The sequence below is a fragment of the Roseinatronobacter alkalisoli genome, from assembly GCF_028745735.1.
Taxonomy (GTDB): domain Bacteria; phylum Pseudomonadota; class Alphaproteobacteria; order Rhodobacterales; family Rhodobacteraceae; genus Roseinatronobacter; species Roseinatronobacter alkalisoli.
The window spans coordinates 115,343-171,996 of the sequence record NZ_JAQZSM010000008.1 but is presented as its reverse complement, the minus strand read 5'-3'; the positions used below and the strand labels follow the sequence as shown (position 1 = coordinate 171,996).

The 56,654-nt window shown below is 59.6% G+C and carries 56 protein-coding genes and 2 tRNA genes (1 of these 58 cut by a window edge); 27 read left to right on the top strand and 31 right to left on the bottom strand.

Translation table 11 applies throughout. The annotated features are described in order from the left end of the window. The first annotated feature begins 263 nt into the window (after positions 1 to 263). A complete protein-coding gene (locus PUT78_RS11060; RefSeq protein ID WP_274352322.1) occupies positions 264 to 1,226 on the top strand; it encodes a sugar phosphate isomerase/epimerase family protein in 963 nt (320 codons plus the stop codon). A gap of 125 nt (positions 1,227 to 1,351) precedes the next feature. On the opposite strand, the gene metH is transcribed toward PUT78_RS11060, so the two are convergent. The 4 genes from metH to PUT78_RS11040 form a co-directional block, all read right to left on the bottom strand. Beyond that, positions 1,352 to 4,078, bottom strand: a complete 2,727-nt coding sequence (metH, locus tag PUT78_RS11055) for a methionine synthase (RefSeq protein ID WP_274352321.1) — start codon at positions 4,076 to 4,078, stop codon at positions 1,352 to 1,354. Further along, positions 4,075 to 5,115, bottom strand: coding sequence for a homocysteine S-methyltransferase family protein (locus tag PUT78_RS11050; RefSeq protein ID WP_274352320.1), 1,041 nt, complete (start codon positions 5,113 to 5,115; stop codon positions 4,075 to 4,077). Before PUT78_RS11050 ends, metH begins: the two co-directional genes overlap by 4 nt. A gap of 227 nt (positions 5,116 to 5,342) precedes the next feature. Beyond that, the gene (locus PUT78_RS11045) at positions 5,343 to 7,091 is read right to left on the bottom strand and encodes a phosphoenolpyruvate hydrolase family protein (protein ID WP_274352319.1); all 1,749 of its coding nucleotides are present in this window, start codon (positions 7,089 to 7,091) and stop codon (positions 5,343 to 5,345) included. A 121-nt stretch (positions 7,092 to 7,212) separates the two neighbouring features. Then, on the bottom strand, positions 7,213 to 7,905 hold the full coding sequence (locus PUT78_RS11040) for a phosphoenolpyruvate hydrolase family protein (RefSeq protein ID WP_274352318.1): 693 nt from the start codon (positions 7,903 to 7,905) through the stop codon (positions 7,213 to 7,215). Between the two features lie 140 nt (positions 7,906 to 8,045). On the opposite strand from PUT78_RS11040, the gene PUT78_RS11035 reads away from it, so the two are divergent. The 9 genes from PUT78_RS11035 (at position 8,046) to PUT78_RS10995 (ending at position 16,854) form a co-directional block, all read left to right on the top strand. Then, the gene (locus PUT78_RS11035; protein WP_274352317.1) at positions 8,046 to 8,939 is read left to right on the top strand and encodes a branched-chain amino acid ABC transporter permease; all 894 of its coding nucleotides are present in this window, start codon (positions 8,046 to 8,048) and stop codon (positions 8,937 to 8,939) included. Further along, positions 8,936 to 9,946 carry a branched-chain amino acid ABC transporter permease gene (locus PUT78_RS11030; RefSeq protein ID WP_274352316.1) on the top strand — a complete coding sequence of 337 codons (1,011 nt, stop codon included), beginning with the start codon at positions 8,936 to 8,938 and terminating at the stop codon, positions 9,944 to 9,946. The genes PUT78_RS11035 and PUT78_RS11030 overlap by 4 nt, the downstream gene beginning before the upstream one ends. A gap of 111 nt (positions 9,947 to 10,057) precedes the next feature. After that, positions 10,058 to 11,320, top strand: coding sequence for an ABC transporter substrate-binding protein (locus tag PUT78_RS11025; protein ID WP_274352315.1), 1,263 nt, complete (start codon positions 10,058 to 10,060; stop codon positions 11,318 to 11,320). Positions 11,321 to 11,381: 61 nt separating this feature from the next. Then, positions 11,382 to 12,155 (top strand): ABC transporter ATP-binding protein, encoded by a 774-nt coding sequence (locus PUT78_RS11020; RefSeq protein ID WP_274352314.1) that lies wholly within the window; start codon positions 11,382 to 11,384, stop codon positions 12,153 to 12,155. Then, positions 12,155 to 12,862: an ABC transporter ATP-binding protein gene (locus tag PUT78_RS11015; protein WP_274352313.1), complete on the top strand. Its 708-nt coding sequence runs from the start codon at positions 12,155 to 12,157 to the stop codon at positions 12,860 to 12,862. The genes PUT78_RS11020 and PUT78_RS11015 overlap by 1 nt, the downstream gene beginning before the upstream one ends. After that, complete coding sequence (locus PUT78_RS11010; RefSeq protein ID WP_274352312.1) at positions 12,852 to 14,054, top strand: Tm-1-like ATP-binding domain-containing protein; 1,203 nt, start codon at positions 12,852 to 12,854, stop codon at positions 14,052 to 14,054. The genes PUT78_RS11015 and PUT78_RS11010 overlap by 11 nt, the downstream gene beginning before the upstream one ends. Next, positions 14,051 to 14,890 (top strand): phosphoenolpyruvate hydrolase family protein, encoded by an 840-nt coding sequence (locus PUT78_RS11005; protein WP_274352311.1) that lies wholly within the window; start codon positions 14,051 to 14,053, stop codon positions 14,888 to 14,890. The genes PUT78_RS11010 and PUT78_RS11005 overlap by 4 nt, the downstream gene beginning before the upstream one ends. A gap of 10 nt (positions 14,891 to 14,900) precedes the next feature. After that, complete coding sequence (locus PUT78_RS11000; RefSeq protein WP_274352310.1) at positions 14,901 to 15,845, top strand: SRPBCC family protein; 945 nt, start codon at positions 14,901 to 14,903, stop codon at positions 15,843 to 15,845. 328 nt (positions 15,846 to 16,173) lie between these two features. Then, positions 16,174 to 16,854, top strand: coding sequence for an MIP family channel protein (locus PUT78_RS10995; protein WP_274352309.1), 681 nt, complete (start codon positions 16,174 to 16,176; stop codon positions 16,852 to 16,854). 181 nt (positions 16,855 to 17,035) lie between these two features. Here the strand turns inward: PUT78_RS10995 and PUT78_RS10990 are convergent. From PUT78_RS10990 to PUT78_RS10975, 4 genes are all read right to left on the bottom strand, one after another. Next, a tRNA-Arg gene (locus PUT78_RS10990) sits at positions 17,036 to 17,112 on the bottom strand. A gap of 73 nt (positions 17,113 to 17,185) precedes the next feature. Next, positions 17,186 to 18,583, bottom strand: a complete 1,398-nt coding sequence (locus tag PUT78_RS10985; RefSeq protein WP_274352308.1) for a sensor histidine kinase — start codon at positions 18,581 to 18,583, stop codon at positions 17,186 to 17,188. 24 nt (positions 18,584 to 18,607) lie between these two features. Further along, the gene (locus PUT78_RS10980; RefSeq protein WP_274352307.1) at positions 18,608 to 19,999 is read right to left on the bottom strand and encodes a dihydrolipoyl dehydrogenase family protein; all 1,392 of its coding nucleotides are present in this window, start codon (positions 19,997 to 19,999) and stop codon (positions 18,608 to 18,610) included. Beyond that, positions 19,996 to 20,748, bottom strand: a complete 753-nt coding sequence (locus tag PUT78_RS10975) for a TVP38/TMEM64 family protein (RefSeq protein ID WP_274352306.1) — start codon at positions 20,746 to 20,748, stop codon at positions 19,996 to 19,998. Before PUT78_RS10975 ends, PUT78_RS10980 begins: the two co-directional genes overlap by 4 nt. A 249-nt stretch (positions 20,749 to 20,997) precedes the next feature. On the opposite strand from PUT78_RS10975, the gene rpmH reads away from it, so the two are divergent. The 10 genes from rpmH (at position 20,998) to PUT78_RS10925 (ending at position 28,099) form a co-directional block, all read left to right on the top strand. Then, positions 20,998 to 21,132, top strand: coding sequence for a 50S ribosomal protein L34 (gene rpmH, locus PUT78_RS10970; protein WP_071797364.1), 135 nt, complete (start codon positions 20,998 to 21,000; stop codon positions 21,130 to 21,132). A gap of 38 nt (positions 21,133 to 21,170) precedes the next feature. Continuing rightward, positions 21,171 to 21,584, top strand: coding sequence for a ribonuclease P protein component (rnpA, locus tag PUT78_RS10965; protein ID WP_274352305.1), 414 nt, complete (start codon positions 21,171 to 21,173; stop codon positions 21,582 to 21,584). After that, entirely contained in the window at positions 21,581 to 21,853 is a 273-nt protein-coding gene (gene yidD, locus PUT78_RS10960) for a membrane protein insertion efficiency factor YidD (protein WP_274352304.1), read from the top strand. Before rnpA ends, yidD begins: the two co-directional genes overlap by 4 nt. 56 nt (positions 21,854 to 21,909) lie before the next feature. Then, positions 21,910 to 22,779, top strand: a complete 870-nt coding sequence (gene ttcA / locus PUT78_RS10955) for a tRNA 2-thiocytidine(32) synthetase TtcA (RefSeq protein WP_274352303.1) — start codon at positions 21,910 to 21,912, stop codon at positions 22,777 to 22,779. Positions 22,780 to 22,869: 90 nt separating this feature from the next. Next, a complete protein-coding gene (gene yidC, locus PUT78_RS10950; protein ID WP_274352302.1) occupies positions 22,870 to 24,639 on the top strand; it encodes a membrane protein insertase YidC in 1,770 nt (589 codons plus the stop codon). 4 nt (positions 24,640 to 24,643) lie between these two features. Then, positions 24,644 to 25,393, top strand: coding sequence for an MOSC domain-containing protein (locus PUT78_RS10945; RefSeq protein WP_274352301.1), 750 nt, complete (start codon positions 24,644 to 24,646; stop codon positions 25,391 to 25,393). Beyond that, positions 25,390 to 26,043: a ribosome biogenesis GTP-binding protein YihA/YsxC gene (gene yihA, locus PUT78_RS10940; RefSeq protein ID WP_274352300.1), complete on the top strand. Its 654-nt coding sequence runs from the start codon at positions 25,390 to 25,392 to the stop codon at positions 26,041 to 26,043. Before PUT78_RS10945 ends, yihA begins: the two co-directional genes overlap by 4 nt. Positions 26,044 to 26,045: 2 nt before the next feature. Then, on the top strand, positions 26,046 to 26,936 hold the full coding sequence (gene argB, locus PUT78_RS10935) for an acetylglutamate kinase (RefSeq protein WP_274352327.1): 891 nt from the start codon (positions 26,046 to 26,048) through the stop codon (positions 26,934 to 26,936). Between the two features lie 3 nt (positions 26,937 to 26,939). Continuing rightward, the gene (locus PUT78_RS10930) at positions 26,940 to 27,590 is read left to right on the top strand and encodes a ferredoxin (RefSeq protein WP_420793493.1); all 651 of its coding nucleotides are present in this window, start codon (positions 26,940 to 26,942) and stop codon (positions 27,588 to 27,590) included. Next, complete coding sequence (locus tag PUT78_RS10925) at positions 27,587 to 28,099, top strand: SixA phosphatase family protein (RefSeq protein WP_274352299.1); 513 nt, start codon at positions 27,587 to 27,589, stop codon at positions 28,097 to 28,099. Before PUT78_RS10930 ends, PUT78_RS10925 begins: the two co-directional genes overlap by 4 nt. Here the strand turns inward: PUT78_RS10925 and PUT78_RS10920 are convergent. The 13 genes from PUT78_RS10920 to rplO all read right to left on the bottom strand — a co-directional run bounded on the left by PUT78_RS10920 (position 28,087) and on the right by rplO (position 39,170). Next, positions 28,087 to 28,800: an ATP12 family chaperone protein gene (locus tag PUT78_RS10920; RefSeq protein ID WP_274352298.1), complete on the bottom strand. Its 714-nt coding sequence runs from the start codon at positions 28,798 to 28,800 to the stop codon at positions 28,087 to 28,089. The genes PUT78_RS10925 and PUT78_RS10920 overlap by 13 nt on opposite strands. After that, positions 28,797 to 29,459 (bottom strand): HAD-IA family hydrolase, encoded by a 663-nt coding sequence (locus PUT78_RS10915; RefSeq protein WP_274352297.1) that lies wholly within the window; start codon positions 29,457 to 29,459, stop codon positions 28,797 to 28,799. The genes PUT78_RS10920 and PUT78_RS10915 overlap by 4 nt, the downstream gene beginning before the upstream one ends. Next, positions 29,456 to 30,493, bottom strand: coding sequence for an RluA family pseudouridine synthase (locus PUT78_RS10910; protein ID WP_274352296.1), 1,038 nt, complete (start codon positions 30,491 to 30,493; stop codon positions 29,456 to 29,458). The genes PUT78_RS10915 and PUT78_RS10910 overlap by 4 nt, the downstream gene beginning before the upstream one ends. Before the next feature lie 141 nt (positions 30,494 to 30,634). Then, complete coding sequence (locus PUT78_RS10905) at positions 30,635 to 31,945, bottom strand: replication-associated recombination protein A (RefSeq protein WP_274352295.1); 1,311 nt, start codon at positions 31,943 to 31,945, stop codon at positions 30,635 to 30,637. A 61-nt stretch (positions 31,946 to 32,006) separates the two neighbouring features. Continuing rightward, entirely contained in the window at positions 32,007 to 33,392 is a 1,386-nt protein-coding gene (locus tag PUT78_RS10900; protein WP_274352294.1) for a trypsin-like peptidase domain-containing protein, read from the bottom strand. Positions 33,393 to 33,515: 123 nt separating this feature from the next. Beyond that, on the bottom strand, positions 33,516 to 33,935 hold the full coding sequence (gene rplQ, locus PUT78_RS10895; protein WP_274352293.1) for a 50S ribosomal protein L17: 420 nt from the start codon (positions 33,933 to 33,935) through the stop codon (positions 33,516 to 33,518). A gap of 156 nt (positions 33,936 to 34,091) precedes the next feature. Then, positions 34,092 to 35,108 (bottom strand): DNA-directed RNA polymerase subunit alpha, encoded by a 1,017-nt coding sequence (locus PUT78_RS10890; RefSeq protein ID WP_274352292.1) that lies wholly within the window; start codon positions 35,106 to 35,108, stop codon positions 34,092 to 34,094. Positions 35,109 to 35,222: 114 nt separating this feature from the next. Further along, positions 35,223 to 35,612 carry a 30S ribosomal protein S11 gene (gene rpsK / locus PUT78_RS10885; RefSeq protein WP_274352291.1) on the bottom strand — a complete coding sequence of 130 codons (390 nt, stop codon included), beginning with the start codon at positions 35,610 to 35,612 and terminating at the stop codon, positions 35,223 to 35,225. A 15-nt stretch (positions 35,613 to 35,627) separates the two neighbouring features. After that, positions 35,628 to 35,996 carry a 30S ribosomal protein S13 gene (rpsM, locus tag PUT78_RS10880; protein ID WP_274352290.1) on the bottom strand — a complete coding sequence of 123 codons (369 nt, stop codon included), beginning with the start codon at positions 35,994 to 35,996 and terminating at the stop codon, positions 35,628 to 35,630. A gap of 187 nt (positions 35,997 to 36,183) precedes the next feature. Further along, positions 36,184 to 36,516, bottom strand: coding sequence for a DUF6693 family protein (locus tag PUT78_RS10875; protein ID WP_274352289.1), 333 nt, complete (start codon positions 36,514 to 36,516; stop codon positions 36,184 to 36,186). Between the two features lie 43 nt (positions 36,517 to 36,559). Beyond that, on the bottom strand, positions 36,560 to 37,204 hold the full coding sequence (locus tag PUT78_RS10870) for an adenylate kinase (RefSeq protein WP_274352288.1): 645 nt from the start codon (positions 37,202 to 37,204) through the stop codon (positions 36,560 to 36,562). After that, positions 37,201 to 38,574: a preprotein translocase subunit SecY gene (gene secY / locus PUT78_RS10865; RefSeq protein ID WP_274352287.1), complete on the bottom strand. Its 1,374-nt coding sequence runs from the start codon at positions 38,572 to 38,574 to the stop codon at positions 37,201 to 37,203. Before secY ends, PUT78_RS10870 begins: the two co-directional genes overlap by 4 nt. A gap of 104 nt (positions 38,575 to 38,678) precedes the next feature. Beyond that, entirely contained in the window at positions 38,679 to 39,170 is a 492-nt protein-coding gene (gene rplO, locus PUT78_RS10860; RefSeq protein ID WP_274352286.1) for a 50S ribosomal protein L15, read from the bottom strand. 285 nt (positions 39,171 to 39,455) lie between these two features. On the opposite strand from rplO, the gene PUT78_RS10855 reads away from it, so the two are divergent. Beyond that, positions 39,456 to 39,767: an ETC complex I subunit gene (locus tag PUT78_RS10855; RefSeq protein ID WP_274352285.1), complete on the top strand. Its 312-nt coding sequence runs from the start codon at positions 39,456 to 39,458 to the stop codon at positions 39,765 to 39,767. A 26-nt stretch (positions 39,768 to 39,793) separates the two neighbouring features. Next, a complete protein-coding gene (locus tag PUT78_RS10850) occupies positions 39,794 to 40,987 on the top strand; it encodes a glycosyltransferase family 4 protein (protein WP_274352284.1) in 1,194 nt (397 codons plus the stop codon). Positions 40,988 to 40,993: 6 nt separating this feature from the next. Here the strand turns inward: PUT78_RS10850 and PUT78_RS10845 are convergent, their stop codons facing one another. Further along, on the bottom strand, positions 40,994 to 41,269 hold the full coding sequence (locus PUT78_RS10845) for a hypothetical protein (protein ID WP_274352283.1): 276 nt from the start codon (positions 41,267 to 41,269) through the stop codon (positions 40,994 to 40,996). A 104-nt stretch (positions 41,270 to 41,373) separates the two neighbouring features. Further along, positions 41,374 to 42,249: a 3-hydroxybutyryl-CoA dehydrogenase gene (locus PUT78_RS10840; RefSeq protein WP_274352282.1), complete on the bottom strand. Its 876-nt coding sequence runs from the start codon at positions 42,247 to 42,249 to the stop codon at positions 41,374 to 41,376. A gap of 245 nt (positions 42,250 to 42,494) precedes the next feature. Here PUT78_RS10840 and PUT78_RS10835 point away from each other — a divergent pair, with 245 nt between their 5' ends. Next, a complete protein-coding gene (locus PUT78_RS10835; protein ID WP_274352281.1) occupies positions 42,495 to 45,020 on the top strand; it encodes a cation:proton antiporter in 2,526 nt (841 codons plus the stop codon). 9 nt (positions 45,021 to 45,029) lie between these two features. Here the strand turns inward: PUT78_RS10835 and PUT78_RS10830 are convergent, their stop codons facing one another. Continuing rightward, positions 45,030 to 45,893, bottom strand: a complete 864-nt coding sequence (locus PUT78_RS10830) for an N-formylglutamate amidohydrolase (RefSeq protein ID WP_274352280.1) — start codon at positions 45,891 to 45,893, stop codon at positions 45,030 to 45,032. Positions 45,894 to 46,047: 154 nt separating this feature from the next. Between PUT78_RS10830 and PUT78_RS10825 the strand changes: the two genes are divergently transcribed. After that, positions 46,048 to 46,122, top strand: a tRNA-Val gene (locus PUT78_RS10825). Between the two features lie 64 nt (positions 46,123 to 46,186). After that, complete coding sequence (gene ykgO, locus PUT78_RS10820) at positions 46,187 to 46,312, top strand: type B 50S ribosomal protein L36 (RefSeq protein WP_071479794.1); 126 nt, start codon at positions 46,187 to 46,189, stop codon at positions 46,310 to 46,312. A 122-nt stretch (positions 46,313 to 46,434) separates the two neighbouring features. On the opposite strand, the gene PUT78_RS10815 is transcribed toward ykgO, so the two are convergent. The 6 genes from PUT78_RS10815 to pip form a co-directional block, all read right to left on the bottom strand. Next, positions 46,435 to 46,935, bottom strand: coding sequence for a flavin reductase family protein (locus tag PUT78_RS10815; protein WP_274352325.1), 501 nt, complete (start codon positions 46,933 to 46,935; stop codon positions 46,435 to 46,437). Positions 46,936 to 47,222: 287 nt separating this feature from the next. Beyond that, on the bottom strand, positions 47,223 to 49,739 hold the full coding sequence (infB, locus tag PUT78_RS10810) for a translation initiation factor IF-2 (protein ID WP_274352279.1): 2,517 nt from the start codon (positions 49,737 to 49,739) through the stop codon (positions 47,223 to 47,225). Continuing rightward, positions 49,736 to 50,368 (bottom strand): RNA-binding protein, encoded by a 633-nt coding sequence (locus tag PUT78_RS10805; RefSeq protein WP_274352278.1) that lies wholly within the window; start codon positions 50,366 to 50,368, stop codon positions 49,736 to 49,738. The genes infB and PUT78_RS10805 overlap by 4 nt, the downstream gene beginning before the upstream one ends. A gap of 17 nt (positions 50,369 to 50,385) precedes the next feature. Then, positions 50,386 to 52,011: a transcription termination factor NusA gene (nusA, locus tag PUT78_RS10800; RefSeq protein ID WP_274352277.1), complete on the bottom strand. Its 1,626-nt coding sequence runs from the start codon at positions 52,009 to 52,011 to the stop codon at positions 50,386 to 50,388. A 3-nt stretch (positions 52,012 to 52,014) separates the two neighbouring features. Continuing rightward, the gene (gene rimP, locus PUT78_RS10795; protein ID WP_274352276.1) at positions 52,015 to 52,614 is read right to left on the bottom strand and encodes a ribosome maturation factor RimP; all 600 of its coding nucleotides are present in this window, start codon (positions 52,612 to 52,614) and stop codon (positions 52,015 to 52,017) included. A gap of 124 nt (positions 52,615 to 52,738) precedes the next feature. Then, entirely contained in the window at positions 52,739 to 53,731 is a 993-nt protein-coding gene (pip, locus tag PUT78_RS10790) for a prolyl aminopeptidase (protein ID WP_274352275.1), read from the bottom strand. Positions 53,732 to 53,797: 66 nt separating this feature from the next. Between pip and ubiG the strand changes: the two genes are divergently transcribed. Further along, positions 53,798 to 54,559, top strand: coding sequence for a bifunctional 2-polyprenyl-6-hydroxyphenol methylase/3-demethylubiquinol 3-O-methyltransferase UbiG (gene ubiG, locus PUT78_RS10785; protein WP_274352274.1), 762 nt, complete (start codon positions 53,798 to 53,800; stop codon positions 54,557 to 54,559). Here ubiG and PUT78_RS10780 read toward each other — a convergent pair. After that, entirely contained in the window at positions 54,550 to 55,353 is an 804-nt protein-coding gene (locus PUT78_RS10780) for an undecaprenyl-diphosphate phosphatase (RefSeq protein ID WP_274352273.1), read from the bottom strand. The two genes, ubiG and PUT78_RS10780, sit on opposite strands and share 10 nt — an antisense overlap. Before the next feature lie 208 nt (positions 55,354 to 55,561). Between PUT78_RS10780 and PUT78_RS10775 the strand changes: the two genes are divergently transcribed. Then, on the top strand, positions 55,562 to 56,654 hold the 5' portion of the coding sequence (locus tag PUT78_RS10775; protein WP_274352272.1) for an NAD(P)-dependent oxidoreductase. The gene runs 350 nt beyond the window's last position; the window shows 1,093 of its 1,443 coding nt (coding positions 1–1,093); the start codon lies at positions 55,562 to 55,564; its stop codon lies off the right edge, out of view.

Here is a 56,654-nt window from a genome sequence, read left to right as displayed (position 1 = left end):
GCAAAAACCGCAAAAATCAAGCCAAGCACCTGTTCATAAAGGAAAAATAAAAATCAAACCCTGCCAGCCCCCCCGCAGCGCACAGCACGCCACCCCCATGCGCCCCCATCCCGCACGCCCTCCCGCACGCCCTCCCGGCAGCCCGCCCCGGAACAGGTTCCCTTCCCGCCAGTTATGCGACAGAACATGTCACACAACAGCGCCGGTTCCGGTTTCCCGCGCCCCGGATATGCGTTATCAAACAGCCAGAGCAGAATGCGTGAATGCACCAGACCAAGCCCGCCGCGCCCGCCGCGCGCGCGCAACGAAGCAACCCGGCCTTGCGCCCGGCCACAGACAGCCCCGCTGTCACCACAGCCGGGACATGCGCAACATTCCGGCCAATACCCCGGAAGAAAGGACATGGCGTGACAGTTCCGCTAATCGGCGCAGCAATGCTGCTGCACAACATGGATATCCTGCGCGACTGGCTTTTCGACAAGGACCGCCCCCTCGAGATACAGGATTTCATCCCCCCCGGCATAATCGCAGGCGATACCAGCGCGCTGCTCCGGCAATGGCAGGTGGCACTTCAGGGCCATCACGGACCCCGCGGCATTCACGGGCCGTTCTTCGGGCTTGATATCACCAATCCCGACACCGAAATCCGCACCATCATACAGGCCCGCATGTACAAGGCCCTCGATATCGCCAGTGCCCTGCACGCAGAATGGATGGTCCTGCATTCCCCCTTCACCTTCTGGCACAGCCTGAATTACACCAATTACCCCTTGCTGCGCAAAACCCTGTTCCAGGCCGCAGCAGACTGCCTCGGACCCGTGCTGGAACGCGCCGCAGATGCAGGCGTGACACTCGTGCTGGAAAATATCGACGATACAAGCCCCGCAGACCGCAGCGATCTGATCGCGAAGATCAACCACCCCAATCTGAAACTCTCCGTCGATACAGGCCACGCCGATCTTGCCCATGCCAAATATGGCGCACCTCCCGTCATCGATTTCCTGCAACACGCCGGCACAAATCTGGCACATGTCCACCTCCAGGATATCGATGGACATGCCGACAGACACTGGCACCCAGGCCACGGGCGCATCAACTGGAAACCACTGATGACCGCACTCGCAAAACACCCCGCGCAACCGCCACTCCTCCTGGAAGTGCGCAACAACCACAACCGCATCCCCAAAACCGCCGCTATCCTCGAAAATCTCCTCACCGGAAACTGAACGCGGGGGGGACACTGTGTGGCGTTTTCAGATCAGGTGGAACCGCAAGGTGGCAAGCATCATACACGATGCAGCCATCAGAAGATGACTGGACGCAGAGCAAAGCACACGCTACCGACAGGCCGTCAGGCGACCTCACGCGATGATGTCTTGCCCGGAACGTAATTCAGCACCGGGGCCAGCCAGCGTTCGGCTTCGGCCAAGGTCATGCCTTTGCGCGCTGCGTAACTTTCGATCTGGTCGCGCTCTACCTTGGCGACCCCGAAATAATAGGCGTCCGGGTGCCCGATATAGAAGCCCGACACCGACGATCCCGGCCACATTGCCATCGATTCTGTCAGGGTGACCCCAGTGGCGGCTTCGGCATCAAGCAGGCGGAACAGGGTCAGCTTTTCGGTATGGTCCGGCTGTGCCGGATAGCCGGGTGCCGGGCGGATGCCGCAATAGGGTTCGCTGACAAGTTCATCGGGTGCAAAGTTTTCATCGGGCGCATAGCCCCAAAGCGTGCGCCGCACACGCTGATGCAGAAGTTCGGCCATGGCCTCGGCGGTTCGGTCGGCAAGCGCCTTGACCAGAATCGCCGCGTAATTGTCGTTTGAACGGTCGAATTTCTCGGCGATTTCGGCCTCTTCCGGCCCTGCCGTCACAACAAAGCCGCCGACATAATCGGGAACGCTGCCTTCGGGTGCCACAAAATCCGCCAGCGCGACATTCGGACGCCCTGCGCGCTTGGTGTGCTGCTGGCGCAGGGTGTGCAGCGTGGCAAGTTCCGTGCCCCGGCTGTCATCGGTGAAAAGGCGGATATCCTCGCCCACTGCATTCGCGGGCCAGAAACCGACCACGGCGCGGGGGGTAAACCAACCCTCGTTGATGATCCGTTCCAGCATCGCCTGTGCATCGGCAAACAGCGCGCGGGCGGCTTCGCCTTGCTTTTCATCCTGCAAGATTTTCGGATAATTGCCCTTCAACTCCCATGTCCGGAAAAACGGCGTCCAGTCAATATAACGGGCGATTTCGGCCATGTCCCAGTCATCGATCACGCGACTCCCCAGGAACTGTGGCGCGGGAACCGTGTAGTCCCGCCAGTCCAGCCGCAGCGCATTGGCCCGCGCCTGTGCCAGCGGCAGGCGCTGTTTCGCACGCTCATTGCGGGCGTGGCGGTCGGATACTTCGGCGTACTCGGTCCTGATCGCGTCAACGTAAGCGGTCTTTTGCACGGGGTTGAGCAACTGGCTGACAACCCCCACGGCGCGGCTGGCATCCAGCACATAGACCGCCGGACCGCTATAACCGGGCGCGATTTTCACCGCCGTATGCACCTTGGACGTGGTGGCCCCACCGATCAGCAGGGGAATGGTGAACCCTTCGCGTTCCATTTCAGCGGCCAGATGCACCATCTCGTCCAGACTGGGGGTAATCAGGCCCGACAGCCCGATGATATCCACCTTCTCCTCGCGGGCGACTTGCAGGATTTTCTGTGGGGGCACCATCACGCCCAGATCGATGATTTCATAATTGTTGCAGGCCAGCACGACACCAACGATGTTTTTGCCGATATCATGCACATCGCCCTTCACCGTGGCCATCAGCACCTTGCCTGCTGTTTCGCGGCCTTCACCGCCACCCGCCAGCTTTTCGGCATCCATATAGGGCAGCAGCACCGCCACCGCCTGTTTCATCACCCGCGCCGATTTCACCACCTGCGGCAGGAACATCTTGCCCGCCCCGAACAGGTCGCCAACCACATTCATGCCAGCCATCAGCGGGCCTTCGATGACATGCAGCGGGCGTTCTGCCGTCAGGCGGGCGGCTTCTGTGTCTTCCTCGATGAATTCGGTGATGCCGTTGACCAGCGCATGTTCCAGCCGTTTGTCCACCGGCCAGTCACGCCAAGCAAGATCACGGACCTTTTCTTCACGCGCGCCGCCCTGAAAGCGCCCCGCAATTTCCAGCATCCGTTCAGTTGCGGTGCCGCCCCCTTTCGGGCGGCGGTTCAGGACCACATCTTCGCAGGCTTCGCGCAGGTCCGGGTCGATCTGGTCATAGACCGCAAGCTGGCCTGCATTGACAATCCCCATATCCATGCCCGCCTGAATGGCATGATACAGGAATACCGCATGCATCGCCTCGCGCACCGGGTCATTCCCGCGAAAGCTGAACGACAGGTTCGAAACCCCGCCCGACACATGGGCATGGGGCAGGTTCTGTCTGATCCAGCGCGTTGCCTCTATGAAATCAACGCCGTAATTATCATGTTCTTCAATCCCGGTGGCGACAGCAAAGATATTCGGGTCAAAGATGATGTCTTCGGGCGGGAAGCCTACGTCTTCGGTCAGAATGCGATAGGCGCGGGCGCATATTTCGGTTTTCCGTGTAAAACTGTCTGCCTGGCCCGACTCGTCAAAGGCCATGACGACCACCGCCGCCCCATAGGCAAGACACAGCCGCGCGTGGTGGCGGAACGCATCCTCGCCTTCTTTCAGGCTGATGGAATTGACGACGGATTTGCCCTGAACGCATTGCAGGCCTGCCTCGATCACTTCCCATTTGGAACTGTCAATCATCACCGGCACGCGCGCAATGTCGGGTTCGGATGCCACAAGGTTCAGAAACTCGACCATCGCGGCCTTTGAATCGATCAACCCTTCATCCATGTTGATATCGATGATCTGCGCGCCGTTCTCGACCTGATCGCGCGCGACGTCCAGCGCAGCAGCATAGTCACGGTTCACGATCAGTTTGCGGAATTTCGCACTGCCGGTCACATTCGTCCGTTCGCCGACATTCACAAAAGGAATATCCGGGGTCAGGACAAAAGGTTCCAGCCCGGACAGGCGCAGATAGCGGGTCATGGTGTTGCCCTCGGGGTAAAACCGGCCACAGCTTCTGCAATGGCGCGGATATGGTCTGGTGTGGTGCCGCAGCAGCCACCAACGATGTTCACAAGCCCGTCGCGCGCAAAACCTTCGATCTGGGCTGCGGTTTCATCCGGTCCTTCGTCATATTGGCCGAAGGCATTGGGCAGGCCCGCATTCGGATAGGCGCAGGTAAGCGTTGTCGCCACGCCTGCCAGTTCGGCAAGATGCGGACGCATGGCCGCCGCACCCAGCGCGCAGTTCAGCCCCACAGTGAACGGGCGGGCATGCATGACCGAATGCCAGAAGGCCGTCGGCGTCTGGCCCGACAGGGTTCGGCCCGACGCATCGGTGATGGTGCCCGAAATCATCAGCGGCAGGTGCTGGCCTGTTTCGCTGAAAACTTCCATGCAGGCAAAAATCGCGGCCTTGGCGTTCAGCGTGTCAAAGATTGTCTCTATCAGTATCAGATCCGCCTTGCCCGCGATCAACCCGCGCACCTGCTCGCCATAGGCTACGCGCAGATCGTCGAAGGTGACCGCGCGGTAGCCGGGGTCGTTCACATCGGGGCTGAGGCTGGCCGTCCGGTTGGTCGGGCCGAGTGCGCCTGCCACGAAACGGGGTCGCCCGTCGATGGCGGTCGCCCGGTCCATCGCGCGACGGGCAAGGCAGGCCCCTGTCGCATTCAGGTCATGGACCGCATGTTCCATCCCGTAATCTGCCTGCGCGATCGAGGTAGAGGAAAAGGTATTTGTTTCCACAATATCCGCCCCCGCCATCGCGAAGCTGAAATGAATTTCTTCAATCGCGTCGGGCTGAGTCAGGATCAGCAGGTCATTATTCCCCTTCTGGGGATGGTCGGAATGATGGGCGCAGGCACAACCGGAACCCTGGCCGGTGAAATCCTCTTCCGACAGGCCAAGCGTCTGAATCTGCGTGCCCATGGCTCCGTCGAGAACAAGAACGCGTTCGTGCGCCAGTTTGCGAAGCTGGGCTTCCGCCGGTGTGCTTGGAAAAGTGAAGGTCTTTGTCATTGCGATCCCATCTGGCCTGAACCGTCTGTCTAGGCCACAGGGAAGCACAACAAAACCTCATTATCCTGAACACTAACATGAAAACTGTTCATGTTAACCTGCCTTCGGAATGCACCGCTGTGGCGTTCTGAAAGTTGATACTGACGATCATCAGTGACTTGCAGGGCTTTCGGCACCAAGCTTGAATCCTTTGGGGCCTGCCGGACCGCCCACCACGCCGACGCGCGCTATTCCAGCAACCCCATGCGGCGCATCTTGTTGTATAGCGTCTTGCGCGAAACACCCAGATAGGCGGCTGTGTCCCCACGCCGGAAACGGTTGCGGCGCAGCGCTTCCAGCAGCCAGTCACGTTCCGTTCGCGGGTGCTGGGCGTGGTCGTCATTTGCGGGGTCGCCAGACGGGCCGGTGCCGATTGCCGCCGACAGCGCAATCGATTCTATGATCTCGCTTTCACTGTGCAGGGCGGCCCGGTCGATGACTGCGCGCAGTTCGGGAATATTGCCGGGCCATGCATGTGCCAGCAACAGCCGATAGCCATCCGCCGAAATCTGCTGCCCGCCGCCCAGCATTGCCAGCCGGTGCCGTGCAAGGGCGGGCACGTCTTCGGGGCGTTCGCGCAGGGGCGGAATCTCAATCCGGCCCGCCCGAAGGCATTGCATCAGCGCCGGAATAAGCGCCGTATCGCGGCCGGGTTCAGTCTGGCAGACAAGAACCAGCCGCGCGCCATGTGCCGCCCCGGCGGTGTCGCGCGCAAGGCCGTCAACGCCCAGCATGCCCTGTTCCAGCCAGTCAGCAAGGCGGCGCTGCACGCTGATCGGCAGGGCCTCGGCATTTTCGATCACCACTGTTGCATCGGGCTTTGCCAGCACGCCCTGACGACGCGGCGCTTCGCCGAACAAGAACGCTTCCGGCGCTGCCTGCGGGTTTATGGCGCGCAATGTCACCAAAGGGCCGCTACGTTCGGAAAGTGGGTGCAACGCACGCGCCAGCGCCCCCCGGCCAAGGCCCGGTTCGCCACATATCAGCGCAGGAATTCGGGTGCCCGCCAGCCGCGTAACCTGTTCCAACACCGCCAGCACGAATTCCGACTGTCCCACGATGCCTGCAATCCGCGCGGCGCGGTTCAGTTCACGCGATTGCGCAGTATTCGCTTGTTTCAGCAGCCCGAACGCCTTGAAGGCGGATGTTCGTTCCGTGACAGAAATTTCCAGCGGCACGCGGTCCAGTGTGGAACCGCCGACATAGCCGTCGGCGCTGGCCTCGTTGCAGACGCGGAACATGTCATCGGGGTTGATAATCGGCCCCCCTTCGACAAAACAAAGCGTGTCGGGCGCACGGCTGCGGATTGATGCAAAAATGCGCCGCGCCCGGTCGGCAGCTTCCGCAATGGTGAAGCTTTGCGCCACCGCTTGAACACCGCCCGCATTCCAGCCGAAATTCAGACAGATCATGGCGACGCCCGCGTCCAGCAGCAATGCAATCTCGGTGCGGGTCTTGGCATAGCCGAAAGTCAGCAACCCTGCCTGACGTGCCAGTGCCAGCATCCGCGCTTCGCGGGCAAAACCAAGATCGGCTTCTTCCAGCAATCGGCGGAAACGCCCATCGAAATGAATGGATGACGGGAAATTCGCGATGCCCTGATACCCGACATCGCATGTCTGCTGAACCAGCATTTCGGGACTTGTCGACGGATCGAAACAGGACGCCCCGAACAGCACCGGCACCGCAACCCGGTCCAGTATTTCGCGGCGCGCGAACTGATCTGTGAACTGGTTGGCATTGCTCAGCGGCAGAAGCGCGGCAAGCGACGCGGCACCCATGACCCGATAACGCCCCGCATTCAGCGCCAGCAGGAAATCCGCGCCACCACGCACCGCGGCCTCGGCAGTCATACCAACACCAATCGCCCCGCCGATCAGCAGCGTTCCGCTACCGGGCGATCTTTTGCGCAACATCTGGTTCAGTGTGTTTTCCATCAGTCAAGCTGTCCCTGCCCCATGGCGTTTAGCATACCCATCCGGCGGCGCGGGAACAGCTGAAAGCATCACGGCAAAGATGCATCCTTGTCATGCGGCTGATCAAGCGCGCATGCCGCGTTCAGGCATAGCGCACCAGCCCGTCGGCCAGCGCACGCGCGGGGTCAAGTTCCGCGCCATAGGCATCCGGGCAGAAAAGCCGCAGCGGCACGTTGCAAAGCGGGCGCAGCGTTTGCAGTGTGTCTGCGGCGTGGCGTGCGGCAATGGCGCGGTTGCGCCAGTCAACCGATGGCGGGCCGGGATGCACCACCAAGGCCGTGGCGCCATGATCCAGAAGCCGCTGGCCATTCTGCGCTGTGGTGGCGAAGCCTGTCACAGCCAGCCCCTCCTCAGCGAAACGGGCCAGCATCCGGGCTTCACGGTGCGCGCCAAGATCCGCACTGTCAAAGCCCAGCGCCGCCACGCCATCGATCACCTGAACTGTCGGGAAGTTCGTCACCCCGCCTATACCGGCGGCCTTCAGAAGGGCCGCCATATCGCGCACCCGCAAGAAGGGATCGACGCAAAGCAGTGCAGCAGTCACTCCGGGTCGGGCAGCTTGCCCCCCGTTCAAGGCCGTGCAGATTGCGCCGTTCACATCCAGTACCGGCAGCAATGCAAGAAGATCGCGTTGCGCGACCGGCAATTCCGCAAGCCATGGCGCGAATATCTGTGGCGGGCACGATTCGTGGCTGGAACCGGGGCATGGAAGAATTGCGCTGATCGCGATTTCCGACAGCGGATTCACGGGCGCGGTGTCAGACCTGTTACCCATTTTTACCCAATAATCTTTCAAAATGGCGGTGGTCACCTTCCGCCACGCGCTGCACAATCCCCTGAGACAAGACCAATTGATCGTCCGCCGCGCGGAGGGAGGAGCCATGCTGGCTGCCCGCGCCTGACGAGGAGGAAAACGTGTCCTTGCAGTTCATTCTGACCGTCACCCTGAACGGGCTGACGCTGGCGTCACTATATTTCATCGTGGCCTGCGGCTTTTCGCTGATCTTCGGGCTGATGCGGACAGTGAACATGGCGCATGGCTCGCTGTATATGGTCGGGGCATATGTCGGCTTCGCGGTGTTTGACCCACTCTATGCCTCAAGCGTCTGGGCCTCGCAAGCGTGGCTGATCGGCATTCTGGCCGGGATAGCCGCCGCAGCGCTGGTGGGGGTGATCATGCAGGTGGCCTTTCTGGGCTGGATGCAGGGGCAGGAATTGCGTCAGGCATTGGTGACAATCGGTCTGTCAATTATCATTGCGGATCAACTGCTTGCCCGGTTTGGTGGCAATCCCTTCCAGTTTTTCGCCCCTGATATGCTGTTTGGTCCCGTGCAGGTGCCGCTGATTGGTCGCTATCCGGTGTTCCGGCTGTTTCAGGTTGGTCTGGCGATTGCCGTCGGGGTCGGGTTGTGGCTGTTGCTGAACAAGACCAAGCTGGGCATTGTCGTCCGCGCGGGCGTCGATGACCGGCAGATGCTGGCGGCTTGCGGGATCAATGTGCCGCTGGTTGCGGCGACAGTCTTTGCACTTGGTGCGGGGCTGGCGGGACTGGGCGGTGTAATCGGCGCAACGGCACAACCCATGGCCTTGGGCGTTGATGCCCGGTTCCTGCTGATGTCGCTGGTGGTGGTGATTGTCGGCGGGATGGGGTCCATCGGCGGCACTGCGTTGGGCGCGCTTCTGATCGGCCTGGCAGAACAATGGGGGCAGGTACTGTTCCCCACCTATTCGGTGATCCTGACCTTTGTGATCATGGCTGCGGTGCTGGCTGTCTGGCCGCAAGGTCTGTTGGGGAGGAAACCCACATGATCATCATGAGCACGCGCCGCTGGGCACTGACCGCAATCGGACTTGTAATTCTGCTGGCATTGCCGCTGCTGCTGCCCAATTTCTGGCTGGTAAACATATTCGGCCGCGCACTGGTCTATGGGATCGTGGCCTTGTCGCTGACCTTTCTGGCGCATTACGGCGGCTTCGTGTCACTGGCCCAGACCATGGTGGCGGGCGTCGCGGGCTATTCCGTGGCGATGATGGCCCCGACAGCGATTCCCCTTGGGGACATGGCCCTGCCCTATGCGCTGGCCATACCGCTGGCGGTATTCGCGGCAACTATGGCAGGCGCGATTGTCGGGCTGATCGCCGTGAACACACGCGAGATTTATCTGCTGATGATTACCCTTGCGCTGGCCGTCGGGTTCAGCCTGTTCGCACAGTCCAACATCACATGGTTCAACGGCTATGAGGGGATTCGCAACATTGTCGGGCCTGAGATATTTGGCAGGCCCTTCCGCACACCGCTGGTGTTTTATTACACCGCACTGGTTGTCGCGGCGTTGCTGTACCTGCTGGTGCTGTATGTGGTGCGCACGCCGTTCGGACTGGTACTTCAGGCAATCCGTGATTCCGACAGGCGCACTGCTGCTATCGGCTTCCATGTGGGGTTGCACCGCATTGCCGCCTTCGCGCTGGCCGGGTTCATTGCGGGCTGGGGCGGCGTACTGATCACGTTCTACAACATCGGCATCACGCCCAGTTCGATCGGGCTTTGGGCCACAGTGGGTGTGCTGATCATGGCGGTCATTGGCGGGCTTGGCCATCCGCTGGGGGCATTCATCGGCGCGCTGATCTTCGCCCTGATGGACACATTTGCGTCCACCATCATCGGGCATGACCGGTTCAACACGCTGATCGGAATGGTCTTTCTGGTCATCGTCCTGCTGTCGCCCGATGGCATCTGGGGGGTGGGCGGCAGGCTGGCCGCAGCGCTTGGCGGGCGCAACAGAAACAAGAATGCAGACGGCGGGGCAACCCGCTGAACCGGGGGCGCGGCACCCGGACCCGGCCGCGCCCGACCTGCTGATCACAAGGGTCAAAGAACTACCCGCCGGGGAGGAGGAAACCCGGCACAACAAGGAGGAGAACATCAAATGTCAGTTTCACGCAGACATAGAACAGCCTGGGCAATGGGCACGGTGGCAGCGGTCTTTGCGCTGTCCGGGGCCATGGCGCAGGAACAACCGCCTATCCGCATCGGTTCGATTACCACGCTGGAAGGGCCTTTTGCCACTGGCGGGCAGGATGCGTACCGCGCCATGGAAATGGCATTCGAGGCAATTGACTACACTGTCGGCGGACGCCAGATCGAATGGATCCGCGAATCCTCGAATGCGACGCCTGATGTGGCGCTGGCACGTGCCCGCAAACTGATCGAGCAGGACGAGGTGGATATCATCATCGGCCCGCTTTCCGGTGCTGAAGGGATCGCGCTGCGCGACTATTCCCGCACGCTGGAAGGGCGGACAATTGTGAACGGGTCATCCGGTGCCGCCGATACCACCCTGCGCGATCCTTCGCCAAATTTCTTCCGTTTCAACACGGAAGGCACCCAATGGATGGCTGGTCTGGGCACGCATGCCTATGAAGACATGGACTCTCGCCATGTTGCACTGGTGGCCGCTGATTATGCGTTTCCCTATGCGCAGGTCTTTGGTTTCATGCATGAATACTGTGAACTGGGCGGGGCGGTCACCAAGCTGTGGTCGCCGTTGAACACCACTGACTTCTCATCCATCATTGCGCAGTTCCCCGATGATATTGATGCAGTGCTGCTGATTCAGGGTGGCACGGATGCGCTGGCCTTTCTGACACAATATGCCGAAGTGGGCGGCGATCTGCCCATCATCGGCGGTTCGATCACGGCGGATCAGACGCTGCTTTCGGCGCGCGGACCACATCAGCGCCTGATGGAAGGGATGGTCGCCGCAGGGCCGATTGCGGACCTGAACGACGATCCCAACTGGCTGCAATTCGTAGCAGATTACCGTGAACGCTGGCCGGACGGGTTCGATTCGCCGTCGATCCATGCGGTGAACTACTACACCAACACCATCGCTGTGCTTCAGGCGCTGGAAGAAGTGGGTGGCGATCTTTCGGATAATCAGGCAGCCTTTCAGGCGGCACTGGCATCGATCGAGTTTACGGCCCCGACCGGTGCAAATGTCCGCCTTGACGGAAACCGTCAGGCCATTTCGGACATTTTCCTGACCCGTATCGTCAATGATGGTGGCACAATGCGCACCGAAGCCTTTGGGCGCACCCCCGATGTCAGCCAGACCCTTGGGATGGAAGCCGACGCCTTCCTCGCGCTTGGTTCGCCCTCGCGCGACAATCCTTCCTGCCCGCCAGCTTAACTGATCTGGCCCTGCCCGCCCCCTTGGGAACAACGGGGCGGGCTTCTTTCAGACAGGACATATGATGACACCGTCAACTTCTTCAGCTTCTGATCTGCCTGCGCTGGTTCTGGCCGGTGTCGGTCGCCGCTTTGGAGCGCTGCATGCGGTCAGCGACGTGACCCTGCGCATCAGGACAGGCGAACGTCGGGCGATCCTTGGCCCGAATGGGGCAGGCAAGACCACCTTGTTCAATACAATCTGCGGCGACTACCCGCCGACATCCGGTAAGATAACATATTTCGGGGCCGATATTTCGCAACTCAAACCATATCGGCGCGCACGGCTGGGTATCGGGCGCACCTATCAAAGTTCAACCCTGTTCAACGGTCTTACAGTGCGCGAGAATCTGTATCTTGCTGTCCGCGCCGCGAAACCCGGCAGGTTTTCACTGATCAAGCCGGGGCCGGGGCATGCGGATCTGGCGCGCGTGCGTGCCCTGGCAGAACAGGTGCGGGTCGATCATATTCTGGATGCACGCATCGATTCCGTGTCGCACGGGCAGCGCAGGCAGGTTGAAATCGGCATGGCGCTGGCTGGGGTTCCGAAACTGCTGATGCTGGACGAACCGGCAGCCGGCCTGTCAGCCGCAGAACGCCCCGAACTGGTCACCCTGCTGGCAGACCTGCCGCGCGATCTGACGCTGATATTGATCGAACATGACATGGATGTGGCCCTGGCCAATTCCGAAAAGGTCACCGTCATGAAGGACGGTGTTGTGGTGGTGGAATCAACGCCCGACAAGGTGGTTGATGACCCGGTTGTACAGGCGATTTATCTGGGGGAAGGGCATTGATGGCGGGCCATCTGGATATTCGCGATCTGCATGTGCGTTTCGGCAAGGCAACCATCCTTCAGGGGGTCAGCCTGTCGGTCCAAGACAAACCGCTGTCGGTAGTGGGGCGCAACGGCATGGGCAAGACCACGATGTGTCTGGCCCTGATGGGCATGGTGCCCGCAACCGGCAGCGCCCGTCTGGACGGGCAGGAGGTGCTGGGGCTTGGCACTGGCCGCGTGGCGCGACAGGGTATTGCGCTTGTACCGCAGGGGCGACGCATGTTCCCGTCGCTTTCGGTGCATGAGCATTTGTTGTTGGTGGCGCAGCGCGGAAGCCCGCCTTGGACAATCGAGCGGGTCTATGACACGTTTCCCCGATTGGCGGAACGGCGCAAGAATGGCGGTAACCAGCTTTCAGGCGGCGAGCAGCAGATGCTGGCCATTTCACGCGCGCTTTTGATGAATCCGCGGCTTGTGATTATGGACGAACCATCCGAAGGGCTGGCCCCGGTGATTGTTGATCACCTGATAGACGTGCTGCGCACCATCGCTGCCGAAGGCATGGGACTATTGCTGATCGAACAGAACCTGCGGGTTGCCACATCTGTTGCGGATCAGGTGTCGGTCATGGTGACGGGCAAGATTGCGGCGACGGTCGGCGCTGCCGAACTGGCCAGCGACCGCGACATGCAAAACCGGTATCTGGGGGTCAGCCATGGGCATTAGGCGCGTTTATGTGATCGGAACCTGCGACACGAAACAGGCGGAACTGGCCTATGCCTGCGACAGGGTACGCGCAGCAGGCGCGACACCGGTGCTGGTCGATGTCAGCACGCACGGCCTGGGGTCGCGCGCTGATGTCCCCGCCACCGAAATTGCCGCCTGCCACCCCGATGGTGCTGACGCGGTGCTGGGCAGCGGCGATCGCGGCACCGCCGTAACCCGAATGGCCGAGGCATTGACCTGCTGGTTGCTGGCACGCAATGACATTGGCGCCGTGCTGGGGCTGGGCGGGTCAGGAAACACCGCATTGGTCACACAGGCCATGCGCGCACTGCCGGTTGGCGTACCCAAGCTGATGGTGTCCACTGTCGCATCGGGGCAGGTCGCGCCCTATGTGGGGGCCACTGATCTGGGCATGGTCCATTCGGTTACGGATGTCGCGGGACTGAATGCGATCAGCCGCCGTGTGATCGGCAATGCCGCCCATGCCGCCGCCGGAATGGCACAGAACACCATCGCTGACGCACCGGACGATCTGCCGGGTGTGGGGGTGACAATGTTCGGCGTCACCACCACCTGCGTTGACCATCTGCGCGCGGAACTGTCGGGCAAGGCGGAACCCTATGTGTTCCATGCCACCGGCACTGGCGGCGCGGCAATGGAAAAGCTGGCGGAATCCGGCCTTGTTGCCGGTTTGCTGGATGTGACCGCAACAGAGATTGCAGATCATCTGGTGGGCGGTGTCATGCCGTGTTCACCTGACCGCTATGGCGTGGTCGCGCGGACGGGGATTCCCTGGGTGGGGTCCGTGGGTGCGGTGGATATGGTCAATTTCGCAGGCCGTGACACAGTACCGGACAAGTTTTCCGACCGGCATCTGCTGGTCCATAATCCACAGATCACCCTGATGCGCACGACGCCACCGGAAAATGTGCAGATCGCGCGTTTTCTGACCGAACGTCTGAACCGGTGCAACGGGCCAGTGGCGTTGTTTCTGCCACTGGGCGGGGTGTCGGCGGTCGATGCGCCGGGCATGCCCTTTCATGACCCCGTGGCAAATGACGCCCTGTTCGCGACAATCCGCGACACGTTCACGCCCGGACCAAACCGCCGCTTGATTGAACTTCCCCTACATATCAACGATCCGGCCTTCGCCACAGCGATGGCCGCCGAATTTCTCAGGATGCTCCCATGACCCAGAACCAACACCGCGACCGCAGCGCGCTGATGCGCAAGTTTCATGACATGGCCGCACGGCGCATTCCAATCATCGGGGGCGGCGCTGGCACGGGACTTTCCGCCAAAAGCGAAGAAAGCGGCGGCATCGACCTGATCGTGATTTATAATTCCGGTCGCTACCGGATGGCGGGGCGCGGGTCGCTGGCGGGGCTTCTGGCCTATGGCAATGCCAATGAAATCGTTCTGGACATGGCGCGCGAAGTGCTACCGGTCGTGCATAGCACACCGGTTCTGGCCGGGGTCAATGGCACAGACCCTTTCGTGATGATGGAACAGCATCTGGACCGGCTGAAGGTGCTTGGCTTCGCAGGTGTGCAGAATTTTCCGACTGTCGGGTTGATTGACGGGGTATTCCGGCAGAATCTGGAAGAAACCGGCATGAGCTATGCACTGGAAGTCGACATGATCCGCATGGCCCATGAACGTGACCTGCTGACCACGCCCTATGTCTTTTCCGCAGAAGAGGCCGTGGCCATGGCCAGCGCAGGGGCTGATATTCTGGTCATGCATATGGGCCTGACTTCCGGCGGGACCATCGGCGCTGAAACGGTCCGCACGCTGGATGATTGCGTACGCGACATTGACCAATGGGCCGAAGCCGCGCTGCGCGTGCGCCCGGATATCCTGATCATCTGCCACGGCGGGCCGATTGCAACGCCGCAGGACGCGGCCTACGTTCTGCAACAGACCCGGCTTTGTCATGGGTTCTATGGCGCCAGTTCCATGGAGCGACTGCCAACCGAAGCCGCGCTAAGCGATACAACCCGCGCGTTCAAGGCACTTACGTTTTAAGGAGGACATCATGGCAGAGGCCGTTGCAACAACCATCATCGATGCGCCTGTGGAAACAGTCTGGGCAACCCTGCGCGATTTCAATGGCCTGCCACGCTGGAACCCCGGCATTCGCGACAGCAACATAGAGGACGGGCGCGACGCCGACAGCGTGGGCTGCATCCGGGCCTTTCATCTGGCCGATGGGCGTTTCGTGCGCGAACGGCTGCTGGAACTGGACGACAGCCGCTACCGGATGCGCTATAATTTCGAAACCCCGGCATTTCCCGTGGCGAACTACCTTGCCACGCTGGAACTTGTCCCCGTCACCAATGGCGACCGGACTTTCGCGCGCTGGCATGCCAGCTTTGACGAAGCGCCTGCCGACAGCGGAAAATACAGCGCGCTGATTTCCAAGGATGTGTTCGCCGCCGGTCTAAAGGCGCTGGCCGAATATGTTGCCCACGCACCCGCGCCGTCCATCGATGATGCGCGCTGGCAGGGCCTGCGCCCCGCCAAGGTCTTCACCTCCAGCGTGATCCGCGCACCACTGCCTGCAGTCTGGGAAAAGATGCGCGATTTTGCCGGAATGAAAGACTGGCACGAGGATATCCCGCAAATGGCGATGATCGACAGCGTGCGGTCAGACAAGGTGTCCGGCGTGCGTGATTTCATATTCGGCGACGGGCAGCTGCATGAACAGCTTACATGGCTGTCCGATCACGACCATGCCTTTCGCTACCGCATTCTGAAAAGCCCGATGCCATGGCTGAACTATCATGCTGGTGCGCAACTCTATCCGCTGACCGATTGCGACCATACCTTCGCGGTGTGGACCGCCGACTGGACCGCAGCCCCGCAGGATGATCTGACGCTGATTCCGAATGTGCATGAGAACGTGTTTCAGAAAGCGTTCGATACGCTGGATCAGCAGCTTTTCCGCAGCCCCGCCGCTGGTCCAGCCAGAACAGTATAGACTAGATCGCACTGATTTACTGCCGCCGAAAAGGCAGACAAATAAGTGTCTGTATTTCAATTTGCTAAGGCGAATCCGCCTTATCCGGTTCTTGCATTTTCGGGCTTTACGCGATTCAGGGCGCGCCGCATTCATTGGCGTTCACGCGCCCTGCCCCGGTATACCGCACCCTCCGGCCTTATCTGCAATGCGGAACGATGGGGGTGCTAAAGCGCGGATGTGCAAAACAACTTGATGCAGCGCAACAATATCCCTACCCAGAGTACGGGATCGCGTGATGCCATTTTCGGTGTGACCGCTTCCGCTTAACAAGTTCTGGAGAGTAAACATGTTACAAAAAATGAGCGCTGAGGCGCTTGGAACCTTCATTCTCGTATTTTTTGGTTGTGGATCAGCGGTCCTGATGGGCGCGCAGATAGGAATGCATGGCATCGCGATGGCATTCGGTCTGGCTATTGTCGCCGCTGCCTATGGCATCGGTGCGATTTCGGGCGCGCATCTCAATCCTGCCGTGACACTTGGCGCCGTGGCTTCTGGTCGTTTGCCGGGTTCAGAAGCGGTGCCCTATATCGGCGCGCAGCTTGTCGGCGCGACGATCGGTGCGCTGGTCATTCTGTTGATCGCTTCCGGGCAGGCAGACTATTCCCTTGCGGCAAACGGGCTTGGACAGAACGGCTTCGGGGCGGGTTATCTGGGGGAATATTCCCTCTCAGCCGCGCTGATATTCGAGTTCGTGGCAACATTCGTTTTCGTCATGGTCATTCTGGGGGCCACCGCTTCAACTGCGCCAGCAGCTATGGCAGGCCTTGCCATCGGTCTGACGCTTGCAGCCATCCACCTGGTCGGAATCAATGTCACAGGTGTTTCCGTAAACCCGGCACGCTCTTTCGGGCCTGCAGTCTTCGCGGGTGGCAAGGCGTTGGCCGACCTTTGGGTGTTTGTCGCAGCCCCTATCATGGGGGCAGTTGTTGCAGGGCTTACGTATAAGGCTGTTTTCGCCAAAGACTGACAACGCTTCAGGACCCTGCGAATACGCGGGGTCCTGTATCAGAACGTCACCCTGTCACCGCCACTGGCGGAACGGGAAAACAGACACACGGGCAGGTGATGATTTCTGCGGCATATGCGGGGCCGTGGGTCGGAAACCGAACCCTGAGTCAGCAATCCCTGACACATCACAATAAGATGAATGGCGCGCCCGAAAGGATTCGAACCTCTGACCCCCAGATTCGTAGTCTGGTGCTCTATCCAGCTGAGCTACGGGCGCGTTGGGGGCTAACTATCCGCCCCCCGCGCGCTTTGCAAGGGGGGCACGCAAGTATTTTTGGACAAAAATCCGGTCAATCTGCACTGGGCATCCAGATGCGGAATTCCGTCCCCTCTTCATCTGATCGCGTCAGTTCCAGCCGCCCGCCATGACCGCGCACCAATTCCGCCGATATCGCCAGCCCCAACCCGACGCCGCCCTTGCGCACCCCGCCCTGAAAGGCCTCAAACAGATGCTCACGCGCGCGCGCAGGCAGGCCGGGGCCAGTGTCCCCCACGCGGATGCAAAAGCCGCTTTGACCATCGGATTTACTGTCTTGTGCCGAAATTTCGATCACGCCGGGTTGGCGGGTGGCTTCCAATGCCTGACGCGCATTGCGCACCAGATTATGCAGCACACGAAACAACTGTTCTTCGTCGGCGCGCAGGTGCAGCGTTGCGGGAATATCGGCCAGAAATGTTACCTGCGCGGCATCTGATACAGCCAGCCGTTCGCTTTCGAACACATCCTCGACAAGGGGTGCAAGCTGGACACGCGACAGGCGGGGCGGCGGTTCTTCCGCCTTGCCGAAGGCCAGCGTGGCTTCGCACAGGTTGATGGCTCGCGACAGTGACCCCACCAGTTTGGGTGCGGCGCGTTTCACCCTTGGGTCGTCGCTGGCTTCCATACGGTCAGCCAGCATGGAAGCGGTTGTCAGCATATTGCGCAGATCATGGCTGATTCGTGCCACCGAACCGCCAAGCTGGGCCAGCCGGTCCTTCTGGCGCAACAGCCCCGTCAGATCGGACTGCATATGATGAAGCGCCTCTTCCGCATCGCGCAATTCCCGGATGCTGGAGCGGGGCGTGATGATGCGTGTCTGATCCTGGGGCGATTCGGCATAGACCGCCATCGACTGGATCACCCGGCGCATGGGCGTAACCACAAACATCCGCACAGAGAAAAACAGCAGCAGCGCGGTGAAGATCGAAATCGCCAGCGACAGCAGCAGGATACGGCCGCCATAATCCCATAATTCACGGTGCAGATCTTGCGTGTCCAGCGTGATTTCAATCAGCAACCCACCGCGCTGAACCGGGTCGCCGATGACACGGATAATGCGCGGTTCTTTTTGTGCAAGTTCCTGAAATGCATCGCGGACAAGACTGAACACACCGGCCATACGCAGGTCATAGGTGGCATCGACCGGCGCGGGCAAAGGCGATGACAGCACCAGTTCGCGCACTTCATCACGGCGCAGCACAACGTTATAGACGCCTGCGTTTTCCAGCAATTCGCCCGCCAGTTCCCCGGCAATGGACCCGTCAGAGGCGAGCAACGCCAATGATGCAATCTGCGCGCGCTCCAGCCGGGCGAGCAGGTACTCTTCGCGGTAGCGCGCAATCGACGGGGCAAAGATCAGCACCTCTGCCAGCATCACGAAGATAACGGCAAGCAACAGGAACCGACCCGACAATGTGTTGACGAACATGCCCCCTCATACGCGCGGCAATGCTCAGGGCAGCCATCTCTGCACCGTTCTGACGACGCGCTTCACAGTAGGGTTATCAAATAGCTTGGGTGAAAAATAGGCCCCTGCGGCACGTTTGCCGATTTCCGCCAATGTCGGATAAGGCAGCACCATTCCGGCCATCGCGCTGAGTTTCAGATTACTGGCGATTGCCAGTGCGAAAGGAGCGATCAATTCTCCCGCCTGCGCGCCGACCAGCGTAACGCCAACCGGGCGGCCACGCGCCACCATCAGCTTGATGAAACCATCTGTGCGTCCATCTGCCTGCGCACGGTCAATCTGGTCGTAACCAATGCGCTGCACACTTAACTGGCCGCCGTATTTCTGGCGGGCCTGCGCTTCGGTCAGGCCGATCTGTGCCAGTTCGGGGTCAGTATAGGTCACGCGGGGAATATGGTCATGGCGCGCTTTCACCGGCAGGGCGAACAGCAGGGATCGGATGACAAGCCCTGCGTGATAGCCCGCCAGATGGGTAAATTGCCCATGCCCCGCTACATCCCCGACGGCATAGGCGCGACGATTGGTGCTGCGCAGGTCCGTACCCACCGTGATGCCGCCACGGTCATACGCAATGCCCGCCACATTCAGATCCAGCCTGTCCAGATTGGGTTTGCGGCCCACCGCAACCAGCAGATGCGTACCCGCAAAAATGGTGCCACCCCTGACCTGCACTTCCAACGCGCCGGCGTGGCCGGATACACTTTCAACCTGTGCGTCCTCTATGATTTCCACGCCGTCACGACGCAATTGCTTCAGCACGACCGCTGCCGCGTCCGGGTCTTCGCGCCCCAGCGCCTTCTCCCCCTCGATAACCGTAACCTTCGCACCAAGCCTGCGGTGCGCCTGTGCCATTTCCAGCCCGATTGGCCCGCCACCGATGATCAGCAGATGGCCGGGACATTCCTTCTGCGCAAACAGGGTTTCGTTTGTCATGAAGGGCACGCGGTCCAAGCCGGGAATCGGGGGAACCAGCGGGCTTGATCCGGTCGCAATGACAAAACGCCGCGCGCGGATGGTGATATCGTCAACCGTGACTGTATCCGGGGCAGTGAACCGCGCGAACCCCTGAATGACCTGAACACCCAGCCCTTCGAACCGTTCAACGGAATCATGCGGTTCAATCGCCGCTATGGTGGCATTCACATGGTCCATCGCGGCGCGAAAATCATCCTCCGCTATGGTGCCGCGTGCTTTGGCGGCCCTGGCCTTTGCCAGCAGCGCCTTGGATGGGACACAGCCATAATTCAGGCAATCCCCGCCCATTTTATGCCCTTCAATCAGGATGACGCGCGCACCCATCTGCGCGGCACCTGCCGCCACCGACAGCCCGCCCGAACCGCCGCCGATGACACAGATATCGGTTTTCAGGTTGCTCATGTACCGAATTCCTTCTTGCGCATGGCCTTCACCACAACGGGTATGACAGAAAGGGCCGCAAGCGCCAGCAAGGGACCAAGGATATAGGGTTCGAATATGATGCCCAGATCCGGGCTTTCATCGCGGGCGAACACCTCTCCCAGACCGGAACCAACCCATGTATAGACCAGACCACCGGGCATGATCCCGAAGAATGTCGTTGCCGCAAAAACTGACAGCCGCACCCCGATAAGCGCCGGAATGACATTCATGACGAAAAACGGCAGGACCGGCATCAGGCGCAGGGAGAACAGTACAGGCGCTTCGTTTTCGCGGATGGCGGTGATAAGGCGCTTCATGCGCCCGTCGCTGGCATCGATTCTGGCGGTCATGGCACGGCCGAAACCCGCACGCACCGCCAGAAATATCAGAACGGCACCGATTGTGGCGGCAATCAGATTGAATGCCACGCCGGGAAACACCCCGAACAGGAACCCCCCTGTCAATGTGGCAGCGGTTGCACCGGGCAACGAAAAGGCGACGATGGCAATATAAACCGCCACGAAGGCCGCCGCCGTCAGCGCATAATTCGCATCACGAAAGCCCAGCAACGCCGCGCGGTTTTCACGCAGGGCATCGAAACTCAGATGATCGCGCAGCAAGATTGCGCCGGTCACAGCAACAATCACGATGATTATCAGCGGCAGGCGTTGGCGCCAGCCGGACGAAGACGAAGGGGCAGAATTGTGCACGCGGTGATCCTTGTTCATATGCTCACCCTGTCTTCGCATCAGATGGCGCAATTGTTTCCCGCATGGTACCATGATCACAACAGGTTGATCACCTGCAAGGATATGGCCGCGAATGTTACAGTCTGAAGTGGTTTTTGCGGAATTCAACCTGAAACCGTGCGATTGCGAATTGACTTGGGCGGTTCGGGGCCGTATCTGGCGGGTCTGTAATTGAATGGGTGGCCGAATCCGGGTGGATTGCGGTTGCCGGAATGAAGGAACGGAGCGATGAAACGCACCTATCAGCCCAGCAATCTGGTCCGCAAGCGTCGTCACGGTTTCCGTGCGCGCATGGCAACCAAAGCCGGCCGCAAGATTCTGAACGCACGTCGCCGCATCGGCCGCAAGAATCTGTCGGCCTGAGGCATTTGACCCGTAGCTTCGGGTCGGAAGGGACCAGGATGACACCGCCGAAGGCAGATGTGGCCGGGCAAGCCGCCTGCGCTGCGAATGCGTCGGCGGTTTTGTCATATGCAAAACCCGCTGTCATTAAAAAGCGCACGGATTTTTTGCGCGCGGCCAAAGCGAAGCGCGTGCCTTGCCCTGCCTTTCTGGTGCAGGCGTGTCCCCGCGGGGACGAAGCCACGTTTCGCGTGGGGTTTACCTGTTCCAAGAAGGTCGGAAATGCGGTTATTCGCAACCGCGCCAAACGGCGCTTGCGTGAAATCGCGCGTATGGTCATGGCGCGGCACGGGCGTGTCGGCTGGGATTATGTGCTGGTCGGGCGCCCCGATGCGACGGTAAGCCGTGATTTTTCCGCGATGTGTGACGATCTTGAACGCGCGTTGAAAAAACTGCATGGGCCAGCCCGATGACCCCGCTGGCCTGGGTCTTTTCGCTGCCGGTGCGGTTTTACCGCGTGGTGTTCAGCCCTTGGGTCGGGCATGGCTGTCGATATCAGCCGACCTGTTCCGCCTATGCTCTGGAAGCGCTGGAACGGCACGGCGCGATCAAGGGGGCATGGCTGACGATCCGGCGTATCGGACGGTGTCATCCATGGGGCAGTTCCGGCTATGACCCTGTGCCGGGGGCCGATCCGGCATATGATGAACAACATCATGAACATGAACGGCATCGCCACTGACTTTGCAGTGCCGTGCCTTTTATGGCATAGCCACAGCACCAAGGATGGACCCCAGTATGCTTGATGAAACCGCTGATCTGCCCCTGATCCTGCAAGGCGCGCCGGACACGACAGAGTTTCGCAAGCTGCGCAAGCGTATCATCCGCGAAACCCGGTCTGTAATTGACCAGTATGGCATGGTGGAACCGGGCGCGCGCTGGCTGGTATGCCTGTCAGGTGGCAAGGACAGCTATACGCTGCTGGCTGCGCTGATCGAACTGAAATGGCGCGGGCTTTTGCCGGTTGATCTGCTGGCCTGCAATCTGGATCAGGGCCAGCCCAATTTTCCGGCGACAGTGCTGCCCGAATTCCTGACGCGCATGCAGATCCCGCACCGGATAGAATATCAGGACACCTATTCGATTGTCGTGGACAAGGTACCGCAGGGCCGCACCTATTGTGCGCTATGTTCACGGCTGCGGCGCGGAAACCTGTATCGCATCGCCCGCGAAGAAGGGTGCAGTGCCGTTGTTCTGGGCCATCACCGCGACGATTTGCTGGAAACCTTTTTCATGAATCTGTTCCATGGCGGGCGTCTGGCGACGATGCCGCCCAAGCTGGTGAATGAAGACGGGGATCTGTTTGTGTACCGGCCACTGGCCTTTGTGCCGGAAGATGATTGCGACCGCTTCGCGCGCGCAATGAACTACCCGATCATTCCCTGTGACCTGTGCGGTTCACAGGAAGGGCTGCAACGGATGCAGGTCAAGGCATTGCTGAATGAATGGGAACGCCGCAGTCCGGGGCGGCGGAATGTGATGTTCCGTGCCTTGATGAATATCCGCCCGTCGCATATGCCTGACCCACAGCTTTTCGACTTCCTGGCCCTTGCGCGGAACGATATACCCCGCCCAGAGCTGAATGCGGCCCCTGATCTGACCTTGTGATCGGATTTAACAGGGAAAACCGCTTGACCTTTGCCCGGTGCTTCTGTTGAACCGGGCGCGACCCTTGATGTGACAGGAAACGGCCTTTTCATGGACGAACAGAACCGCAATCTGCTTCTGGCCTTTGCTCTCAGCCTGTTTGTGCTGGTTGCCTGGATGTGGATGTTCCCGCCCCCCGAACCAACACCACAAGACCCCGCCGAGGTGGCCGAACTGCCGCTTGCAGAAGGGGCAGAGGCGCCGGCCATGGTCGAAGGCATTGGTGCCGATGGCCTGCCGGAGCTTCCGCGCATCGACATCGACACCCCGCGGCTGGTCGGCACGATCAACCTGCGCGGTGGCCGTATTGATGACCTTGCATTGCGGGATTACCGCGAAACAGTCGATGAAGGTTCCGGTATCGTTCATCTGCTGAAGCCCGAAGGCTCGCGCGAAGCGTTCTATGCGCTGCATGGTTGGCGGCCGGGGCGCGACATGGACTGGGACGATGTGCCCGGCGCCAGCACCCCCTGGGAACTGGTCGAAGGCACGCGGCTTGCACCGGGGTCGCATGTGACGCTTGCCTGGACCAATGATCAGGGCGTCCGGTTTACCCAGCGCTATGACGTTGATGAAAACTTCATGTTTACCATCACGCAGGGTGTTGAAAATACAAGCGATTCAACCGCGCGCGTTGCCCCTTACGGCCTGTTGTCGCGCCATGGCGAACCGTCGGATCTGGAAAACTTCTTCATCAGCCACGAAGGTTTCATCGAAGTTGCCGATGGCAAACTGAACGAAGATAAATACAAGGCCGTCCGTGATTTCCGCGTTCATGAACGCGAGAATACGAATGCCCGCGTGACCGATGTGGCCGAAAACGGCTGGCTGGGAATCAGCGACAAGTACTGGATGGCGACCCTTGTTCCGCAACCCGGACAGGCATTTTCTGCTGTGTCGCGCTATATTCCCTCGCGCGATGTCTACCAGACCCGTGCCGATCTGCCGACGCTGGTTGTCGGACCGGGCGAATCCGATCAGGTTCAGACGATGTTCTTTGCCGGCGCCAAGGAATGGAGCATCATCCGCGCTTATGAACGCGATTCAGGGATTGAACGCTTTATCGATGCCATCGACTGGGGCTGGTTCTTCTTTCTGACCAAACCCATCTTTGCAACGCTGTATTTCATCAATGGAATCATCGGCAATATGGGGTGGTCCATCATAACCCTGACACTGCTGATCAAGGCGATTCTGCTGCCGCTGGCGTGGAAATCCTATGTCAGCATGGCCAAGATGAAGGAACTTCAGCCGGAAATGATGGCGCTGAAGGAACGTGCCGGCGACGACCGCCAGATGATGCAGCAGGAAATGATGAAACTGTACAAGGAAAAGAAGGTGAACCCGGCTGCGGGTTGCCTGCCGATCCTGCTGCAGATCCCCATCTTCTTCTCACTCTACAAGGTGATTTTCGTCACGATCGACCTGCGTCATGCGCAATGGTTCGGGGTGTTCAACGACCTGTCCGCCCCTGACCCCACATCTGTCATGAACCTGTTTGGTTTGCTGCCCTGGGCCGCTCCGCACCCCGAAAGCATTCTGGCAATGGTATTCATCGGCATTCTGCCCATCCTTCTGGGTGTGTCGATGTGGCTGCAAATGAAACTGAACCCGACACCCACGGAACCCATTCAGCAGGCGGTCATGATGTGGATGCCGTGGATATTCATGTTCATGCTGGGGTGGTTCGCATCAGGGCTGGTGCTGTACTGGATTGCGAACAACGTCATCACCTTCACGCAGCAATATCTGATCATGTCGATGAATGGTAGCAGGCCTGACATTCTGGGCAATATCTTCACCAAGAAGAAAAAGACCTAGGCCCGTGGGGTGGCGGCTGGCGCATATCTTTCGCCATCCCATAAAGGCGCATGGCCGGCAGGAACTGGCACATGTTGCCTTGTCCGCAGGGCGCTGCCTGCCCTTTGACCGGCATTGGGCCGTGGTCCATGAAGTAGCCCGCCTGCGCGATGGCTGGAACCCGTGCATGAATTTCACGCGCGGGGCCAAGACCCCCGCATTACAGGCGATTTCCGCGCAACTGGATGAGGCCACGCGCCAGGTGTCCCTGACCCATCCGGCCCGCAACCCGCTGTCCTTTGCCCCTGATACCGCGCAGGGGCAGGCGGATTTCCTGAACTGGGTCGCCCCCCTGATGGCGGGCGGGCGGGCGCAGCCGGTGCGGCTGGTGACAGTCGGGCGCGGCATGACGGATACCGCCTTCGAATCCATCTCGATCCTGAATCTTGCGTCCAACCGTGTGTTGGGCAAGCGTCTGGGCTGTGATCTTGGGCTGGATCGCTGGCGCGGCAATCTGTGGCTGGACGGGCTTGCCCCTTGGGAGGAATTTGACCTGCTGGGCCGTGAACTGGCAATCGGGGATGCGCGGCTGAAGATTGTCGAACGCATTACCCGCTGCCGCGCCACGATGGTAGACTGCACCACTGGCCGGATTGATGTTGACACGCTTGCGGAACTGGATGCGGGCTATGGCCATACTGATTTTGGCGTCTACGCCATCGTAACGCGCGGCGGCATCATCCGCGCGGGCGACAAACCGGAGCTTGCTGCATGACACAATTACCCTTTCCCATCGCGGCAGAACCTTCAGCGGATTTGGCTGAAAAGGGCCGGAAACTGCTGACCGGGCAGGTGGAATTTCTGAAAGGGGTCGTTGCCATGGATGGCCTGCCCCCTGCCGACCGGATGGAAGTGTGTTTTGCGGGCCGGTCCAACGTGGGAAAATCCAGCCTGATCAATGCGCTGACCGGCCGCAAGGCCATCGCGCGCACGTCAAACACCCCCGGACGTACGCAGGAAATCAACTATTTCACTGCGGGCGACAGCCATTATCTGGTGGATTTGCCAGGTTATGGTTTTGCCAAGGCACCGATTCCCATTGTGGAACGCTGGCAGCGCCTGCTGAAAGCCTATCTGTCGGGGCGTGCCACGTTGCGACGCGCCTTTCTGCTGGTGGATATGCGCCATGGTGTAAAGCCGGTGGATGCGGAAATCATGAAACTTCTGAACAATTCCGCTGTCACCTTTCAGGTGGTGCTGACCAAGGCAGACAAGCTCAGCAAAGCCGCGCAGGACCAGACATTGGAACAGGTGCGCAGCGCGCTTGCGAAGCACCCGGCGGCCTATCCCGAAATCGTCGTCACCTCTTCCGAATCGGGGGACGGCATTCCCACATTGCGCGCGATTATCGCGGATCTGACATGAACATGAAGAAGCAACGCCCCATGACACAGGACTGGTTTACCACTGCCCGGACGCTGTCCGAGGCCCTACCCTATTTGCAGCGCTATTCCGGCGCGATTGTTGTCATCAAATTCGGCGGCCACGCCATGGGCGACGCCGAAGAGATGGCATCCTTCGCGCGCGATGTTGTGCTGATGCGTCAGGTGGGTGTCAATCCGGTCATCGTGCATGGCGGCGGCCCGATGATTAACGAAATGCTGCAAAAGCTGGACATCCGGTCCGAATTCGTGCGCGGTAAACGTGTGACCGACGCGGCCACCATGAATGTCGTTGAAATGGTGCTGTCTGGATCGGTGAACAAGCGTATCGTGCAGGCCATCCAACTGGAAGGTGGCAAGGCGGTTGGCCTGTCAGGCAAGGATGGCGGCATGGTCACCTGCGAAGCCGATGATCCCGAACTGGGTCTGGTGGGGCGTCCGGCCGCCATCAACACAGAACTGCTGCACCACCTTTTCACTGGCGGGTTCATTCCGGTCATCGCGCCGCTGGGCATGGGTCTGGAAGGCGAGACATTCAATATAAACGGTGACACTGCCGCTGGGGCGATTGCCGGCGCGCTGAAGGCCGATCGCCTGCTGTTGCTGACGGATGTGTCGGGCGTGAAGGACGAAAACGGCGATGTGGTAACCCAGCTTAGCCCCGCCCATGTCCGCGACCTGACTGAAAAGGGCGTGATTGCGGGCGGGATGATCCCGAAAACCCAAACCGCCCTTGACGCAATAGCGGGCGGTGTGCGCGCCGTGGTCATTCTTGACGGGCGCGCGCCAAATGCGTGTTTGCTGGAACTGTTCACTGATCACGGCGCGGGCAGTATCATCCGCGACACCGTGCCATTGGTCAAACCACAGGGCTGATGCATGGCCCTGACGCTGGAACGCATCACTGATCTGGCGCAGGCCCATGCCCTTGCCGTGATGGGTGCGGTTCAACGCGATCAGGCCGCTTTGCCCGACGGGGTTCAGACGCTGGTTCTGCTTGGCCCGTATGAGCCGGGCTTCTGGCCGGAATTCACCGCCAGCCCGGAATATATGGACCGTGCCCCAGACCCGATGGACCGCTGGTCGCGTCGCATTATTGATGCGCTGGCGCAGGAACTGGGGGCCAGCGCCATCTATCCATTCGGGACACAACCGCCGCACCCGTTCTATACTTGGGCGCTGGCAACAGGCCGCATATGGTCGTCGCCGGTGCAATTTCTGGTGCATGACACTGCGGGGCTTTGGGCATCGTTCCGTGGGGCACTGGGGTTTTCTGACCGAGTTGACGTGCCTGCGGCCCCTGCCCCCCCCTGCACCGACTGCGCGCGCCCCTGCGCCACAGCCTGCCCCGTGGGCGCATTGACACCACAGGGCTATAACGTGCCAGCCTGCCATGCCTTCCTTGACAGTGCGGCCGGGCAGCGCTGCATGACGGGGGGCTGTGCCGTGCGCGCTGCCTGTCCTGTATCGCGCGCCTTTGGCAGGCAATCCGAACAATCTGCATTTCATATGAGGCAGTTTCACCCATGACCTTGCGCCTGATTCTGACGCGCCACGCAAAATCTGACTGGGACAATCCGCTGGATTCAGACCATATGCGCCCGTTGAACCCGCGCGGACAACGCGCTGCCCCGAAAATCGGGCGCTGGCTGGCGCGCAACGGCCATCTGCCGCAGCAGGCACTGGTGTCCGATGCCGCACGCACGCGCCAGACATGGGAACGCCTGAGCGCTGAATTCCCTGCGCCCGTGCCCGCCCGGTTTGAAGCGGCGCTTTATCACGCCGGGCCGGATATGATGATGCAAATCCTGCAAAGTGCCAGCGCGGATACAGTCATCATGATCGGCCACAATCCCGGCATAGCGGTGTTTGCACGCATGCTGGTTGACAGCCCGCCCACCCATCCGGGATTTACCAGATATCCGACCTGCTCAACTGTGATCGTTGAATTTGATGCGCCGGACTGGGGGTCCGTGCGCTATGGGTCCGGACGTGTGGCGGCATTTATAGTGCCGCGCGATCTGGATCAGGCGGACTGAAGCGCGAAATAGAAGCGCGCCGCGTCAAGAAACGCCTTCTGGCGGCCAGCGGCCAAGGCTTCAGCTTCTTCATCCGCGCCCCATTGTTCGGTTTGCCAGTCTTCATCGACGCGTGACGCCGCCCATAATTCTTCCGGCGTGGCGAATTTGTCGATTGTAGCAAGACCGATGATCAGCGACCCGGACATCGACACCAGATCATGAAAGGCCGTCAGTTCGAACGCGTCAAGGCGTTCGATATCGGCCTGCATGTTTGCCAGCAATTCAGATGGCTGCGGCGCATGCATGACGCCAGTATATGCCACCGGTCGCGTGCCATAACGATGGGCCGCCCAGTCCAGAAACGGATCCCAGACCTGCGCTTCGCGTTCCACCAGTTTCTGGGGCGCTTCGGCGCGGTAGCAGATCAGATCGCTGTCGCCATAGGCAGCGATCATGTCGGTGACTTCGGCCTTCTGGCCGCGCACCTTGTCGATTGCGGCATTGGCCGCGCGTGTGGCAGGCATGGTTTCGGGATTGACGACATCGCCCTGCGCGTGCCATTCGGCCGCAATCAGTTCGGCGAAGGCGCGCGTCGGCACAACCAGCGGTGCCTTGGCAGGGGTTTTCAACGCCCGCCCGTCCAGCGTGACGGTAAATCTACCATCCGCCGCTTCAACCACGGCATTTTTCCAGAACCGTTTCCTTGCCCAGCCGCTCATGCTACCCCCATAGACCAGATCTGCGTCAATGCCGCAGGCAGAGCAGCGAAATCATCAATCACATGTGGACCCAGTGCCGCCGCCGGGTGATAACCCCAGCTGACGCCAAGCCCGCGAATGCCCGCGGCGCGCGCCATTTCCATGTCATAGGTGGTATCGCCCACCATCACGGCATGCTCGGGCGCAATGCCGGTTTCACGCAGGCAGGCATGGATCATCGCGGGATGGGGCTTTGACGGGTGGTCATCGGACACCTGCAATGTTGCGAATTGCCCCGCCCAGCCATGCGCCGCAACCAGATGGTCCAGCCCACGCCGCGATTTACCCGTCGCAATGCCAAGGACAAGCCCGTCCTGCCTGGAAAGTGCGTCCAGCGTTTCGGCCGCACCGGGGTAAAGGGGCGACAGGTCTTTGGCGCGCAAGGAACTGAATGCGTCCTTATAGGCGGCAACCATGCGCGCCTGTTCACTTGCGTCCATACCCGGTGCAAGCCGTGCCACGGCCACAGGCAGCGAAAGACCCACGATCGACAGCACCTGTTCACGCGCGGGTGCCTGTTGGCCAAGGGCGGCGAAAGCCTGCGCCATTGCCGCCAGAATATGAGTCTGACTGTCAACCAGCGTGCCATCCACGTCAAAAATGACAAGGCGCCGGGTCATGAATCTTCCTCGAACGGGTTGGCGGGCACATCGCGCGCATCCCAGCCGAACAGTTTCCAGCTTTGCGCCATATGTTCTGGCAGGGGGGCGGTCAGTTCCAGCAGATTATCCGTGACCGGGTGCATGATGCGCAGCGACCGCGCATGCAGATGCAGCTTGCGGCTGACAGCGCCGCCGATGCCCGCGCCCCAGCCATCGCCCAGATTTTCCTGCGCCGACCCGCCATATTTGCCATCACCCATGATCGGATGGCCGATTTCGGCCATATGCGCGCGCAACTGATGAGTGCGCCCGGTGATGGGCGACAGGGCCATCCACGCTGCGCGCCCGGCCAGCCGTTCCAGAACCGCGAATTCGGTCATGGCACGTTTTGCGCCTTCGGTCCGGTCAACTTCAGCGGGGTGGATGCAGCGCATCTTTTCGCCCGCGCCGCGCCCGCCGGTTTTCAGCAGCCCGTAACGGATGGTGCCTTTTGCGGGCTGGGGCACGCCCGCAACCAGCGCCCAGTAAATCTTGCGGGCTTCGCGGTGGCGAAAACCTTCAGCCAGACGACGGGCCACACGCGGCGTGCGCGCAAGCAGCAGCACCCCTGATGTGTCCTTGTCCAGCCGATGGACCAGAACGGGGCGTTCCTTGAACCCGAAGGTCAGCGCCTCGGTCAGTCCGTCAACATGGCGCGAACCTTGTCCGCTGCCACCCTGACTGGGCAGTCCGGCAGGTTTGTTCAATGCGATGATATGGGCATCTTTCCAGATAACGGCGCGCTGGATCATTTCGGCGTCATCCGGGGCTATGCCCGTTTTTGCAACGGGCGGTGCGGCAGGCGTATCAGGCAGGGGGGGGATGCGCACGGTCTGGCCTGCTTCCACGCGGCTGGACGCCTTCACCCGCCCGCCATCCACACGGATTTCGCCCTTGCGACAGGCTTTCTCGATCAGGATCTGCGTGATCTGCGGGAACTGGCGCTTCAGCCAGCGATCCAGCCTTTGACCGCCATCATCCGGCCCAACCTGTCGTGTCTGCACTGCGCTCATGATCTGTTCCCCGGAATGTGTGGCCCTTCCTTTTCCTTCCTTTGGCCAGTTGTCAACCGGTAGCCCTGCGCGCCACCCCAACGAAGCGCCGATCCGCGCTGCAGCCAGACAAAAACATATGCCGGATGGGCGCGCGCGCCGCTATTGCCCGCGTTTTGCCCGCAGCTTGGCAAACCACGCCACGCGCTTGGACAATTCGCGTTCAAAACCGCGTTCGGCGGGCTGATACAACACCGGGCGTTTCACGCCTTCGGGGAAGTAATCCTGCCCCGAAAACCCGTCCTCGGCGTCGTGATCATAGGCGTAGCCTTCGCCATAGCCCTGATCCTGCATCAGTTTCGTGGGGGCGTTCAGGATATGTTTCGGCGGCACGGTGGAACCGGTTTTGCGGGCCAATGCCAATGCCCCTTTCCACGCGACATATCCCGCGTTGGATTTCGGCGCCAGCGCCAGATAGATGACTGCCTGCGCCAATGCCAGATCCCCTTCAGGGCTTCCCAGACGTTCATAACATTGCCATGCTTCAAGGCAGACGGCCTGCGCCTGCGGGTCAGCAAGGCCGATATCCTCGACCGCCATACGGGCCAGACGCCGCGCCAGATAACGCGGATCTTCGCCACCATCGATCATGCGCGCGAACCAGTACAGCGCTGCATCCGGGTCGGACCCGCGCACGGATTTATGCAGGGCTGAAATCAGGTTATAATGCGCATCCCCGCCCTTGTCATATTGCGCCGCGCGGCGCATCAGCCGCTGGCCAAGGGCGTCGGGGTCCAGTTTGCCCGTCACCTTCCAGCCCATGACCTGTTCGATCAGGTTCAGCAGGGCGCGGCCATCCCCATCGGCCATTTCCAGCAGCGCCTCGCGGGCCGGGCCGGTCAGTGGCAGGGGGCGTGCCAGTTCCTGTTCAGCATGCTGGGCCAGACGTTCCAGTGCAGCCAGCGTCAGCCGCTCTAGCACGATAACCTGCGCGCGCGACAACAGCGCGGCATTCAGTTCAAAGGACGGGTTTTCCGTGGTGGCCCCGACCAGAGTGATGGTGCCATCTTCCATATGGGGCAGAAAGCTGTCCTGCTGGGATTTGTTGAAACGGTGAATTTCATCCACGAACAGCAAGGTGCCGCGCCCGTTCTGGCGGCGCAGTTTCGCCTGTTCGAACACTTTGCGCAGATCAGGCACACCGGTAAAGATGGCGCTGATCTGAATGAAATGCATATCTGTCTGGTCGGCCAGAAGGCGGGCGATGGTAGTCTTACCCACGCCCGGCGGCCCCCACAGCACCAAAGACGCCAGTTGCCCACTGGCAAGCATGGCCCCCAAGGGGCCGTCCGGCCCCAATGCCTTGTCCTGCCCGATAACCTGATCCAGCGTGACAGGACGCAGGCGATCCGCCAGCGGGCGGGCCTTGCTGTCGGGTGGTATGTTGGCGGGGTTGTCAAACAGGTCAGGCATATGCGCAGGCTACGCCCATGGCCGGGTCAGCGAAAGCGGGAAATGCGCGGCCATTGGACACTCATATGCGAAAGCGCAGGCTGACGCGTCTGCCATCGCGCTGCACCTCGATCTGCCAGTTGCGGGACTGGGTGTTGGCCATGCGCATGACATCATCGGGGGCGGTGATGGCTTCGCCATTGATGGACAGTAAGATGTCACCGATGCGCAACCCGGTGCGCGCTGCAAAATCCTGCGTATCAGTGACAAGCACCCCGTCCGCGTTGAGGGGCAGATCAAATTCCGCGATCACCGCCGGGTTGATACGTGCAACCGTCAGACCGCGCAGCGCGGACGGGCCGTCAACATAGCGGGCCTGCCGGTCGGGGGAGTCTGGCGGTGCGATCAACTCCATCTGGGCCTGTTGCACAGTATCGCCGCGCCGATATGTCAGTTCCGATGACGCACCAATCCCGCGGCTTGCCAGACGAAACATCATTTCGGGCGCAGAATTGACCGGCGCGCCATCCACATTCAGGATAATGTCGCCCCGTTGCAGCCCGGCCTGTACCAGGGGGCTGTCGGGGTGCAGGTCCAGCAATATGACGCCTTCGGGGATGCGCTGGTCAAACGCCTCGGCCAATGTTGCATCCACGGCCTGGGCGGAAACCCCGGCCCAGGGCCGCTGAAACCGTGTCTGCCCGTCGCGTGCCTGTGACACAACCTGTGCTACCAGATTGGCGGGAATGGCGAATCCTATGCCATGGGATGCACCGGACCGGGTGATGATGGCGGTATTCACGCCGATCAGGCGGCCCTGCATGTCAACCAGCGCGCCGCCGGAATTTCCGGGATTGATTGCGGCGTCAGTCTGGATGAAATACCCGCGCCCCGACCCGACTGCGATGCCCGACCGCGCCAGCCCGGAAATGATGCCGCTGGACACTGTTTGCCCGATCCCGAAAGGGTTGCCGATGGCCAGCACCAGTTCCCCGACTTCGACCAGATCAGAATTGGCAAGTTCCAGAACCGGCAGGCCGGACGCATTGCGCAGTTTCAGAACAGCAAGATCGCTTTCTTCATCTGTCAGGATAATATCGGCATCATATTCGCGGCGGTCATTCAGGACAACGCGGATTTCGGTTGCATTGCCGACCACATGGAAATTCGACACGATGATTCCGTCCTCAGACACAATCACGCCTGAACCCAGCGAATCCTGCACGCGCGGGGTGACCTGACCAAAATTGCGGAACAGGTCACCAAAAAAAGGATCATCAGCAAAGGGGCTGCGCCGCTGCGCGACGATGCGCTGGGCATAGATATTGACAACGGCGGGGGCCGCCTGTCGCGCAACAGGCGCGAAGCTCAGTTGCATCTGGAACTGGGATTCGGGCACGGTTTGCGATGATGTGGCGGTGGAAAATATCGTCGTGCAGAAAACCAACAGCAAAACGGCAAAACGCATCTGGTGCATATCCTTTCCCTGAAGCCGACAGCCCCCATGATATAGGAAGCGCGCGCCGCACAGTTCAATGCAAAAAGCCCGCACCAGATGTGCGGGCTTTTACTGTGCGCAAGCAGCGCGTGCTTATTCTTCGGTCGCGTCGGCGGCTTCCAGGCGGGCCAGATCAGCCGCGCCTTTCGCAGCGGGGTCACGATCAACAAATTCGATGATCGCCATCGGGGCCATGTCGCCATAACGGAAACCGGCCTTCATGATGCGGATATACCCGCCCTGACGTTCCTTGTAGCGCGGGCCCAGAATGTCGAACAGTTTCGCAACATCCTTGTCCTGCTTCAGTTGCGATGCCGCCAGACGACGGGAATGCAGATCACCGCGCTTGGCCAGGGTGATCAGCTTCTCCACGATGGGGCGCAGTTCCTTGGCTTTGGGCAAGGTGGTCTTGATCTGTTCATGTTCGATCAGCGAACCGGCCATGTTGGAAAAAAGCGCCTTGCGGTGCTCATGGGTGCGGTTCAGGCGGCGGTAACCTCTGGCGTGACGCATGTGATATCTCCTTTAACGTCGTTCTTTTTACTTTGTCCGGCCGTGGATTGCGTGACCACGACTCTCCTTGGGGCGTTTGCCCGGATCGTAGGACGCGCGCCTGCACGCGCGCCCTGCATTCTGTACGGCAGACGGGGCATTCAGAAGCCCCACCTGTCAGAACTGGTCTTCGAACCGTTTGGCCAGTTCGTCAATATTTTCCGGCGGCCATTCTTCCACATCCATACCCAGATGCAGGCCCATGCCCGACAGAACTTCCTTGATCTCATTCAGCGATTTGCGCCCGAAATTCGGGGTGCGCAGCATCTCTGCCTCGGTTTTCTGAATCAGATCGCCGATATAAACGATATTGTCGTTTTTCAGACAGTTCGCAGAACGCACGGACAGTTCCAGCTCGTCGACTTTCTTCAGCAGAAGCGGGTTGAATTCCAGCCCGTCATCAGCGTCTTTCGCGCCTGCTGCTTCGGGTTCGTCAAAGTTGACAAAGACCTGAAGCTGATCCTGCAGAATACGCGCGGCATAAGCGATGGCATCTTCCGGTGTCACCGACCCGTCGGTTTCGATCTTCATTGTCAGTTTGTCATAGTCCAGAACCTGCCCTTCGCGGGTAGGCTGCACTTCATAGCTGACTTTGCGCACCGGCGAGAAAATGGCGTCAATCGGGATAAGCCCGATCGGCGCATCTTCGGGGCGGTTCTTGTCCGCGGATACATAACCTTTGCCAGTGTTGATGGTCAGTTCCATATACACCGAAGCGCCTTCATCCAGGTGACAGATGACCAGTTCCTTGTTCAGAACCTCGATCCCGGCACTTGTGGTGATTTCGCCAGCTGTCACAACACCCGGACCCTGCGCCGACAAGGACACACGTTTCGGACCTTCGACATCCATGCGCAACGCAACGCTTTTCAGGTTCAGAACGATGTCGGTCACATCTTCACGCACACCCGGTACGGACGAAAATTCGTGAAGCACATTATCGATCTGGACAGATGTGATTGCGGCGCCTTGCAGCGACGACATCAGCACACGGCGCAGCGCATTTCCCAGCGTCAGACCGAAGCCGCGTTCCAGCGGTTCGGCAGTGAGGGTTGCAATACGGTTGACATCGGCACCCTGCTTGATGTCGAGTTGTGCCGGTTTGATCAGTTCTTGCCAATTTTTATGGATCATGGTCGCCTCCATTCCTGTCGCATTGCCATGACCCAGCAACGCAACGCCCGAGGATCTAGAATGACGTAATCGGGCCGCGCGGATGCGCGCAGCCCGACCTTAAAATCTGCTGAATCAGACGCGGCGACGCTTCGGTGGGCGGCAGCCATTATGCGCCATTGGCGTCACATCACGAATAGAGGTGATGTTGAAACCAGCCGCAGCCAGTGCGCGCAATGCCGATTCACGGCCAGAGCCAGGCCCCTGCACTTCGACTTCCAGCGTTTTCACGCCGTGTTCCTGTGCTTTCTTGCCAGCATCTTCTGCGGCCAATTGTGCAGCATAAGGCGTCGACTTACGCGACCCTTTGAAGCCCATTGTACCAGCAGATGACCATGAAATCGCATTGCCCTGAACGTCTGAAATCAGGATCTTGGTGTTGTTGAAGCTGGAATTCACATGCGCGACGCCAGCGGCAATATTCTTGCGGACCTTGCGCTTAACGCGGGTTTTATCACGAGCCATTTCTGAACCCTCCCCTTATTTCTTCTTGCCGGCAATGGCTTTTGCCGGACCTTTGCGCGTGCGCGCATTGGTATGCGTGCGCTGACCGCGCACAGGGAGGTTGCGACGATGGCGCAGACCGCGATAGGAACCGATATCCATCATACGTTTGATGTTCATCTGAACTTCGCGACGCAGATCACCTTCAACGGTGAAGTTCGCGTCAATATATTCGCGGATCGCCAGAACTTCGGCGTCCGACAGTTCATTGATACGACGAGTCACGTCGATATTGGTTGCTTCACAAACCTGATGCGCGAATTTTGAACCGATACCATGGATATAGGTCAGGGCGATGGGGACGCGCTTCCCCGTCGGGATGTTTACGCCAGCAATACGTGCCACGCGGATCTTCCTTTCGTTGCGGTTCCGTAATCCCAGAACCTTTTTTCACAACACGGGGGCATGGCCCGCGTGCATTTCAAACAAAGCCGCGCCCCGAAAACAGGGCGCGATTCTGCGTATGAGTGTGTCGCCTATGCGTTTTCAGCGCAAAGGTCAAGGGCAAGCCGCCGGGACAATGCGCGCGCGGTCAAAGTGGCACAGTTCGTGTGGCGTTCATCAACCGCTTCATGACCGATTGCCAGTAAATCAGATAGGCAAATCCAAGGGTCAGAATCGTCAGGATCAGCCACAGCAACGCATGCCCCAGAATATCGGTGAAGCCAACTTCGACAGATAGCTGGCCGATTTTGCGGCCTGCACTGTCCAGAACATAGGTGCGGTTGATCGGGGCTTTCAGGAAGTAATAGGGCAGCACAAAAAGCGCCAGCCCAAGGGTGAGGATGGTCAGCAAGACCCAGATCACCAACTGCCCCAGCGCTTCACCAACCGAATATTCGCAACTATAGGTCTGGCCCTGCATGACACGCCCCTGAACTGAAGCAGGGGCCGCAGCCCCTGACAGATCACTTTTCAAGAATATCGGCTATCTGGACGGAAACGGCGGACATCTCTGCCATGCCATCCACTACTTTCAGGCTGCCTTTGGCATGGTAGTAGCCCAGCAATGGTGATGTCTGTTTGTAATACGCCAGCAACCGGGTACGCAGCGCGTCTTCGGTATCATCGGCACGGCGGGTGAATTCGGTGCCGCCACAAACATCACATACGCCGTCTGTCTTGGTGGGGCGAAGGGTGTCATGATACACTTCGCCGCAGGTGGCGCAGGTGAAGCGCCCGGTGATACGGGCCACAAGCGCATCATCATCCACGCGCATCTCGATGACATGATCGATGGCGCTGCCCTTGGATGCCATCAGCGCTTCCAGCGAATCGGCCTGCGCCAATGTGCGTGGGAACCCGTCAAAAATAGCACCTGCATCGCCGAGAGAATCCAGCTTCTCAGCAATCAGCCCAATGACGATTTCATCGGTAACCAGTTCCCCGCGCGCCATGACATCGGCCACAAGGTTGCCCATCTCGGTGCCCGATGTCTTGGCCTCGCGCAGCATGTCGCCTGTGGACAGCTGAACCATGCCGCGTTCTGTTACAAGACGTTTCGCCTGGGTGCCTTTGCCCGCACCCGGTGGGCCGATCAGAATGATGTTCATCGCCGTGCCGGTGCCTTCGGTTTGCCTGTGGTGCCGCGGCGCTTGCCTTTGCCGCGCAATTGCGACTTTTCAAGCAACCCTTCATATTGATGCGCAAGCAGGTGCGATTGCACACGATTGATAGTGTCCATCGTCACCGACACAACAATCAGCACCGATGTGCCGCCGAAATAGAACGGTATCGCCAACTGCCCGCGCAGAATTTCAGGGAGCAGGCAGACCGCCGCCAGATAGATGGACCCGACAGTGACAAGGCGCGTCACGACATAGTCCAGATAATCCTGCGTGCGCTTGCCGGGGCGGATGCCCGGAATGAACCCGTTCTGGTTTTTCAGGTTATCGGCCACGTCATCTGTCTTGAAAGACACGTTTTGCGTGTAAAAGAACGTGAAGAAGATGATCATCGCCGTGAAGAACAGCAGATAGGCAGGCTGGCCGGGGCCAAAATAGGCCAGCAGCGTGGCCATCAGCTCACTTTGCGAATTGCCCGAGAATGTGGCGACAGTTGTGGGCAGCAGCAACAGCGATGAGGCAAAGATCGCGGGAATCACATTGGCGGGGTTCACCTTGATCGGCAGGTGGGATTGCCCGCCGTCAAACACCTTCATCCCAACCTGACGACGCGGATACTGGATGGTGATTTTGCGGATCGCGCGTTCCATGAACACCACAAAGGCGATGACCGCGATTATCATCAGGACAACACCAATGATGACGGCAGGCGAAATGTCACCCGAACGTCCCTGACTCAGGAATTGTGCCAGTGCTGCGGGGATTTCTGCGATAATACCCACGAAGATGATCAGCGAAATCCCGTTGCCGATACCGCGTTCGGTAATCTGCTCGCCCAGCCACATCAGGAACATGGTGCCGCCGACCAGCGTAATGACCACCGCCGCACGGAAGAACCAGCCCGGATCTGTTGCCAGATCACCGGCTTCCAGCGATACGGCCAGACCGTAAGATTGCCCAAGCGCCAGCAACACCGTCAGATAGCGGGTATACTGGTTTAGCTTGCGCCGCCCCATCTCGCCTTCTTTTTTCAGCTGTTTCCACGGTTCATACATCGCACCGACAAGCTGCACGATAATCGCCGCAGAAATATAGGGCATGATCCCCAATGCGAAGATGCCCATACGGCTGATGGCGCCGCCGGTGAACATGTTCAGCATGCCGCCGATGCCCGCCGCCGCTTCATCCATGAATTCACGCAAGGCCAGACCGTCAATGCCCGGAACCGGAATATAGGTGCCAATGCGGTAGACGATCAGCAGCCCCAACGCGAAGAAGATGCGTTTGCGCAGGTCGGTCGCCTTTGCCAGCGCCCCCCAGCTTGTATTGGCCGCGAGTTTGTCAGCAGCAGATGCCATGCCCGTCTCTCTCTTACATGTCAGCGCCGCCGGACCGGGGTCCCGGTCGGCGGCGCGAAAACCCTATGCGGTGATGTAAGCGCCGTAAGCGCCGGTCACAACCATTATTCGGCTGCCGCCTCTTCCTTTTTCGGAGCGGGCACCAGAATTTCAACGCTGCCACCTGCTTTTTCGACAGCTTCCTGTGCCGCTTTGGACACACCGGTGACTTGCAGATTGATCTTGGTGCTGATCTCGCCCTTGGCCAGAACACGCACGCCATCACGCTTGCGACGGACCAGACCGGACGCGATCAGCGCGTCTTCGGTGATGGTGCTGGCTGCGTCCAGCTTGCCTTCGGTGATGAATTTTTCGATCAGGCCCAGATTGACCACAGCGAAAGCCTTGCGGTTGGGCTTGTTGAAGCCGCGTTTCGGCAGGCGCATGTAAAGCGGCATCTGGCCGCCTTCATAGGACTTGATCGCAACACCAGAGCGCGAATTCTGGCCCTTGATACCACGGCCACCCATTTTACCCTTGCCCGAACCAGGGCCACGGCCAACGCGCATGCGTTTCTTGGTTGCGCCTTCATTATCGCGAAGTTCATTCAGTTTCATGTCGCTATCTCCTATGCCGGAAAGCCCCATCAGCGACGAATCGGGGCCACGCGGCGTGTTACCATGTTCAGGGCACAAAATACCCTGCGCGGCGTATAGACCGGTTGCGGTGGTGTTTCAAGCCACTGTTGCGATCCTGCGCGCCTTTGCCGGACCGCCCGTCCTTATTCCCATCTTTCGACCGGCCTTTTCTGCCTGCGCCCATCGCCGTCACATGCCTGCGGGAATGCTTGCATCGGGTGCGGGTTTCGCGCATAAAACGCCTGTCCTGACAAGAGGTTTGCCATGCGTGCCCGAATTTACCGCCCCGCCCGTAATGCCATGCAATCCGGCATGGCCAAGACACAGAACTGGGTGCTTGAGTTCTCGCCCGCGCAAGCGCGCCGGATTGACCCGCTTATGGGATGGACCAGTTCCGGGGATATGGATGCGCAGGTCAAGCTGCGTTTTGACACGCGCGATGCCGCCGAAGCCTATGCCCGCGCCCATGCCATTGAATATAATGTCATCGAACCGAAATCGCGGCGCCCGAATCTGCGCCCCGGCGGGTATGGCGACAATTTTGCGACCAATCGTCGGCAGGTCTGGACGCATTGACCCAATATTGAAGCGGGGTTGGTGTGATGCAGATCGCCTATCTGATGAACACATATCCCGTTACTTCAGCGACATTTATCCGCCGGGAAATCGCCGCACTTGAAGCGCAGGGTGTGTCGGTCCGGCGTTTTGCTGTGCGCCCATGGGACCAGCAACTGGTTGATGATGCGGATCGTCAGGAACAGACCCGCACAACCTATCTTCTGGCGCCGGGCGGGTTGCGGCTAGTATTGCTGACCATGGCAGAAAGCCTGCGCAATCCGCGAGGGTTCTGGCGCGCGGCAAAAACTGCGTGGACACTTTATCGTAACGCCGGGCGCGGGGCATTGGTGCGCCATGTGGCCTATCTGATGGAAGCCGTGCATCTGAAGCGGCTGGCCAATGGTTGCACCCATGTCCACGCACATTTTTCGACCAACACTGCGGCAGTTGCGTTGCTTTGCGCGCGGCTGGGCGGGCCGGGATATTCGTTTACCGCGCATGGCCCGGATGAGTTTCTGGACCCGGGCGCCGCATCGCTTGGCCTGAAGTTGCAGATGGCGCGGTTTGCTGTGGCCATTACCGAATTCGCGCGCGTGCAACTGGCGCTTGCGGGGGGAATGGGCATCTGGCCGAAACTGCATGTGGTGCGCTGCGGGGTGGATGTGACGGATCTACGCCCTGCCCCGCCACCCGCGACTGATGCGCCGTTTGTCTGTGTCGGGCGGTTATGCGTGCAAAAAGCGCAGGAACATATTGTCGCGGCACTGGCCGATCTGCACCAGACCCACCCCCAGGCGCGTGTGATCCTGATAGGTGACGGGGACACCCGCCCTGCGATTACTGCTGCGATTGCCCGCCATGGGCTTGGCGAGCATGTGGAATTGCGCGGCTGGGCGGACAATGCCGCGGTCAAGGATGCGCTGTCAGGCGCGCGCGCGCTGCTGCTGCCCAGCTTCGCCGAAGGGTTGCCCATTGTCATCATGGAAGCGCATGCGCTGGGGCGGCCGGTAATTTCAACCTATATTGCGGGCATTCCGGAACTGGTGGATCAGCAGACCGGCTGGCTGGTGCCTGCAGGCGATGTACCGGCCCTTGCGGCTGCGATGCGTGCCTGTATGGACACCCCGCCCGAAGAACTGGCCAGTATGGGTGCGATGGCGCGCGCGCGTGTAGAGGCCGCCCATGACGTGACCCGCAATGCCACCGACCTGAAAGCGCTGTTCAGCCGCTACGTGTGATGCCGCTCAGCCATTGCCACGCAGGGCTTCGGGATGCGCTGCAAGGAATTCTTTCAATGTGGCATACAGCGCGCGGGCCTTTGGCAGGTCATCGGCATGCAGGGCATGGGCAATATCATCGCATATCAACTGCTGCACATGCTGAGGGCCATGGTGCATATGCATCATGTACTCAGCCAGTTCTGCCGCACTGACCTGCGAAATATGCGCGTGTTCCGCAAGGATGGCAATCTGCTCGCGGGTCAGGCATGTCATGTCCAGAATGTCGTTTTCATTTATCATGGCGATCTCCTCCTGTCTGGCAGTATGCCATAATCAGGGGGGATTTGCCTTGTTCCATATCAACCGGCCGGGGGATTGCCGGTTGCGGCGCAAGACCTGCCTGATCAGCGCGTCGGCACAGGGGTTTCCCCCCGGTAGTCATAAAACCCGCGCTGAGTTTTACGACCCAGCCAGCCAGCTTCGACATATTTGGTCAGCAACGGACAGGGGCGGTATTTCGTATCGGCCAACCCGTCATGCAGCACATTCATGATGGCAAGACAGGTATCCAGACCGATGAAATCTGCCAGTTCCAGTGGCCCCATCGGGTGATTGGCGCCCAGCTTCATCGATTCGTCGATGGATTTGACGGACCCGACACCTTCATACAGCGTGTAAACCGCTTCGTTGATCATGGGCATCAGGATACGGTTCACGATAAAGGCGGGGAAATCTTCGGCGCTGGCGGCGGTCTTGCCCAGCTTTTCAACCACGGCATGCAGCGCCTTATAGGTGGGTTCATCCGTGGCAATACCCCGGATCAGTTCAACCAGTTGCATGACAGGCACAGGGTTCATGAAATGAAAGCCCATGAACTTTTCCGGGCGGTCCGTGCGGCTTGCCAGACGGGTGATCGAAATCGATGACGTGTTCGAGGTCAGAATCGTGTGCGGCTGTATATGCGGCAGCAGATCTTCGAAAATAGCCTGCTTAACTGTTTCGCGTTCGGTCGCCGCCTCAATGATCAGATCAGACGGGCCAAGTTCGTGCAGCTTGGTTGTCGTGCGAATGCGCGCCATGGCCGCGGCCTTGTCCTCTGGGGTGACCTTGCCGCGCGAAACCTGCCGTTCCAGATTGCGGTCAACCAATGCGACAGCGTTGTTCAGGGCATCTTCGGAAATGTCATTCATCAGCACTTCAAAACCGGCCAGTGCAAAAACATGGGCAATCCCGTTGCCCATTTGGCCCGCGCCGACAATTCCGACTGTCCTGATGTCCATTCTGGCCCCCGATTTTCTGGTTCGTGCAGACCATATGTCCCGCATGCCCGCCAGCGCAAGAGAGAATGCCATCCGCCGGGCATGTCGTTCCACCCTTTGAAACTTTGCGCATAGTACCGGCAGGCTTGTCGCGCGGCCTCAAGCCCTTGCCACGCTGCAGTGCAAACAGATCGCGCTGCGCCGGAAATGTCGTCAAAGTGATGCTAACATATTCGATTTCAGGAACTTTCCAGCTATAAAAAAGCATGGATATTATTACGCTTGTCGCGGCCCTTGCGGTGCTTTTCATCATTATCGGGATTTCCGAACCCCTCTCGGAAAGGGCGCGGTTGCCCTTTACCGTGATTCTGGCCGTTATCGGCGCCGTTCTGGGCGGGGTGGCGCTGTATTTGCTGAGTTCGGACCTGAACGAGGCGCTGAATCCGACAGTGCGGCGTTTGCTGGAACAACCAATCCGCGCCAATGTCTTTTTGTATGTTCTGCTGCCGACACTGCTGTTTCAGGTCGCGCTGATGGTGAATGCGCGGCGCATGCTGGATGACTGGGTTCCCATTCTGGTCATGGCGGTGATGGCCGTGATCGTGGCAACCGTGGTTATCGGATACGCGCTGAAGCCGTTTACAACATTGCCATTGGTGGCCTGCCTGCTGATCGGGGCCATTGTGTCGACCACGGACCCGTCCGCAGTTGTCAGTATTTTCCGGAATATCGCCGCGCCCCAACGCCTGACCCGCATTGTCGAAGGCGAAAGCCTGTTGAATGACGCCGCCGCAATCGCGTTATTCGGTTTCTTCATTACCTTCGTGATGCTGGGCGTGCCGGACCCGACATTACAGGAAGCGCTGGTGGCGTTTCCCTGGCTGATCGCGGGCGGTGTCCTTATCGGCTGGGTCTTTGCCCGTGTCACCGTGTCACTGATGACGCTGATCCCGACATTTCCGCGGGCGCAGGTGTCCATCAGTGTGGCACTGCCTTATCTAACATATATTGTCGCGGAACAGATTGCCTCCGCATCCGGTGTGATCGCGGTTGTGGTGTCGGGGCTGACACTGAACCTGCTGGGGCCGGGGCGGCTGACGCCCGCCAGCTATAATTACCTGCGCGAAGTATGGGATGTGCTGGCCTATTGGGCAGGTGCGCTGATCTTTATTCTGGCCGCTCTGCTGATTCCACGGCTGATGGTGGATGTCCGCCTGAACGATATTTTTCTGATCGGGGTAATCGTGGTCGCGGCCTTTTTCGCGCGCGCGGTGATCCTGTTTGGCATGCTGCCGGTGCTGTCAGCGCTGAAACTGTCCCCGCGCGTTGACCGGCCTTACCGCGTGGCCATCCTGTGGGGTGGGTTGCGCGGGGCCGTCACGCTGGCGCTGGCGCTGGCGGTCACCGAAAGTGCGCTGGTGCCCCCGGCGATAAAACGGGAACTGGGTATTCTTGCCACCGGATTCACGTTGTTCACATTGCTGATACAGGGCACGACTCTGCGCTGGGTCATCGGCAAGCTGGGACTGGACAGGTTGCCCGCACTGGACACTGCGCTGTCCAATCAGGTTATCGCTGTCGCGCTGCAGAATGTGCGCGAAGAAGTGGCCGAAACCACCCGCGACTACCGGCTGCCCAAAGAGGTGATCAGATCCGAGGCGAAACGATTCGCCGAACGGCTGGATATCGCCGTGGACATGGCCGAAAACGCGCAGGCCATCCCAGACCGTGACCGTATTACGCTGGGCCTTGTTGCACTGGCCGGTCGCGAACGTGACCTGATCATTGAGAATTTCCGCCAGCAATTATTTTCGGCCCGGTTGGTGGAACAAATGCTGACCGATGTGGACCGCCTGATTGAACGCACGCGGCAGGGCGGGCGGTATGAATACCGCGCCGCCGGGCGCATAGCGCTGGGCTATGGCGCGTGGTATCGCATCGCGGTCTGGCTGCACAGTCGGCTGAACTGGTCATGGTTGCTGGAAAACATGACCGCCGACCGGTTTGAGATATTGTTGAACCAACGGCTGGTTCTGGGGCAATTACACGGGTTTCTGGACAATAAGATCCGGCGCATTCACGGCCGCCGCGTGGCAGATCTGTTGCATGAACTGCTACGCCGCCGCGAAGAAGAAACAGAAAACGCAATCGAAGGGCTGCGGTTGCAGTATCCGGGCTATGCCGAAGAAATGGAACGGCGGTTCATTCGCCGGACAAGCCTGCGGCTGGAAGAACGCGAGTATGAAATCCTGTTCGGCGATGGCCTGATAAGCCGTGAACTGTATACAACACTGCGCAACCGCGCTGACGCCGCGCGCAGCACGGTCGAAGCGCGGCCGCATCTGGATTTCGCGCTGCAGAAAGATGCGTTTGTGCGCAGCTTTCCGTTGTTTCAGGATATGAGCGATGAACAGCGCCGGAAACTGGCCCGCGCATTGACAACGCGCTATGTCGAACCGGGGTCAATTCTTATCCGCAAGGGCGAAGTGGCGAATTGTGTCTTCTTCATCGCCTCTGGTGCGGTGGAAGTGGAACGCAAAGGCCAGAAAGCCCGACTGGGCCGGGGGGAGTTTTTCGGGCATATCGGTATGCTGGCACGTGAACCACGCAGCGCCATGGTCAGCGCCATCAGCCATTCCACCTTGCTTACGCTGGACGAGCAGCGCTTCCGCCGGATGCTGACGCGCAACAAGACATTGCTGCAGGCTGTGGCAGACAGCGCGGCAAAGCGCGGAGTCGAACTGGACCTGCGTGTCTTCGGCACCACGCGCGCGAAGAAGAACGGCAGCTGATCCCTGCGCCTATTCAGCAGCCAAGGCGATTTCACCTCCCCGGTCACGGCCAATGTCGCTCAGGGCGCGGACTATTTCATCCATAAGCTGCACAAAACTGTCGAAATTCCGGCTGGGCGTCACTGTTCGTTCATTCAGATACAGGCCGCGATCAATCTCTATCTGGACAACATGTCGGCCAGTGGAAGGGGTGCCATAGCGTTGCGCAATATAGGCGCCGGCAAAGGGGGCGTTGCGCGCCACCCGCAAACCCGCCGCGGTGAATATCTGTGCCACCATATGACTGATATCAGGGGCACATGCCGCCCCGAACCTGTCACCTAGCACGATATCAGGGCGCTTACTGGTGAACCGCCGGTCATGGCTGGTGGCATCGCGGGGCATCGAATGCATGTCGAACAGAATGGCGCGGCCAAACTGACGGCGCTGCTGGTCCATCACTGATTCCAGCCGGTCATGATAGGGGTGCCAGAAGCGTTGCAGGCGATCTTCTGCGGCAGCGCGGGTAATCTTGCCCGCATAGATGCTGCGCGATCCGGCTACCACGCGGGGAATCACGCCCAGCCCGGACATGATGCGCGGATTCAACGTGGCCTTCGGCACATCGGCAATCAGCGCAGGGTCCAGTTCGGTTGCGGCGCGATTATAGTCAACATAAGCTCGTGGAACCCCACCCAGCAAAACAGGGGCACCATAATCCGGGGCGTTCTTCAGGAACATATCGACATAGGCATCTTCTGACGAGCGTAGCGCCAGTTCTTCCAGTATGGATGCTTTCAGGAACTCTGGTGCATAGGTCCGGCCACTATGCGGTGATGCGAAAACCACCGCGCTGGTTGCAATTCTTGCAGGAAAAAAATCAAATGCGTTCATCTGTCCGGCCATGTTTTACAAAATAACTATAGCGCGAATGTTTCCGCTTCCGAAAGCCCTTGATCATGCCTGCGATTCTTTCTATACGGGCGGCAATTGACGCGGTCGCACTCCGCGTCCCTTTTGTTTGGGGCGTATGTTGGACGGCGTGTCAGGGCGCGTAGCTCAGTGGTAGAGCACTACGTTGACATCGTAGGGGTCACAAGTTCGAACCTTGTCGTGCCCACCATTCAACCCTGCATGTTGCAGGATAAACGTAATGGCGCATGCGCGCCGCGATAAGGAGAAGGCCGATGAAGGTCAGAAACTCACTCCGGTCGCTCAAGCAGCGCCACCGCGATTGTCAGATTGTGCGCCGCAAGGGCCGTGTCTATGTGATCAACAAGACACAAAAGAAATTCAAGGCGCGTCAGGGCTGATTTCATATCACCCGGGCGTTGAAAAACCGGCTTCCGTTATCGCGGAGGCCGGTTTTTTCATGCGCGGAACGCCGGGCGGGACAACGCCCTGTCTCTGGGATTGACACGGTATTACGGTACCCTCAGCTATGGTGGATGAAGCTGCCATAGGCACCCTGGCTGAACACCAGCGGCGCACCAGTCCGGCTGTGGCAACGCAACACGCGCCCGATGATGATCAGATGATCACCGCCATCATGGGTCTGGTGCTGCGCGCAATCGAACCGCGCAAGCGCATCATTCAGGACGGGGCTGCCTTCCGGTGTGACGTCATGGTTCAGACCGTCAAACCCGGCACCATCGCGGCTGAAGCGTGTAATCCAGTCCAGAGAATCATGTTGCAGCACGTGAATGGCAAAATACGGGGCTTTCGCAAAATGGGCGAACCGGTTGGATCTGCGCGCCGGGGACCACAAAACCAGCGGTGGGTCCAGCGACAATCCGGAAAAGCTGTTGGCAATAAAGCCCATTGGCCCATTGTCCGTGCTGATGGTAACAAGGGTTATACCCGTCGCAAACCGTCCCAGTGCATCCCGGAATGCACGCAGATTGGCTGCATCAGGTATGAACCCCTGGTCCTGCATTGCGCCCTCATCTGCCTTGTCGTCATCCGTTGCCACCGAATCGGGGTACCGGGTTTTGCGCAGGACATCAACAGATTGTGGGGACGAGGACATTGTTACGAAAGACTCCGTTTACCGGCTATGCGAAAGGGCTGAGTATATTCACCCCGCATGTTGTGTGATTACTTTTCAATAAGATAGACACCGCAATCGTTCGGGCAAGCCGGATTGCGACTGAAAACGGCAAGAAAATGCCGCAAGCACCATGGGGAACTTGCGGCATTGAAACTTGCGTCATGTCTGCTTGATCAGCTGAGCGAGCGTTCAACCTCTTCGCGTTCGAAAATCTCGATCACGTCTTTTACGCGCACATCTTCATAATTTTCGAACGCCATGCCGCATTCCTGACCGGACTGCACTTCCTTGACTTCGTCCTTGAAGCGCTTGAGGGTCTTGAGCGTGCCTTCATGAATAACCACGTTGTCACGCAGCAGGCGCACACCGGCAGAACGCCTTGCGACCCCTTCGGTGACCAGACAGCCCGCCACTTTGCCAACGCCCGACACCTTGAACACATCGCGGATTTCAGCATACCCGATGAAGTTCTCGCGCACTTCGGCAGACAACAGGCCGGATGCCGCCGCTTTGATATCATCCACCAGATCATAAATGATGGAATAGTAGCGCAGTTCCACGCCTTTCTGGTTGGCCGAATTCCGGGCAGAGGCATTGGCACGCACATTGAAACCAATGATCGGTGCCCCTGCAGCTTCGGCCAGCCCCACATCGGTATCGGTGATCGCACCAACACCATAATGCAGGACACGCACGCGCACTTCGTCATTCCCGATTTTTTCCAGCGCCTGCACGATTGCTTCGGCAGAACCCTGCACATCGGCTTTCACCAGAACGGGCAGTTCGGCCACGTCCTTGTCGGCCTTGGCCTTGGCCATAAGCTGTTCAAGCGTGGTAGCAGCACCCGCCGCCGCGCGTTTGTCCTTGGCGGCTTGCTGGCGGTAATCCGCGATTTCGCGCGCCTGTGCTTCGGTCTCAACCACGTTCAGCACATCACCGGCTTCGGGTGTGCCGTTCAGGCCCAACACTTCGACAGGAACAGAAGGTGCTGCTTCCTTGACGCGCTCGCCCTTGTCGTTGACCAGCGCGCGAACCTTGCCCCATTGTTCGCCGACGACGAAAATATCGCCCTGACGCAATGTGCCGTTCTGAACCAGAACAGTCGCCACCGGCCCGCGGCCGATATCCAGCTGCGCTTCGATCACGGCACCCATTGCGGCACGTTCGGGGTTGGCCTTCAGTTCCAGAATTTCCGCCTGCAACGCAATGGCTTCCAGCAGTGTATCCAGCCCCATGCCGGTCAGCGCCGACACTTCCACGTCCTGCACGTCACCGGACATCGCTTCCACAACCACTTCATGTTGCAGAAGTGCTGTACGCACCCTGTTGGGGTCCGCGGCGGGCTTGTCGCATTTGTTAATGGCGACAATCATCGGCACCTTGGCGGCCTTGGCATGGTTGATCGCTTCGATCGTTTGCGGCATGACCGAATCATCCGCCGCGACAACCAGAACCACGATATCGGTCACATTCGCGCCGCGTGCGCGCATGCTGGTAAATGCCGCGTGGCCCGGCGTGTCCAGAAAGCTGAGGACCGCGCCTGATTCGGTAGTGACCTGATAGGCCCCGATATGCTGCGTGATCCCGCCTGCTTCGCCAGACACCACATTGGTCTTGCGCAAGGCATCCAGAAGGCTGGTTTTGCCATGGTCCACATGGCCCATGATCGTGATGATCGGCGGGCGCGTCTGCAGATTTTCAGGGTCATCCTGAATCTGGTCGATTACCTGTTCGACATCCGAATCGGACACGCGCACAACCTTGTGGCCAAATTCATCGATGACCAGTTCGGCGGTATCGGCGTCGATGGACTGGTTCATGGTGGCCATGACGCCCATTTTCATCAGCGATTTGACCACATCGGCCACACGTTCGGCCATACGGTTGGCCAGTTCCTGAACCACAATGGTTTCCGGCAACTGAACTTCGCGCACAACTTTTTCGCGGTTTTGCGACTGGCCCATGGCCTTTTGCCGCGCGCGTTCCTGCTTGCGTTTCATCGCGGCCATTGACCGCTGACGTCCACCTTCGCCGGCCAGCGCGTCTTTCAACGTCAGCTTGCCGGAACGGCGGCCAGCATCATCGCGCGGCTTTGCGGCACGCGCCTGACGATCATCGTCCGGGCGTTTCGGGGCCTTGCGTGCATCCGCAGTTGCCGTTGGGCGCGCGCGTTCCGAAAGCGGCGCTTCAGGGGCCGAGGGCGCACCGGGTGCGGCAGGGGCAGGCTTTGCCGCTTCGACAGCCTTGCGTTCCTTGCGTGCTTCTTCTTCTGCAGTTGCGCGGGCTTCTTCTTCAGCCTTTGCGCGCAACGCCTCTTCGCGCTCGCGTTCTTCGCGCTCGCGGGCTTCGGCTTCATCACGGCGGCGCTGGCGGTCTTCCTCGCGGGCAAGTTCATCAGCGGCGCGGATGGCGGCGTCTTCGACCTCGCGGGATTTGGCGGCGGCAAGCGCTTTCAAACGGCGTTCCATTTCCGCGTCGGAAATCCCCGCAGGGCGGCGGGCAGAATCCGGGCGCGGCGTGGCGCTGCCGGACGCGGTTGCGTTGCCTGCGGCCCCGGGTTTCGGGACCACAACACGCTTGCGCTTCTTCTCGACCACCACAGATTTGGTGCGCCCATGGCTGAAGCTCTGCTTCACCTGGCCGCCTTTGCCGCCGAGTCCGAGTGGTTTTTTTCCGTCAGTATCGCTCATGCGTTCGTCTTGTCCTCTCCGGCGGTCGTTCCACCGATTACTTGGCGCAGTCCGGCCAATCTTGCCGCTTCCTGTACAACAGCTTTGCTCAGTCCACCAGAGCGAAGCGCGGCATGTATCACATGTTCCCGTCCGAATGCAAAACCCAATTCCTGTGCATTCAGCCAGCCGATGTAACTGTCGTCCCCGTCGGGGGGGCGCAATTTTGTCTTTCCGCGCGGTGATCCGTCACTTGCCTGAAGTAACACGAACATCTGGTCCTTCAGGGCCAGATCGCGGCATTTCTCATATCCGGCCACCGCCAGCCCGCCTTTGCGCGCCAGCGACAGCAATTCCAGAACCCGCTTCGTCTGAAGCTGTTCAACCAGATCAACGAACCCTTCGGGCAAGCTGACCTGCTGCCTGGCCGCGCGCGCGAACAGTTTCTTGTCCTCGGCCCGTGTCAGGGCGTCGCGGTCTGCACTGACCCATATGCCACGCCCCGGCAGCTTACCAGCCAGATCAGGTACGATCCCGCTGTCAGGCCCGACGACGAAGCGGATCAACCCGCGCGCAGGCTGGGACTGGCCGGTCACGATGCAGCGCCGCTCAGGCCCGTCCTGTTCCGTCTTTTTGCCGCCGCGGGCCATGCCTGATGTGCCCCTGCCTAATTCGCGTCTTCCGCAGTTTCTGCATCTGCGGCTGCCGCATCTTCATCAACACCGGATTCCAGTTCGGACGGATCAACCCAACCCAGCATGACACGCGCGGTCATGATCAGATGCTGCGCTTCTTCCAGACTCATGTCAAAGGCTTCCAGCAACCCTTCGTCCTTGACACGGTTTCCGTCCACTGTTGTCCAGCCACCGGCAAGTTCCCAGTCAGCACAGGTAGCGAAATCTTCCAGTGACTTGATCCCGTCCTTGGCAAGTGCTTCGACCATTTGCGGGGTCAGCCCCTCAAATGCGATCAGGCTGTCTTCGACGCCAAGGGCGCGGGCATTCTCCAACGCAGCAGTTGCAATCGCTTCCAGTTTTTCGCGCGCGCGGGTCTGCAGTTCCTGCGCAGTGTCTTCATCAAACCCGTCGATAGCCAGCAATTCGTCGATATCGACATAGCCCACTTCCTCAAGTGAACTGAATTCCTCGGCCACCAGCAACTGGGCCATCATTTCATCAATGTCCAGCTCTTCCATGAACAGGCGCGTGCGTTCCGCAAATTCTGCCTGACGGCGGGCCGAATCGTCGGATTCGGTGACAATGTCGATGTCCAGCCCGGTCAACTGGCTTGCCAGCCGCACGTTCTGGCCGCGTCGGCCAATCGCCAGTGACAATTGTTCATCGGGCACGACAACTTCAATCTTGCCGGCATCATCATCGATAACAACCTTGCTGACTTCCGCAGGTTGCAGCGCGTTGACAAGGAATGTCGCCTGATCTTCGGTCCAGGGGATGATGTCGATCTTTTCGCCCTGAAGTTCATTCACCACGGCCTGAACGCGGCTGCCACGCATACCGACACAGGCGCCCACAGGGTCAATGCCCGAATCATGGCTGATGACACCGATCTTCGCGCGCGAACCAGGGTCACGGGCAACGGCCTTGATCTCGATGATCCCGTCATAGATTTCGGGCACTTCCATCTTGAACAGTTCGGCCATGAATTCCGGTGCGGTGCGCGACAGGAAGATTTGCGGCCCGCGCGCTTCGCGGCGCACATCCTTGACATAGCAGCGGATGCGGTCGCCATTGCGATAGCTTTCGCGGCCAATCTTTTCGTTGCGGCGCAACACAGCTTCGCCGCGGCCGATATCGATGACCAGATTGCCGTATTCTTCGCGTTTCACGACACCATTCAGAATAGTGCCTGCGCGGTCCTTGAATTCTTCATACTGACGGTCGCGTTCAGCTTCGCGCACTTTCTGCAAAATCACCTGCTTGGCGGATTGTGCAGCGATCCGGCCCAGTTCCACCGGCGGAACAACATCGACGATCTCATCACCGATTTTCGGGTCATCCAGATAGGGGGCGGCCTGCGCAACGGTCACTTGCGCATGATGGTTTTCCAGTTCGTCATCCGCGACGACCGTGCGCACCCGGCTGAATGCTGCGACGCCGGTTTTGCGATCGATATGAACGCGGATGTCCATATCTGCGCCATAGCGCGACTTGGCCGCCCGTGCGAGGCTGTCTTCCATCGCCTGCACGACCAGTTCAGGGTCGATCATCTTTTCGCGGGCAACTGCCTCGGCGGTTTGCAGAAGTTCAAGCTGGTTGGCAGAGGTGATCGCCATGTCTCAATGCTCCTCTTGGTCCGCGCCGCCCTCGGGCGCGTCCGTTTCAATCTGGTCAAATTCACTTTCGTCGATTGCGCCGCTGGCCTTGCGTGTGCGCAACATTTCGGCGATCAACTCGTCTGTAAGCACAAGTTTCGCATCCGACAGCCAGTCGAATTGCAATCCTATGGTCACTGCCTCGCCGTTCTCTTCGATTTCGAGCAGAACCTCGTCCCCTTCGACACCCGCAAGAATACCCTTGAAGCGGCGGCGGCCGTCTATCAGTTCGGTGGTTTCCAGCCGCGCTTCATATCCTTCCCATGCGTCAAAATCTTTCAGCCGGGTCAGAGGGCGGTCAATGCCGGGGCTGGACACTTCCAGAACATAGGCGTCTTCCAGTGGGTCTTCGACATCCAGCGCTGCGGAAACAGCAGTGGAAATCTCTGCGCAATCGGCAACTTCGATGCCGCCTTCGGGGCGGTCAGCCATAATTTGCAGCGTGCGGGTCTTGCCTGCCATCAGGCGCAGGCGCACCAGTTCGAACCCCAACCCCGAGATGACGGGAGAGATAATGGCGGCAAGGCGCTGGTCCAGTGTGGTTTTGGCGATCAGATCGCTCATGCAGCCCTCCCATGGGGCGAAAATACAAAAAAACGGGCCGCGCGGCCCGTTGGTTTTTCCGGTGGGCCTTCACAGGCGCCGCTGTTGGCAGTGATATAGGTGGGTGCCAGTGAAAACGCAAGGGTTAAAGGTTCAGCCTGTGGGTCTCATAGCGCATATGGTTCATCACGCGCAGAAGTTCCGCACTGATTCCCGGTTCGGACAGGGCATGTCCGGCAACAGGCACCATTTCCAGCCGCGACATTCCCCAGGCGGCATGCAGTTCCCACGCGGTGGTCGGCGGGCAGATCATGTCATACCGCCCCTGCACGATAGTGCCGGGAATATGCTGCATGCGGCCCAGGTTCCGCATCAGAGCGCGATCCTCGCCCAGAAAACAGCCATTGCGGAAATAGTGGTTTTCCAGCCGGGCAAAGGCGCGGGCATAAGTGGCGGGCGCTTCCGCACTGCCAGGCCCGCGCGTTTCAATCGCGGCCAGCGCGTTTTCCCAGCGCGTCCAGCTGCGAGCAAAGTGGTCTTCCAGATGGCGGTCGCCGCTGAACAGGCGCTTGCCATAGGCGGCAATCAGATCATGCTGTTCGTCTGCGGGAACCGGGCGCAGGAACTGCGCCCACAATTCGGGAAAGAACCGCCCTGCCCCGCCGCCATAAAACCAGTCCAGTTCGGCCTGAGTGCCCGTAAATACGCCGCGCAACACCAGATAGGCCACCATTTCAGGATGCGCCTGCGCATAGGCAAGCGCCAGTGTTGCGCCCCAGCTGCCGCCGAAAACCACCCAGCGCTGAATGCCAAGTGTCTGGCGGATCAGTTCGATGTCTGCAATCAGGTGCTGCGTTGTGTTATGCTCAATCGTGGCGGCGGGTTTCGAGCGCCCGCAACCGCGCTGGTCGAACAGCACAACACGGTAGGTCCGCGGGTCAAAAAAACGGCGCATTGCAGGGCTGCACCCGCCCCCCGGCCCGCCATGAAGCACAACAACGGGAATCCCGTCAGGATGGCCGCATTGTTCGACATAAACCTGATGCCCATGCCCCACATCAAGCATGCGCTGGTCGAAAGGGTCTGATATCGGGTAAAGACCCGAAACTGCGGTGTCATGTCCAGCAGACTTATCCATGACGGGCACTATATACCTGCGAAGGCTGGCCTGCCATATGCCAGATACGAAAAAACCGGAGTGCGCATGACCATATCATCCATCGACCCTGCAGAGGTTGCCAAATTCGAAGCGATGGCCACGGAATGGTGGGATCCGCATGGCAAGTTCAAGCCGTTACATATGCTGAACCCCTGCCGACTGGATTACATCACCCGGCAGATCGCGGCGGAATTTGACCGCGACCTGACCGCGCCCGTCCCCTTCGCGGGGCTGCGATTGCTGGATATCGGCTGTGGCGGCGGGCTGCTGTCCGAACCCATGGCGCGGCTGGGCGCGGATGTGGTGGGGGCGGATGCCGCTGAACGCAATATCCCCGTTGCACAGATTCATGCTGAACAGCAGGGGCTTGCGATTGACTACCGCCATACCACCGCCGAGGCATTGGTGGATACGGGCGAACAGTTCGACGTGGTGCTGAACATGGAAGTGGTGGAGCATGTGGCCGACCCGCTATCCTATCTGACAGCCTGCCAGCACCTGCTGAAGCCCGGCGGGCTGATGATCTGTTCCACCCTGAACCGGAATCCGAAAAGTTTTGCCATGGCCATAATCGGTGCCGAATACGTCATGCGCTGGTTGCCCAAGGGAACACATGAATGGTCGAAATTCATCACCCCGGATGAACTGTATGACCTGTTGCAACAGGCAGGGCTTGATCCGGTGGACCGCAAGGGATTTGTTTTCGACAAGCTGCGGTGGAACTGGTCGATTTCGGATCGTGACCTGTCGGTGAATTATGTCACGGCCTCGGTCAAGCCGATCAACGCGCAGGAAACTCAGCCATAAGCGATGGCCAGAAGGATTGCGCCAAGGATCAGCCGGTAAATGACATATGGCGTGAAACTGACCGTGCGCAGCAATTTCATCATGAACACCAACGCCACCCAGGCCGCAAAAAAGGAAATCAGGGCGGCGATTGCGCCATCTTTTGCCGCCTGCCAATCCGCAATGCGCACCACATCCAGCCCCATAAGCGTACCAGAGGCGATGATCGTGGGGATGGACATCAGCATGGACAGTTTCGCGGCGTCATGGCGGGAATAGCCCAGGGCCCGCGCCCCTGAAATGACAATCCCCGAACGCGATGCACCGGGAATAAGCGCTATCGCCTGCCAAAGCCCGAGGATCAGGGCATGTCTGACCGTCCATTCCTGTGCCGTGCGGGTCTGTTTGCCCAGCCTGTCGGTCAGATACAGGACGATGCCGAAAATAATCATCATCCAGCCGATCACGGCGACACTGCGCAACATGTCCATGATGCCGAAGATCTTGAAGATCAGCCCCAGTATGATGACGGGCACAGTCGCAACCGCAAGGCAGAATGCCAGAAACCCGCCCCTGTCATGCAGATCCCCACGCAGCAACCGGGGAACACCACGCACCGCAAGCCCGACATCGGCCCGGAAATACCAGCAAACCGCGAACAGGGTGCCGACATGGACCGCCACATCAATGACCAGCCCCTGATCATCCAGTGATGTCAATGCGGGCAACAGAATCAGATGGCCGGAGGACGAAACCGGCAGAAATTCCGTTACCCCTTGAATCATGGCGAGCAGGAAAAGGTGAAAGAATGTCATGACGTCCCCGGCGTTTTTGGGCAAGCTACTCCACATTGCGGGGAAGGCAACCCACTTATTAGGTCAGTAGTTATGACATAATAATTACATAATTCTGCAAAATTTTCCACCCGTGGGCAAAAAATAATTGATTTAGGTCAGTAGTTATGACTTTTCTTTGGTTTCCCCCTTGGATAAGACACATATTCAGAATTCTGGAGGATCAGCCATGCCCAAGCAGCAAATGCTCCGTTTCGTGACAGTCGAGCGGGAAATGCCCCAAAAGCGCCCCGCGGACTTGCGGACCGAGGATTTCGACGAAATCTACCGCGAATTTGCCGCAGAGAAAGCGGCCGAGCAAGCCGGGCGTTGCAGCCAATGTGGCGTACCCTATTGCCAAACGCACTGCCCGCTGCACAACAACATCCCCGACTGGCTGATGTTGACGGCCCAGGGACGCCTGCAGGAAGCCTATGACATAAGTCAGTCCACCAATACCTTCCCTGAAATCTGTGGGCGCATCTGTCCGCAGGATCGCCTGTGCGAAGGCAATTGCGTGATCGAACAATCCGGGCACGGGACTGTCACCATCGGGTCAGTTGAAAAATACATCACCGACACGGCCTGGCAGGAAGGCTGGGTCAAGCCCGTCACCCCTACCACCGAACGGCCGGAATCTGTGGCAGTTATCGGCGCTGGTCCCGGCGGGCTGGCGGCGGCAGATGTGCTGCGCCGTGCCGGCGTGCAAGTGACAGTCTATGACCGCTATGACCGCGCAGGCGGCCTGATGACCTATGGCATTCCGGGTTTCAAGCTGGAAAAGCCCATCGTCATGCGCCGGATTGAACAACTGGAACAGGGCGGCGTCGAATTCGTCCTGAACTGCAATGTCGGCGATGATATCAGCTTTGATGCGATCCGTGGCAAGCATGATGCGGTGCTTATCGCAACCGGTGTCTACAAGGCCCGTGATCTGAATGCGCCCAATGCGGGCGCGACAGGCGTGATGAAGGCACTGGATTACCTGACCGCGTCAAACCGCAAAAGCTTCGGTGACGATGTGGCCGAATTCGATTCGGGTGTGCTGGATGCGCGCGGCAAGCGCGTGGTCGTTATTGGCGGCGGGGACACTGCAATGGATTGTGTGCGCACAGCCATCCGGCAAGGCGCGACTTCGGTCAAATGCCTGTATCGCCGCGACCGCGAAAACATGCCCGGCTCGCGCCGTGAAACCCAGAATGCCGAAGAAGAAGGTGTCGAATTCGTCTGGCTGGCCGCACCCGCTGGTTTTGTTACCGGCGATGATGGCAGCGTGACGGGTG

Coding starts and splice junctions, on each gene's coding strand:
- yihA (WP_274352300.1), top strand. CDS start 25,390: ATGACACAATTACCCTTTCCCATCGCGGCAGAACCTTCAGCGGATTTG.
- PUT78_RS10925 (WP_274352299.1), top strand. CDS start 27,587: ATGACCTTGCGCCTGATTCTGACGCGCCACGCAAAATCTGACTGGGAC.
- PUT78_RS11050 (WP_274352320.1), bottom strand. CDS start 5,115: ATGACAAAGACCTTCACTTTTCCAAGCACACCGGCGGAAGCCCAGCTT.
- rpmH (WP_071797364.1), top strand. CDS start 20,998: ATGAAACGCACCTATCAGCCCAGCAATCTGGTCCGCAAGCGTCGTCAC.
- PUT78_RS10830 (WP_274352280.1), bottom strand. CDS start 45,893: ATGAACGCATTTGATTTTTTTCCTGCAAGAATTGCAACCAGCGCGGTG.
- nusA (WP_274352277.1), bottom strand. CDS start 52,011: ATGGCGATCACCTCTGCCAACCAGCTTGAACTTCTGCAAACCGCCGAG.
- PUT78_RS10805 (WP_274352278.1), bottom strand. CDS start 50,368: ATGGCCCGCGGCGGCAAAAAGACGGAACAGGACGGGCCTGAGCGGCGC.
- rplO (WP_274352286.1), bottom strand. CDS start 39,170: ATGAAACTGAATGAACTTCGCGATAATGAAGGCGCAACCAAGAAACGC.
- yidD (WP_274352304.1), top strand. CDS start 21,581: ATGACCCCGCTGGCCTGGGTCTTTTCGCTGCCGGTGCGGTTTTACCGC.
- PUT78_RS11020 (WP_274352314.1), top strand. CDS start 11,382: ATGATGACACCGTCAACTTCTTCAGCTTCTGATCTGCCTGCGCTGGTT.
- rpsK (WP_274352291.1), bottom strand. CDS start 35,612: ATGGCTCGTGATAAAACCCGCGTTAAGCGCAAGGTCCGCAAGAATATT.
- PUT78_RS10905 (WP_274352295.1), bottom strand. CDS start 31,945: ATGCCTGACCTGTTTGACAACCCCGCCAACATACCACCCGACAGCAAG.
- ykgO (WP_071479794.1), top strand. CDS start 46,187: ATGAAGGTCAGAAACTCACTCCGGTCGCTCAAGCAGCGCCACCGCGAT.
- pip (WP_274352275.1), bottom strand. CDS start 53,731: ATGGATAAGTCTGCTGGACATGACACCGCAGTTTCGGGTCTTTACCCG.
- PUT78_RS10915 (WP_274352297.1), bottom strand. CDS start 29,459: ATGACCCGGCGCCTTGTCATTTTTGACGTGGATGGCACGCTGGTTGAC.
- PUT78_RS10780 (WP_274352273.1), bottom strand. CDS start 55,353: ATGACATTCTTTCACCTTTTCCTGCTCGCCATGATTCAAGGGGTAACG.
- PUT78_RS11030 (WP_274352316.1), top strand. CDS start 8,936: ATGATCATCATGAGCACGCGCCGCTGGGCACTGACCGCAATCGGACTT.
- PUT78_RS11025 (WP_274352315.1), top strand. CDS start 10,058: ATGTCAGTTTCACGCAGACATAGAACAGCCTGGGCAATGGGCACGGTG.
- rnpA (WP_274352305.1), top strand. CDS start 21,171: ATGACACCGCCGAAGGCAGATGTGGCCGGGCAAGCCGCCTGCGCTGCG.
- PUT78_RS10840 (WP_274352282.1), bottom strand. CDS start 42,249: ATGGACATCAGGACAGTCGGAATTGTCGGCGCGGGCCAAATGGGCAAC.
- PUT78_RS10835 (WP_274352281.1), top strand. CDS start 42,495: ATGGATATTATTACGCTTGTCGCGGCCCTTGCGGTGCTTTTCATCATT.
- PUT78_RS10870 (WP_274352288.1), bottom strand. CDS start 37,204: ATGAACATCATTCTGATCGGCCCACCGGGTGCGGGCAAAGGCACCCAG.
- argB (WP_274352327.1), top strand. CDS start 26,046: ATGAAGAAGCAACGCCCCATGACACAGGACTGGTTTACCACTGCCCGG.
- ttcA (WP_274352303.1), top strand. CDS start 21,910: ATGCTTGATGAAACCGCTGATCTGCCCCTGATCCTGCAAGGCGCGCCG.
- yidC (WP_274352302.1), top strand. CDS start 22,870: ATGGACGAACAGAACCGCAATCTGCTTCTGGCCTTTGCTCTCAGCCTG.
- PUT78_RS10980 (WP_274352307.1), bottom strand. CDS start 19,999: ATGAGCAACCTGAAAACCGATATCTGTGTCATCGGCGGCGGTTCGGGC.
- PUT78_RS10815 (WP_274352325.1), bottom strand. CDS start 46,935: ATGCAGGACCAGGGGTTCATACCTGATGCAGCCAATCTGCGTGCATTC.
- PUT78_RS11060 (WP_274352322.1), top strand. CDS start 264: ATGCACCAGACCAAGCCCGCCGCGCCCGCCGCGCGCGCGCAACGAAGC.
- PUT78_RS10910 (WP_274352296.1), bottom strand. CDS start 30,493: ATGAGCGCAGTGCAGACACGACAGGTTGGGCCGGATGATGGCGGTCAA.
- PUT78_RS10900 (WP_274352294.1), bottom strand. CDS start 33,392: ATGCGTTTTGCCGTTTTGCTGTTGGTTTTCTGCACGACGATATTTTCC.
- PUT78_RS10855 (WP_274352285.1), top strand. CDS start 39,456: ATGCGTGCCCGAATTTACCGCCCCGCCCGTAATGCCATGCAATCCGGC.
- rplQ (WP_274352293.1), bottom strand. CDS start 33,935: ATGCGTCACGCCAGAGGTTACCGCCGCCTGAACCGCACCCATGAGCAC.
- PUT78_RS10875 (WP_274352289.1), bottom strand. CDS start 36,516: ATGCAGGGCCAGACCTATAGTTGCGAATATTCGGTTGGTGAAGCGCTG.
- infB (WP_274352279.1), bottom strand. CDS start 49,739: ATGAGCGATACTGACGGAAAAAAACCACTCGGACTCGGCGGCAAAGGC.
- PUT78_RS11000 (WP_274352310.1), top strand. CDS start 14,901: ATGGCAGAGGCCGTTGCAACAACCATCATCGATGCGCCTGTGGAAACA.
- PUT78_RS10845 (WP_274352283.1), bottom strand. CDS start 41,269: ATGATAAATGAAAACGACATTCTGGACATGACATGCCTGACCCGCGAG.
- PUT78_RS11015 (WP_274352313.1), top strand. CDS start 12,155: ATGGCGGGCCATCTGGATATTCGCGATCTGCATGTGCGTTTCGGCAAG.
- rimP (WP_274352276.1), bottom strand. CDS start 52,614: ATGAGCGATCTGATCGCCAAAACCACACTGGACCAGCGCCTTGCCGCC.
- PUT78_RS10975 (WP_274352306.1), bottom strand. CDS start 20,748: ATGAACAAGGATCACCGCGTGCACAATTCTGCCCCTTCGTCTTCGTCC.
- PUT78_RS10890 (WP_274352292.1), bottom strand. CDS start 35,108: ATGATCCATAAAAATTGGCAAGAACTGATCAAACCGGCACAACTCGAC.
- PUT78_RS10850 (WP_274352284.1), top strand. CDS start 39,794: ATGCAGATCGCCTATCTGATGAACACATATCCCGTTACTTCAGCGACA.
- PUT78_RS10995 (WP_274352309.1), top strand. CDS start 16,174: ATGTTACAAAAAATGAGCGCTGAGGCGCTTGGAACCTTCATTCTCGTA.
- ubiG (WP_274352274.1), top strand. CDS start 53,798: ATGACCATATCATCCATCGACCCTGCAGAGGTTGCCAAATTCGAAGCG.
- secY (WP_274352287.1), bottom strand. CDS start 38,574: ATGGCATCTGCTGCTGACAAACTCGCGGCCAATACAAGCTGGGGGGCG.
- PUT78_RS11040 (WP_274352318.1), bottom strand. CDS start 7,905: ATGGGTAACAGGTCTGACACCGCGCCCGTGAATCCGCTGTCGGAAATC.
- PUT78_RS11010 (WP_274352312.1), top strand. CDS start 12,852: ATGGGCATTAGGCGCGTTTATGTGATCGGAACCTGCGACACGAAACAG.
- PUT78_RS11005 (WP_274352311.1), top strand. CDS start 14,051: ATGACCCAGAACCAACACCGCGACCGCAGCGCGCTGATGCGCAAGTTT.
- PUT78_RS10985 (WP_274352308.1), bottom strand. CDS start 18,583: ATGTTCGTCAACACATTGTCGGGTCGGTTCCTGTTGCTTGCCGTTATC.
- PUT78_RS11045 (WP_274352319.1), bottom strand. CDS start 7,091: ATGGAAAACACACTGAACCAGATGTTGCGCAAAAGATCGCCCGGTAGC.
- PUT78_RS10920 (WP_274352298.1), bottom strand. CDS start 28,800: ATGAGCGGCTGGGCAAGGAAACGGTTCTGGAAAAATGCCGTGGTTGAA.
- metH (WP_274352321.1), bottom strand. CDS start 4,078: ATGACCCGCTATCTGCGCCTGTCCGGGCTGGAACCTTTTGTCCTGACC.
- PUT78_RS10930 (WP_420793493.1), top strand. CDS start 26,940: ATGGCCCTGACGCTGGAACGCATCACTGATCTGGCGCAGGCCCATGCC.